We start from the raw sequence: 57671 nt of genomic DNA, 5'->3' as shown, positions 1-57671 counted from the left end.
CTGGTAAAAATGAACGGCATCCCATCGGCGCTTTGAAATCACCTAGCAATTCCACAGTTTTATCATAATTTAAAATATCTGGGTACATACGCTTTGTAGAACATTCTAAAGCAAGTTGTTTAATGTCATAATTAGGATCTGATTCACTGAAATTCACGCCTTTTTTAATGGAAAATACTAATTTAGGAAAAATTGCGGTAATGCGGTCTTTACCTAAGCCTTTAATACGCGTTTGAAAAATTGCTTGCTGAATCTTACGGCTATATTTATCTATACCGAGTCCAAAACCAAGTGTTACAAATGGCGTCTGTCCATTAGATGTATATAAAGTATTTATTTCATACTCTAAGCTCTCAATAGCATCACCTATATCTTGTGTCACTTGATTATCCACATATGTATCAATATCCGCTGCATTCACAAATTTTTCTGCAACTTTGCGGTGTTTTTGCTCATTAAATTGAGCGTACTTACTTAACAATTCATCTACTCTATCAATCGTGCAACCACCATACTGACTACTCGATACATTCGCAATAATCTGTACTAACTGCGCAGATGCTGTTTGAATCGATTTCGGTGAAGTCACTGTTGCGTTACCTATTTGAAAACCATCTTCTAGCATACTTTCAGCATCAATTAAGCAACAATTCGTTAGCGGTTGAAAAGGATGATAATCTAGATCATGAAAATGAATATCTCCCTGTTTATGTGCTTCAGCCACATGCCTTGGAAGTAAATAGTCCAGTGCATATGATTTAGAAACGACCCCCGCTGTTAAATCCCTCATTGTTGAAAAAGTAGAACTATCTTTATTGGCATTTTCATTAACTACTGTAGGATCTTTAGTAATAAGATTTTTTAAATTCGTTTCAAGTTTATTCATATTATCCCTCTTCACTATATATTGTGTTTTATTTTAATTTATAACACTATATATAGCGATTCAAATATGAACATCTACGTTAACGAATTTGTCATATATTTTTAAACATTTCATGAACTTTAGTTTGTTTTTGCAATAAATGCATTAGCTCATTTATCACTTTAAGCATTTTAGAAATTCTTCATATAATGCTACTGCTTGGCCTTCATTTTCAATACCATACACGTTCATTCTGCCGTCTTTAAATAGCGTTATTTGATAATCTCGATAAGATATCATTTTAGCGAAATGATTACTTTTCATAACTTTCACTGGAAGTAAATCTGTATATTTAAATATTTGAGGAGTAAATCTCAGTAGAAATACATTACCGCACTGTTTTTCAATAGAATTTGGTTGAGCCATGTTGAGATATTCATAATTTCCTTCGTTACAGATAGGGCAGTTACTATTTTTTAATGAATCTATATTGAGTGTTTTATATTGCATCGTAAAGCAATCCATCGTTGTTAATTTTTTAGAAAAACCTTTTCCAGACAGCCACCTTAATAACTCTGAGACTTCCATGCTTGCCACTTGGTGAATCACTGGAGGAAGCACACCATTTATTGCGCAACTTTCCCCTGTAGATGGCGTTGTACTAAGCATACATTTTAAGCATGGCCCCTGATAATCAATGGCATATACTGTGCCCTTACTGCCTACAGCTGCACCATAAATCCATGGCACACCTAATTTATGACAAACTTCATTAATCAAATATCTAATCGCAAAATGATCCATTCCATCTAGAACAATGTCAGGTTGATGTTGACAGAGTAATACTTCAATATTTGTATTTGTAATCTCTTGATATAACGCCTGTACTTGAACTTCACTATTAATTTGTCCAAGGTGCATTTTTAACGCTTCTACTTTAGGCAGCATTTGCGTGGCATCTGCTTCAACATAAGTAGCCTGTCTGTGTAAATTGGATTGTTCTACAATATCCATATCGATAATAGTGAGCTGACCAACACCCATTCGAGTTAACAGCTCTGCACATTGGCTTCCAAGCGCACCTGCGCCCATGATCATGACATGTATCTGTTGCAATTGTGCTTGTCCATATTTACCAAATGCTTCATAACGCATTTGTCGATCATAGCGTTGTGTCATAGGAATCCTATACCTTTAGTAGGGCTCGAAGCTTGTGCTGTGTATTTCACTGGTATTCTTCCCGCTTCATAACTCAACCTACCTGCATTAATACCTAATTTCATTGCTTCGGCCATTTTCACTGGATTTTGTGCACTAGATATTGCCGTATTAAGTAGGATACCATCTGCACCGAGTTCCATTGCATGACAGGCATCTTTAGGAGAACCGATACCCGCATCAACTATGACAGGAACATTTACTTTTTCGATAATATAACGTAAATTCAAAGGATTATTAATACCTCTGCCCGTGCCTATCGGTGATGCGAGTGGCATAATGGCATGCACACCTAAATCTTCTAATCGTTTTGCTAATACCACATCATTAGAAATATAAGGACAAACTGTATAACCTTTATCTAACAAGATTTCACAAGCTTTATACGTTTCTAACGGGTCGGGCAATAATGTTTCATCGTCTCCTATAACTTCTACTTTAATCATGTCACAGACACCTGCATGATTTGCGATTTCAGCTATGCGGACTGCTTCTTCTGCTGATTTTGCACCTGCAGTATTAGGAAAAGTAATGAATTTAGTTAAGTCTACTTTCGCTAATGGATTGGGTAAATTTTTATCGTATAAATTCATTCGACGTACTGCAAAGGTCAAAACCTCTGTCCCGGACGCCTCGATTGCTTCCGTTTGTATCGCTTCACTATCAAATTTCCCTGTACCTAATAATAATCTTGAATTCAACTTAAATTCGCCTATATTGAACATGTTATCCGCCTCCTACAAATTCTAATAATTCCAAACGATCTTCATCCGTAACCTTTTGCTTTGAAAATTGTTCACGCTGAATTAATTGGTCATTATGTTCCACAATCATACGCGTCTCATCCAAATCTAGTTCTTGAATCACTTCCTGAATACTTAATACCTTATCAAAATTAAAGTTGTCACCATTTATAATGCACTTCATTGGTCTTACCCCTTTCACTTATAAAATCTGCAAATTGTTCCGGCTTACGATCATACTGAATCCAATTGCTCATCCATTTTCCAACGTAAGGTGATAATAAAATGCCATTGCGATAATGTCCTGAAATAATAAATAAATGCTTAGCTACTTCATCCATAATGGGTTTTTCACCTGAGGTATAAGGTCTAACACCTGACCATTGATTGATTAATTTACCTGCTCTTAATTTAGGAATATGCGTCGTAGCCTGTTGTAACAACCATTTTTTCCCTAATTGCGAGACGCCTACTGAATAATCATCAAAGTAACTTGTAGCGCCGATTAAATAACGATTTTTCATTTTCGGAACAACGTAACAACCATTTGTAGTAAATAACGTTGTTTCTAAAGACAGATTGGGATGCTCTACAAGTAACACTTCACCTTTAACTCCTGTAACACTACTGTTTGGCATGTAGCGGCGCAATAATTTCCCACTCCAAGCTCCTCCAGCGACCACTACCTTTTCTGCAGTTAACACATCTGTATGGGTTACCACACGATAGCCTGGATTTAATGGTGTTATTTCACTAACTTCTGTGTTGTAAATACGGTGAATGCCCCGTTGTTCTAACGATTTTAATAATGCTTTCGTGTATTTATTGGCATTGATTTGATTATCATTCGGTATATACATCGCGGATAAATTGTCTGATATTACGTTGCCATTCGTTCTTTGTTTCAGTGACTTTGCAGGCAATAATTCCACAGCTCGGTTGTATTGATGCAGAAATTTGTATTGCTTTTCAACACTTGGGTTATCATCAATACTACTTGCGAGTTTAATTAAACCACTATCCAGATATTCAATATCTAGGCCTACTTCATCTAGCAAACTATCCCTCAGTGGCTCGAACATTTCTTGAGCCTCTCGCGCTATATGAAACAAATCACTGTCTTCAGTAAATTCATTTTGAGCACCAAGCATTCCTCCAGCTTTAAATGAAGCATGTTTCCCTGGTATATCACGATCTATCACAGCAATTTTGATATCTGATTTACTTAATTCTCTTGCGATTGACATACCCATTACACCGGAGCCAATGATTATGACATCATACATACGTCTTCCAAGCCTCCTTCAGCTGTTTGATTTCATTTATGTTTTGTTGCGCAAAAATGGAAATCCCTGCAATGCCTTTGAATCCATTAGGTAGCTCTTTTAAAGTTTGTGTATTGATACCACCTAACGCGATAATTGGGATATTGAATTTTAACGCTTTATTTATTTCATTTTCTGTTCTTGGATGTTGATTCGGTTTAGAACTGGTTTTAAAAATATGTCCATATAAGACAAAAGCTAACTGTAATGCTTCTGCTTGCGCTATATGTTTTGTGTCGTGTGTAGACATACTGACTTGGATGTCAGGATGATTATATTTAAAATCCGCTATGCGTTCATCTTTTTCTTTAAAATGAATCGCACGTAACTTGCATCGTGTTAATACAGTTAAATTGTCATGAATAATTATTTTACTTTTAGGAAAGCCGGATTGGCTAAGCAAATTAACCCAATCAATCAATTCAGTCGTCTCCATTGGTGTTCTGATAATTAAATAGTCTATAAACTGCGCTATATTGATATACTGCTTAATGTCTACTGAATTTAAATACTTATACTGTGTAATTGCTATAAACAATGTTTTCACTCCAAATAAAAAACGTCATTTTTCTGGTAAGAAAAATGACGTTGGATTAACGAATTCGCATGTTTATAACGCCACTTTCCTACGCCAGTACAAACTGGATCAGGTTCAAGGAATTCCCAAGTTACTACTTCGGTCTCAGCCTTATGCAAGGCACTTCCAGTGGTTATTTAAGCTATTTAATTTTTTATAATAATTATTAAATATGTGTTGAAGAATTATTACATACAACTTAACCTATTCCATTGATTATTTCAAGTGGTATTATAATTTAAGTTGATTTCTAAGTGTTAAAGTCGATACTATTACTTATTTTTAAATAATTCAACTCGTAACTATGTTTTAGCTTTAGAAATTTTAAGTAAACCAGCTGTAAGACTTTGAGTTTGTCGATATACACTTTGATATAAATCAAAATACAGCATATATTGTTTGTGCTTCTCACTATCTGGTTTAAAAGATTTTTCATAACGTATAAATTGCTTTGTAGCCGCTTCGATACTTTCATACCATCCTAGACCATATACAGCCAAGATTGCTGCACCCATACAAGGTCCTTCTTCATATTTCAATTTACTAATTTCAGTATTAAATATATCCGCTTGTAATTGCAACCAAAAGTCGCTTTTTGCAGCGCCACCGATAGACACGATATGTTGAATATCTTTACCACAATCGCGTAAATACTTTATCGACTCAAATAAAGAAAAGGTTATACCTTCAATAACTGCCCGTGCCATGTCCCCTCTACTGTGTAAGGCGCTTAAACCTATAAAGCTCCCTCTAATGTTGGAGTCCCCATGTGGCGTACGTTCTCCCGATAAATAGGGTGTGAATAATAATCCATTACTGCCAACCTGTGATTGGCTTGCCATAGTAATAATTTCATCATAGCTTAAATGTCCTAATATATTTCGGCGTAACCACTGCAAACTGTCTCCTGCAGCAAGTGTCACGCCCATAACATAAGACATATCTTCTAATGCATGATTAAAGTAATGCATATTTCGGCGATATTCCGTATGTTTTTCACTTTCACATGATAAAACCACGCCTGAAGTGCCAATACTGCAGAGTGTTTCATTCGTATTAATCATTCCCGCACCAAGCGCTCCACATGCATTATCACCACCACCTGCTATAACAGCCACTTGCGCATTTAGTCCGAGTTCTTTTGCTATCTTGTCATCCATATAGCCTACTAATTTATGTGAAGCTACAAGTTCAGGGTAAATATTATGAATACCAAATTGTTTACCAATATTTTCATCCCAAGCTTTGCACTTATGATCAAATAATAATGTACTCGAGGCATCTGAATATTCCATATTTAACTTGCCAGTTAATTTGAATCGAACATAATCCTTAGGTAATAAAAATACTTTAGTATTGCGCCAATGTTCAGGTTCATTTTCCTTTATCCATAATAATTTCGTAAGTGTAAAACCTTCTAATACAGGATTATCTAACACATAATCACCTAGTTTTTCTTTAATAACTTCACATTGAGGTGTAGTCCTTGTATCGTTCCAAAGAATGGCATTTCTTAGGGGTTCTTCATTATCTTCCAATATCACCAAACTATGCATTTGTCCTGAAAGTGATAGTCCACTAATATGTATATGCTTAACTTCATCTGTCACCATTAATCGCTTAATACATCGTTTAGTTGCTTCAAACCACGCTTCTGGATGTTGCTCATTAAACCCATTTTGTGGCTGTATGATATCTAGAGATTCGCTTGCACTCTGTAAAACTTTACCTTGTCTATTTACTGCTATTACTTTAACGGAGCTTGTTCCAATATCGATACCTAACACTGCATCAGTCAATTTAATCGGTCCTTTATAAATAGATTTTAAATTTTTATTTCGTAATATGTGATATACGACCTATTTATAACACGTTCGATAAAAAAATCAAAATTCTAAAAAAAAAGGGAACGGAACAGAAATCAAAATTTGATTTCGTATTCAGGACCCCAAATGTTGACTAGATATTTAAAATAGAATTCTAGAAAAATAGATGACGATGACTACTGTTACTGCACTTAGTAATGTTGATAAGAAGACCAATTGTGCAGCAAGTTCTGGATGGTTATCATATTCTTGTGCAATAACTGAACTATTTACCGATGTTGGCATAGCAGAAGCAATAAATAACGTTTGTGCAATCACGCCTTCTAAACCAAGTAACTTAATAATCACTAAAGCAATGAGTGGGCCAATAACTAATCTCACAAATATATAAATATAAGAAATTGACCATTTAAAGCTGAATTTAATATTTGCAATTTGAGCACCTAGCAATAATAACGCAACAGCAATCATTGCATCCGCTACGTAATTTGCTGGCGTCCAAATAAATTCTGGGATTGGCACATTATTATAATTTAAAATAATAGCTAACACCAAAGCGTATAAAACTGGCATTTTAAAATATCCAAGTAGCGCCTTTAATTTCCCAATTTGCAATGACTGAATCGCAAAAATCCCGTATGAAAAAGTGAATATATTTTGTAATGACAACACAATAACCTGCACAGACATAGCCAATGGATCGCCCTTAAAAACTAAATCATTAACTGGAACGCCGTAATTACCTGAATTGAAAAACAGAATACTATTCGTCAGCGTTGTAGCTTCCCCTTTATCTGTTTTACGAATAGTAGACAACAGTTTACCAATGACATATAGGACAATCATATACAAAATAAAGAAAATAACTATGTAAAATAAAAGCTTTATAGCAAAGTCTGTTTTATAAAACTTCACAAATATAAACCCTGGAACAAACACATATATATTTAATTTAGCTAGTGTTTTTAAATCTAAAGTGAATTTCTTTTGTAAAATAAATCCTAAAAAAATCATGATAAAAATAGGTAAAAGTACAGTTTGTAAAATATACAACATTTCACTCATTATATGCCCCCTTTGTTCAAAATCATATATGAATTAGACTTATATAAATTAATTATTATAGTTTATCATAGCAGAATATTAATTAATTTACCGTTTGTCTGACTAATAAAATCTTTTTTCACCCTTACATTTACGTAAAAAAATAAAACAACAAATTGTTTCACGTTAAACAATCCGTTGTTTTATAAATATTTTATGTATGGAATTTCATTTTTAGGCTTCTGAAATCCAGGCTCTTTTTAACTTGGTCATCTGGAATTTTGAATAGCTAAAACGCTATAATTTCCACATATTGAGTCGAGAATTAGACTTCCACTAGTCTTCCTTCACTCAGAGGTAAGCCTAACCTTCAACTAAATTGCTGATTTCACGAAGAAATTAGCTCTATTTTGTAATTAAGCATTCTAAGATTAGTGTTTCTTTCCAATACTTAATATATTATTTTTTGCGATTTCTTTTTTTCTCTTCTAATACTGACATCACTATAAATCCAACTACCAAAATAGGTAATAGCATTCCAATTACCATCATCATATTTTTCACCCCATTTTAATATCAGAAAATAGCCCTGATAACAATTAATTTAATTGAATAGCTCTTTATTAAAATATAACATATTTTTTACGATTTTATGAATGTGAATATGACTATAATATGTCTATTGTATTTGTAATTTGAAAAACCAGATTCCCAATCATCTGGAAACCTAGTTTGTTTTGGTTTATTTAATTGTCGCGTTTAATTAGTATTTATATGGATCATTATGATCTTGTTTCGGTTTTCCATCTAAATCATCAAAGTCTTTTAAATCTTGATCTTGATTAGAGTTAGATCTTTCATATGGCTCATTCACTGCATCTTGCTTATTGTCATTATACATTTCACCATGAATCGGTTGTTTTGGTTTTCTTACTAATAACATAACACCTGCAACAATCCATAATACCGCATTTATCCAGTTTCCTAAGAATGAAATGACACCTACTAGAATAAGTAAGATTCCTGCTACCTTAGCTTTTTTATTTATTAGAATAGCTCCAATGATTGCAATGATTAAAATTACTATAGATAAAACCAAACCTGCTGTTAATAAACTACTCAACATACCGAAGATATTTGTACCATCTTCATATGAGAAGCTTGGATCATCCGCCATCATTTGTTGAATGACTGTTTCTTTCACCTCATTGTTACCTATCATTGGTATGAAAACTGCGATAAGTACTACACCAATTAATTGCAATGCAATACCTATCCATGTGAGTACGCGTTCAGTTGTTCTTTTTATCATAATCGTGCGCCTCCTATTTCTATTTATTCGCTTCAATTACAATGCTAATTATACTAATTGTTAATATTTAAGTCTATTCATTCTAAACAAAATATGTTTGAAATAATTAATAATATAATAACAAAAAAAGCTCGCATTGTATGCGAGTCTTTTTTGTCAGTTTTTATGTGCTTTAAATGCGTCATTAAGTCGCGCCAATTGGTCTACAAACTCATGTACTTCATCTGTTGTGAATTTGTCACCTATACGTTCTTTAACAGCTTCAATCATAACTGAATTTGCCTTTTTTAAAAAAGTCTCCCCTTCTGTACTGAGTTTAACTAATTTAATACGTTTATTATCTGTATAGGCTCTTTCAACGTAGCCCATTTCTTCTAATTTAACGATACGTTTAGAAGCTGCCGTTTTAAATATATTTTGCAACATTGCAAGTTCATTAATCGTCACTTTACCTTCAGTTTGTATTATTCTCATTGCTTCAATTTGTTCTCTTGATAGAAAATTACCTAAACCTGTTTCCTTAATCATTTCTACAATTTCTTTATTTAAATGCAACATAACAAACTGAAATTTGGTAATGGCCTCTTCTATCGTTTGATTGATGTTTTCATTTTCCATACTTTTCACCCCTATGTTGCTTTAGCTTTATTTAAATTCCACTGAAAACGGAACTTTTTCTCTCTTGTTAAACCATAATAGTACTAAGAATTGTAATAATATCATTCCAACAATAATAGCACTTAATAGTATTACAATGAAACTAAAGCTAAAGTGGCCAGCATTGGTAAAGATTGCTTCTCTATATCCTTGAATCGCATAGGACATTGGAGAAAATGGATGAATCCATCTAAAGAAACTGTCTGAAAGTTCAATTGGGAACATACCTTCACTTGAACTCAATTGTAATATGAGTAATAACATGGATAAGAATAATCCAATTCTATCCAAGAATAACGCTAAGAATGACGTAATTGTTATTGCAGCAATAGCCCATAAGAAGCTCACTAATAGGAAATGGCCTACGTTGTCAATCGACATGTTGAATGCAAATATAACCCAGCTACTCATAAACAATGCTGATAAACTACCTTGTAGTAGATAAAGTAATAACTTACCAAGCGCTTGTTTAGTTGAGGAAACACCTTTGTTTAATGTTTTTCTCAATGGATAAATCGCACTAAATGACACTGCTCCAACAAATAAACTTACACTCGCCATATAAGGTACAATTGTTTCGCCATAATTGCTAGCCTCAGTAGGGTTATTTTCATTTGTTTTTGTCACATTATTTAATGCTTTTTCATTGTCATCTTCAAGTGAAACATCTTGCTGACTCGTGATTGCTTCATCTAACTTAGCTTGTAATTGATTATTATTTTCCTGTAATTGATTTAAACCATCAGTAACTTGGTCATTACCTGATAATAATTGCTGTGCAGGTTGACCTACGGCTGGGACTAATTGTTGTAAGCCATCACTGACTTGCTGATTACCATCAATTAATTGTGACTCTGCATTAGACATTTCGCCAAGTGCGTCAGATGTATCTTGATAACCATCTTGTGATTTTTTCGTACTCTCAAATATTTCAGTTAAGTAATTTTCACGAATGTCATCTTTAATTGTGTCTGTTACTGTATCAATTGCTTTCTGAGCAGTTTGACTACCCGTGTAACTTGATCCCGGATTAACTTGCGTTTCTAAATTAATTTTTTTAGGATTTTCATCTAATAATGTCGTTGCATTTTTAGATGCATCTTTAGGTACAATAATTGTTCCGACACTATTACCTTTTTCCAATTCATGTGCAGCTTTTTTCTCGGAAACTGCTTGGAATTTAAAATCCTCATTATCTTTTAATTCATCTACCAAATCATCGCCAATTGTTATTTTTTCACCATTTAATTTGGCTGATTCGTCTTGATTTACAATAGATATTTCCAATTGATCTGTCTTATCATAAGGGTCCCAAATTGAGCCTACAAATAGTGCCACATAAATTAGAGGGATAAGCGCTATGGCTATAAGAGATACAATCAACATTTTATTTCTAAATATAAATTTAAATTCATTAAACATTTACTATCTACCTTTCTTTTTTTGAAAATGTACACCCCATGTACTATTAGTTTGAAAATAATCCCAAACGCTATAAACATTACGTTATGGAGCGTGTTAATCCTTGAATTCGTCCATTTTTTTAATATGTGGCGTGTTTTTATTTATACAGTACACCCCATGTACATTTTTATATAATACGCTCTTGAAAATAACTTGTCAATCATAAAATATTAGCGAAATCTAAAAATATCTCTATGGTAACTTAGCTCAGTTTAATAGAAGTACATATTGATATTTCTAGGTTGCGTTTTATTCTAAAAAATATATAAATTTGATAAATTAATTGCATTCATCATACATAATTTGTTCATAAAATATGTATTTATATATATTGACCACCCCTTATATATTCATTATATTAAATATAATATTAACCTTAAACGTGTTATTTATAGATTAATACTAGTTAAGTAAACTTAATTTTATCTTTTATTCTCAATATCATGAAACCTGATATTTTTATTATACAAAGGGAGGTAGTAATTATGCTTGAAATAGATAATCTTTATAAACGCTTTAAAGATTCTGAATTTAATGTGCTTGATGGTGTTTCTTTAACGATTAATAAAGGCGATATTATTGGATTAATCGGTAAAAATGGCGCTGGTAAGACTACATTAATGAAAATTATTGCTAAGTCTAAAAAACCAACTTCAGGATCTATCACTTTAAATGGTATAGATATTTTTAAAAATAATAACGTTATGAAAAACGTAGGCATTATGATTGATACAGTTTATTTCAAACACTTTTCCGCTAAAAAAAATTTGATTTACTACTTAAAAGTAAATAATAAGGAAAAATATCTTGATAATATCGATAATGTTCTAGAACTTGTTGGACTTGCACATACTAAAAATAAAAAAGTGAAAGACTTTTCCTTTGGTATGAAACAAAGGTTATCTTTGGCGATGTGTTTACTAGATGAACCTGAATTAGCAATTATGGATGAGCCATTTGTTGGTCTCGATCCTGACGGTGTTAAAACGCTCATTAGCGCTTTAAGAACATGGGTGGAAGAAAGAAACATTGCGCTTCTTATTTCAAGTCACCAGTTAAATGAATTATCCGAGGTTTGTGATAAATTCGTGATTATAAAAAATGGCAAACTTCATCATATTGATTACAACAAAGACCAAGCTTTAAAAATTGTAGTTAAGGAACAAATTTATCCTGAGCATAGACAAGAATTATTAGACCTATTTACAACAATCAAAAATATTTCTATGAATGAAATTTCTATTGAAATCGATTCTGCGGAGTATAACGATATTATGAAATATGTAGTTAATCATTACACATTAATAAATACAGTCAGCCAACAAGATAATTTATATCACCATTATGATGAATTTGAAAGGCAGTGAGAAAATGCTTACTAAACATATATTTTGTAATATATCCACTCGCAATTCAGCTTTAATTTTTTACTTAATTGCACTTTATCCATTTTTATATTTAATTACACTCATCCTCCCTACTAACTTTATGCAAATTAATGGAGAAACAAATGGACTCACCGGACTAGATTTCTATTATGGCGTTTTAGCTGCTCAATCACAATTTGCTGTACCATTAATTTTAGTTACATATTTTATTAGTTTTCTTTTTTATGAAGAATATGAATCTGGTCGTTTAATTTTTTATAAAGATATTAGCCGTACATATCTCTATAACTCTAAAATAGCTGCTTTATTATCTATGTATGTTATTTATTTCATCCTATTGTTCATTGCTTCTCAAGTTTTATATTTTACATACATTATTAAATTCAATTATGCTTCGGGAGATTTTTTATCATCTTCTGCGAGTATTAACTACAGTGATATTTTAGGCATTATAGGTATCTATGGGATTACATTAATAGCTGTTTTCTTTGGAATCATGTTATCTATGAAACTCTCAACTGGTTTTAACATACTTGGCGTGGTGATATTATTAATGATAATGTCTGCTGCCCCGCTCATTCATGGATTTAAATACTTCTTTCCTAACAGCTATGAAGAAGCAAATAATATCAATGAATTCTTTACTAAACTCGTAATTATTATTTTAATAACACTCGTTTACTCTATCGTATGTTATCTCGCAGGTTTAAAACTGTTCAAACGCTTAGAATATTAACTTAAAACATCACAATGAATAATTGGTTATAATATATTTTTAAGAATGACAGTGATTTGAGCCGGCTCAAAGTACTAGCTGGATACTACAAGACTGTGCCCGTGGAAAGCGTGCATATAATGATTGCCAACAAAGTCGGAGATCTTGTCGACACTATAAAATCATCTAAACATTTAAATGTTTAGATGATTTTTGTGTTTTATCTCATCTTCAATTACCATTTTTTAAATCTCTCTACTATAATATATAATATAAGACATGTATCACTAATATTACTCGCTAACATAACTTTATCTATAATCTATAACTTTGGAGCAATGTGTTACACTGTTGTAATATTAGACAAAAATCGCATTTAAACCCTGTTTAAACTTATATGAGGTAATAAAAAATGGAAAATAATTTAAAAATCAGTATGAACGAAAGACGCGTATTAAAACAAATCTTCAACAATCATAATATTTCACGCACTCAAATATCTAAGAATTTAGAAATCAATAAAGCTACTATTTCTAATATATTAAACGCTTTGAAAAAGAAATCCTTAGTCATTGAAGTGGGCGAAGGTAATAGTACGAAAAGCGGCGGACGCAAACCAATCCTCCTAAAAATCAATAAAAATTATGGTTATTATATTTCTATGGATTTAACATATAGCTCTGTAGAATTAATGTACAATTATTTTGATGGTACCGTGTTAAAACATGAATCATATAGCTTACCTGACAAAAAAGTGAGTAGTATCTTGGCTATATTAAAAACAAATATACCTACTTCTGAAAGTTATGATACTTCCTATGGCTTGTTGGGTATGTCTGTCTCAATTCACGGTATTGTAGATCACAATCAAGCTATTATTCACCTTCCCTTCCATGAAAGTGAAGGTATTTCCATTACAGATGAGTTAAGATCACTGACTCAAGTTCCAGTAATTATTGAAAATGAAGCAAACTTATCAGCAATTTATGAAAGAAGTATCCATAGTAATTCAGAAATGAGAAATTTAATTGCTCTAAGTATTCACAAAGGCATTGGTGCAGGTTTAATCATCGATAAAAAATTATATCGTGGCTCTAATGGTGAAGCTGGCGAAATCGGTAAAACGCTCGTACTTCAAAACGGTGAAACATACAACACAATTGAAAATATTTGCTCCCAAGAAGCATTAATTCAAAGTATTAGTAATCAATTTGAACGAAATATACCACTTTCAGAACTTATTGAACTTTACCATCAACATAACGATATTGTTATTCAAGAAATCGAATATTTTACAACCAAAATTGCAGTATTAGTTCACAATTTAAATACGCAATTTAATCCGGATATGATTTATGTTAACTGCACATTAATCAATGAATTACCTGTTATTTTAGATTCGATTAAAACACAGCTAGATCAATATTCGACTCACTCCGTACAACTCAACCTTACTACGAATGTGAAACACGCAACCTTATTAGGTGGCTCAATCGCAATTATGCAGAAATTATTAAACATTGATGATATTCAATTAAAATCTAACTAAGCAAACACACCCTTTTACATTTTTGTAGAAGGGTTATTTTTTGAAATATTTTAGAAAGCGTTTACAAAAATAATTTTCCGTGCTATATTATCTCTAAAGTTAGTTTGTTTAATAAACTAACCAACTAGTTATAGGAGGATTATCATGACATATTTCAATATTGATAAAGTAAATTACGAAGGACCTAAATCAAATAATGTTTTTAGTTTTAAATATTATAATCCCGAAGAAAAAGTAGGCGACAAAACAATGGCAGAACACCTAAGATTTGGTGTGGCTTATTGGCATACATTTACAGCTGACTTATCTGACCCATTCGGCGTTGGTACGGCTGAACGTGATTGGGATAACTTAAACGACATGGACAAAGCTAAAGCAAGAGTTGATGCGATTTTCGAATTTATGGAAAAAACACGTATTGATTATTTCTGTTTCCACGATATAGATATCGCTCCAGAAGGTGAAACATTAAAAGAATCTAATGAAAATTTAGATATCATTGTAGACCTTATTAAAGAAAAAATGGATCAAACTGGTAAAAAATTACTTTGGAATACGACAAACAACTTTACACACGAACGTTTTGTACATGGTGCAGCAACTTCTTCTAACGCTGAAGTTTTCGCATATGCCGCTGCAAAAGTTAAGAAATCATTAGAAATCGCTAAAAAATTAGGCGCTGAAAACTTTGTTTTCTGGGGCGGACGTGAAGGTTATGAAAGTTTATTAAACACAGACATGAAATTAGAGTTAGACAACTTAGCTAATTTCTTAAAATTGGCTAAAAGCTATGCAGAAGAAATTGGTTATACAGGACAATTCTTAATTGAACCTAAGCCAAAAGAACCTACAACACACCAATATGATACTGATGTTGCGACTTCACATGCTTTCTTACAAAAATATGACTTAGATAAAACATTCAAATTCAATATTGAAGCAAACCATGCAACATTAGCTGGGCACACTTTCCAACATGAATTAAGATATGCACGTGATAATGATTTATTAGGTTCAGTAGATGCAAACCAAGGTCACCCACTATTAGGTTGGGACACAGACGAATTCCCTACTGACGTCTACGATACAACATTAGCCATGTACGAAATCTTAAAAAATGGTGGATTAAATCCAGGTGGTTTAAACTTTGATGCTAAACCGAGAAGAACTTCATTCAAACAAGAAGATTTAGTTTTAACGCATATCGCTGGTATGGATACATTTGCACTTGGTTTAAAAGTAGCACACAAAATGATTGAAGATAATTTCTTTGAAAACATTGTAGATGAAAAATATAAATCTTTTGCTGAAGGTATTGGTAAAAAAATAGTTGAAGGTAACACTTCATTTAAAGAATTAGAGGAATATGCTTTCAACATTAATGAGATTGATAACACTTCTGATCGTTTAGAAGTAATTAAAGCTCAAATGAATCAATATATTTTAAACATTAATAATGGAGACTGATAAAAATGACTTATGTAATCGGTATAGATATTGGTACAAGTTCCTTAAAGTCTATTGTTGTTAATAAAAATGGAGACGTTGTAGATTCATACAGCGTCTCTTATCATACGCTGCATCCTAAATCTGGATACAGCGAAATGAATCCAGATATATGGTATGACGCAACAATTAAGAGTTTAAAACATTTATTAAACAAATATGCACAAAAAGAAATCACTGGTATTAGTTTTTCAGGTCAAATGCATGGCCTAGTGGTTATTGATCAAGCTGGTGCAGTCATTAGACCTGCCATTTTATGGAATGATACACGTACTTCTAATGAAGTTGATGAAATCAAAAATAAATTAGGTCTCGACGCACTACTGAAATTCACACAAAACACTGTGTTAGAAGGATTTACATTACCTAAACTAATGTGGCTGAAAAATAATGAAATTGATAATTACAACAAAATCCATAAATTCATGCTGCCAAAAGATTACATCGTTTATAAATTAACTGGCAACATTTTTACAGAACCTTCAGACGCTGCAGGTACAATTATGTTTAGCGTGAAAGAAGAAAATTGGTCTACCGAACTACTAAATAGTTTAGATATTGACGCATCTATTTGTCCTGATATCATTGCTTCTCATCAAAAAAGTGGTCAATTAACTGAAGATGTGAAAAAAGCTTTAAATATCGATTGGGATATCAATGTCTATCAAGGAGGCGCAGATAACGCATGTGGCGCTTTAGGCTCTGGTATCACAGATGAACAAAAGCAATTGGTAAGTATTGGTACTTCTGGCGTCGCACTATCTATTGAAAATAATGCTGACTATGAAAATGATGGCAATGTGCATTACTTTAATCACTGTGTACCTGACCAAAAATACATTATGGGGGTTACTTTATCCGCTGGTTATAGTCTGGAATGGTTAAAACAACTACTAGACCCTGATGCAGATTTTGGTGCATTCTTAAAAGCGATTTCTGATTCTGATGTTGGATCTAATGGATTAATGTACACACCTTATTTACTCGGTGAACGTACACCACATAATGACGCGGCAGTTAGAGGCAGCTTTATCGGCTTGGATGCGAATACCACACAACTCGATATGAAACGTTCTGTTATCGAAGGTATCACATATTCTATAAATGAAAGCATTCAAATTATGAAAAACAACGGTATTAACATTAAGGAAATTGTTTCTATCGGGGGCGGCGCAAAAAATCATGAGTGGCTCCAAATCCAAGCAGATGTTTTCGATGCAGCAATTACCACAAGAACTGAAGAACAAGGTCCAGCTTATGGTGCAGCGATGTTAGCCGCCATGGGTGAATCGTGGTTTGATACTTTCAATGAAATGAGTCAATCATGGATTACATATAATCAAAAAGTATCTCCTATTGAAGAAAATAGTAAATCATACCACAACTTATTTGATATTTATAAAACAATCTATGACGCTACACAACTAGTAACTCAAAAACTAAGTAAATTTAAGTGATTTATCAAGGGGATGGATATATGTCAACTTATAATAATAAGAAGTTTATCTTTAAAATAGCTTTAATCGCAACGCTTGGCGGGTTGTTATTCGGCTATGACACTGCAGTTATTTCTGGGGCCGAACAATCCCTCCAGAAATATTTAACTAAAGATTACGGTAGCTTTGTCCATGGTATTACAGTTTCTAGTGCCTTAATCGGCTGTATTATTGGTGGCTTGTTATCTTCAATTTTCTCAAGTCGGCTCGGTCGTAAAAAATCATTACAAGTAGCAGCTATTTTATTTATAGTTTCTGCGCTTTTATCAGGCTATCCTGAGTTTTTATTTTTTGAACCGGGTGAATCTAGTCTTGGTTTACTGATAACATTTAATCTATATCGTGTCATCGGTGGTATTGGTGTAGGATTAGCCTCTGCAATATCTCCAATGTATATTAGTGAAATTGCCCCTTCTTCTATAAGAGGAAGACTTGTTTCATGGAACCAATTCGCTATTATATTTGGTATGTTAGTCGTTTATTTTGTGAACTACGGTATTACTTTTGGTCAATCTCAAAGTTGGATTGAACTAATCGGATGGCGTTACATGTTTATGACTGAAGCAATACCAGCACTTGCATTTTTCTTTTTATTATTTTTAGTACCTGAAACACCAAGGTATTTATCTTTAAATAATAGAAACACCGAAGCACTTACAGTATTAAATAGAATATACTCTTCTAAAAATCATGCACAAAACGTTTTAAACGATATATTATCAACTAAAAATAAATTAACAGATGTAAAAGCACCATTATTTAGTTTTGGTAAAACTGTGATTATTATCGGTATTCTATTATCTATCTTCCAACAATTCATCGGTATCAACGTGGCTTTATATTATGCACCTCGTATTTTTGAAAATTTAGGTGCAGGTGAGAATACCTCAATGATACAAACTGTTGTGATGGGATTAGTAAACGTAATCTTCACCGTTATTGCTATATTATATGTCGATAAATTTGGTCGTAAGCCTTTATTAATTATCGGCTCTACTGGTATGGCAATTGGAATGATCGGAATGAGTGCACTCGCTGCTAATGGCGCGTTTGGCATTACAACTTTAATATTCTTAGTTATATATACTGCATCATTTATGATGAGTTGGGGTCCAATTATCTGGGTGCTATTATCAGAAATATTCCCTAACAGAATTAGAAGTGGCGCAATGGCAATAGCTGTCGCAGTACAATGGTTAGCAAACTTTACAATCACTTCTACTTACCCATCTATGATGGAAATTAGCGGTACAATGACTTACGGATTTTACGCACTGATGAGTATTCTAGCTGGCCTGTTCGTATGGAAATTCATTCCAGAAACAAAAGGTAAAACACTAGAAGAATTAGAAAAAGTTTGGATTAAAGACAAAGATAAACAAGTTTCTAATCATGCAGAAGAAGTTCAAAGTAATAACTCAGCACATTAAAATTCGAAGTTAATGTGAAGATATTTCCACCAGATTTAAACTTAAAAAACAATCATATATTTATACGAACTAACCTAAATCGTAAAAATTAATTAAAAAACACTTTCGCTAGATTCATTTAAATGAATTTACGCGAAAGTGTTTTTCTATGAAAAGTTACTGAATGTATTTTGTGTTACTTTATTTAACATAATAATGGTTTATTATAGAAGTCTATTTATGATAAAAGATAACTAAATCGCTGTCCAACCGCCGTCTATTTTAATCGTTTCACCTGTAACAAAATTTGATAATTGTGAACTTAAATATATGACTGCGCCTGAAATATCTGTAGGTTTTGGCATTTTATGAAATAAGATACGATCCAATACGTCTTCTTTAAACGCTTCATTCTTGAACATCTTCTCTGTTAATTCTGTTTCTACAAATGTTGGAGCAATTGCGTTAACGTTGATATTATATTGCGCCCACTCAACAGCAAGTGCTTTTGTTAGTTGAATCACGCCACCTTTGCTTGAAGCATATGGTGCTCTATCATAATAACCAACAAATCCAACTTGTGATGCCATATTTACTATTTTGCCACGCTGTTCTTGTGCCATGTATCTCCCAACAAACTTAGAGATAAAAAACAACGATTTTAAATTGATGTCTAATACGTTTTCCCAATCATTTTCCTCAATTTCAAATGCAGGTTTACTTATATTTATTCCAGCATTATTCACAAGTACATCAATTTTTCCATATTTTGAAACAATAGCGTCTATTACTTTTGAAAGTTGATCAATTTGAGTCATATCCAACGCATAAACTGTATGTTGACCACTAGATTCATTCAGTATATCTAAGGTTTTATCTAATGAATATTTATCTCTAGCTATAACGATTACGTTGGCACCTAACTGAGCGAAATCGATTGCAATTTCTTGCCCAATACCTCGGTTGCCACCAGTTACAATAACAGTCTTACCTTCTAAATCATTAAAGTTTTTTTGCACTATAAATCATCCTAATTATTTTCTTGATCTTTCTTCAAAAAATACATCAATACTTCGTCACGCTTATCAATAATTTCTTGAGACTCGCTTGCACCCCAATCATAAAACCCTTTCCCCGTTTTATATCCAAGGTCGCCTTCATCAACATGTTTATTCAAAGTTTTACCAGATGCTTTTTCAGTACTTAAATCTTCAAATAAATAATCAGATATAGCACTAAAAACATCCAATCCTCCTAAATCCGCGGTCATGAGTGGACCAACGACAGGGTATCTTCTACCTACACTATAAGTTACTGCAGCATCAATATCTTCCTTAGACGCTACACCTTGGTCAAGTAATGATTGTGCTTCTCTAAAAAGCGCATACTGTAATCTATTACCGATAAATCCTGATATTTCTTTTTGTATTAATATCGGCTTTTTGCCTATAGCATTAATTACATTTTCAGTACGTGCAACAGTTTCAATATCTGTGTCTTCATTTTTCACAATTTCTACTAATGGAACTAAATGTGCGGGATTCCAAAAATGTGTGATGATAAAATGATTGGGAAATTTATAATTTTTAGTTAGTTGTTGTAATGTAAAACCAGATGTATTGCTAGCTAATATGGTTTTTTCATCTAATAAAGCATTTAATTTTTCATATAGTTCACTTTTAATAGTTAAATCTTCTGGCACAGCCTCTATGATAAATGTAGTGTCTTCCACTACCGCTTCAATATCTGTGTCTAAGGTAATATTATTTTTGATGTTTTGCATTTGAACGTCACTAATTAAATCATTTTTATATAATAGCAGTACTTTTTTATCAATTTCTGTTTCAGCTCTTTTTAAATCTTCCAAGTTGATACTGTAAACTTTAACTTTATAATTCGCCCAAGCAACGGATAGAGCGATTGAATGTCCCATCGTTCCACTACCTAATACAGCAATATTCTCCATCATTACACCCCTTTTGGCTAAACTATTTTAATTTATTTATCTCAGTAAATTTCCAAGTGTTTTATAGACCTAACATAAATAGACCGATTGCGATAATGACTGCTACGAGTGGAACAACGACTGTCATAGCTCCAAACGCCCCGTATGCATCTTTATGTGTTTCACCTGCGATAGAACGAATCGTCGTTACGGTATATCCACCATGTGGCAGTGAATCTAACGTGCCCGAAGACATCGAAACAGTTCTATGCATTGCATCAGCATCTACACCCATATCTAAATAATGTGGTGCTAATATAGGTAAGGCTATCGATTGTCCACCAGAGGACGAACCGGTTAAGCCGGCAATAACCATGACCGCAAATGCACCAGTAATTAGGGGAGAACCTGGCAAATTCGTAACGTAATCAATAGCGTCATTAAAAGCTGGTGTCACTTTAGCAACACCCCCAAAACCTACAACTGCTGACGTATTACCTAACGCAATCAATGCACCTTCAGTACCATTTCCGACTGCTTTCCAAAAATCTTTAAAATAACTTTTATTCAATAACCACGTTGCGATGATACCACTCGTTAAAGCGACTATTAGCGCAGATTGCTCTAATGTGTCATGTAAGAAAAATGATACTAACAACACAATAAATAACGGAATCATACTTAAAAATGGATTAGGTAGTTTATTCCTATCTTCCATTTGATCCCCAGTTCTACTAATAAAATATTCACCTTTTCGTTTTGCTTTTTTAATCATATGCATCAACCATAGATAACCTGCAACTAACATAAACAATGCAGTGATGATACTAACAGTCCATCCTGCATATGGACTTGTATGTAAGTATGGTATCGGTATCCAGTTTTGTATTTCTGGAGACCCAGCTGAAGTCATTGTAAATGTAGTGGAACCTAAAGCTAAAGTAGCCGGAATAAATCTTCTTGGAAAATCAGATTCCTTAAATAAATTTACAGCCATTGGATAAACAGCGAATGCGACTACAAATAGACTAACGCCACCATAGGTCAAGACACCACAGGCTAGTACAATTGCCAAAACGGCTCTTTTCATACCTACTTTTTTAATAATCCAATGTGATACACTTTCTGCAGCACCACTATCTTCCATGACTTTTCCAAAAATTGCTCCAGTTAAAAACATTAAATACCAAGATGTCACAAAACCAGAAAATCCATCCATATAACTTGTAACAAAATCCATTTCCTTACCTGTAGCCAGTTGAGAAAATAAAGGTAAACCATTTAAAACACCAACAAACAACGCAGATAAAGGCGCTGCGATTAATAGATTCACGCCTCTCATTACTAGAATAGTTAAAATAACTAACCCACCAACTAATCCTATAACACCTAACATATAAGTATGTCCCCCTTTAGAACATAAACGGTTTTATTTATTTCCTTTATCTCCATACTTTCTTACACGTAATAATGCTTGTTCTGCGTGTCCCGCGAAATTCTCATAACCGCATAGTCTCGCTGCATACTCACCCATAACTGCACTTTGGTCTTCAGATGTAATACGTTGATAAGTCACTGTTTTAATAAATTTACCTACCCATAAGCCCCCTGTATAACGTGCTGCTTTTTTAGTTGGTAGTGTGTGATTCGTACCAATGACTTTATCTCCATAAGCTACGTTTGTTTCTGGACCTAGGAATAGCGCGCCATAATTTGTTAAATGATTTAAAAAGTAGTCTGGTTCTTTAGTTAATACTTCAACATGTTCAAAAGCGAGTTTATTCGCTTCTATTACAGCTTCTGCTTCATCTTTCACAATAATCACTTGCCCATAATTTTCCCAAGATTCACTTGCAATATCAGCTGTTGATAACGTTTGTAATTGTCTTTCTATCTCTTTTAAAGCTGCTTCAGCAATTGCTTCAGAAGTAGAAATAATCGCACCTGGAGATGTGGGTCCATGTTCCCCTTGACCCAGTATATCTGTAGCAATCATTTCAGGTTCTGATGTTTCATCTGCGATTACTAATGTTTCTGTAGGTCCCGCGAGTAGATCGATACCGACTCTGCCAAATAGTTGGCGTTTCGTTTCTGCCACAAAAGCATTACCTGGCCCAACAATCATGTCTACAGAATCTATCGTTTCTGTACCTATCGCCATACCACCCATGGCTTGAATACCACCGAGAATATAAATTTCATCGGCACCTGCTTTGTACATTGCGTATACAGTTGTTTCTGGAATTTTACCATCTATTGGCGGTGTACAAGCTATAACACGTTTCACCCCAGCAACCTTGGCAGTTAAGATACTCATATGCGAAGAAGCAATCATCGGGTATCTACCACCTGGAATATAACACCCTACACTATCAACCGGTATATTCTTTTGACCAAGTATGACACCAGGTGAATTTTCTGTTTCGAAGTCTTGTAAGGAAGCTTTTTGAGCTTCAGCAAATCTTTGAATGTTATTTTGCGCGAATGCGATATCATCTTTAACTTGTTGTGGAATATCATTAACAATACTTTCAATTTCTTCGTCACTTAATTTAAAACTTTCTGGACTCCAGTTATCAAATTTCACTGACAAATCGCGTAAAGCTTTATCCCCTTCAGCTTCAATCGTTTTAATCGTATCACTTACAATTTGACTAACCTTCTCATCAGATTGTTTTATTTCTTCTTGGCTTTTACCATTTTTTAGTTTGTAAGACATTTAAAAATCCCCTCTCCCAGAGCATGAGCATGCAATTAAACACAAAAAAAGAACTTTGCATACGTATGCAAATATTTCACTTTATGTTATAGTAAGCGCTTTCAAATGTCAAATTGTTTTCGTTGTTTTTCTGAATTTAAACTTCCCTTTTAACTTTCTTTGTTCTATCTCATCTAAGTTATCTTTTAATAGGATTTCAATTGTTTCATCGATCATCTCATTCAGTGGCTGTGACCAAGTAGACAACTGATGATTGGGCCATGAAGCCATTCGTATATCATCGAATCCTATCACTTCAATTTCATTAGGTACCTCAATATTCATTTTCTTCACTGCCTCTAATACACCGAGTGCTGTAATATCATTTGCGCCAAATATACCTCGAGGTCTGTTGCCATCCCTTAGATATTTCAATGTAGCTTTATACGCTGTCTCAAAGGTGAAATCTCCCTCAACCACATCTATATCTTGTTTTTTTTCACTAAAATACTGCCTAAAGCCATATAATCTATCTCTATTTGTAGAGGTGTTATGTTGACCTGACACGTACAAGTTGTGCTTGTATCCTTGATTATAAAAATATTCGGCTACCGATCTTGCTGCAAAAATATTATCACTTGAAACTGAATTACAATTTAAAGTTTCATCATATCTATTAAATAACATGACTGGAATATTTGAGCTTTTCAACTTTTTCACCAAATCTGACGATAAAACTGCGTCCGTGATAATAATTGCTTCAACATTAAACTCAATAAATTGGTTAATTTCTTCTTGTTGAATTTCTTCATTTTCTGTATATACAAATAGTACAGAATAACCAAATTGTTTCAGTTTTTGTGTAAATAACGCTAAAACTTCATGATAGAATGGGTTCTGTTTATTTTTCATAGCTAAACCAATGAGTTTAGATTTGTTAGTGATTAAACCTCTAGCTAAAGCATTGGGTTTATAATTTAATTCATTGGCAACTTTTAACACTTTTTGTTTTGTTTCTTCTGACACACTTTTACCAGGTGTAAAAACTCTGGAAACTGTAGATTGTGATACATTCGCTTTTTTAGCTACCAATTCTGCTGAAACATTCTTCTTTTTCAACTTTACCACCTCATCTATACGTCTTCATATTTGTATGTAGCACACTATATTTTACAACTCTTTATATTACATTATAGAATAAGAATTTCAAATGTTGCACTATTTTAATAGTAAAAACACTTCCGTAAGCATCCATAACATATGAATTTACACGAAAGTGTTTTTAGATTTTTATCTTAATGTGTATAAAATTTCAATATCATTCTTTATACTTTTCTGTAACGTTTAAGTCCAATGATATTTAGTATTGTAAATATCAAAATAAATAGCAACAGTATAACAATATCGAACCAAATAAATTCAAATCCCTGTCCCTTAATCATTACATTGGTCAGAGCATCACCGGCATATCTTAACGGAAATACATAGCCAATAGCACTAACCCAATTAGCAATGCTATCTAAAGGGATAAGACCAGAGAAAAAGACTTGAGGTATAACAACTAACGGTATAAATTGAACCATTTGAAATTCTGAATTTGCAAAAGTTGAAACAAACAAACCTATAGCTAAAGCAGATAATGCAATAAGTATATTAATTAATAATACCCACCATATACTTCCTACAACCTCAACTTTCAGTAAGTATATGGAATAAAATACAATAATTAATGTTTGTAATATCGCAAACAAACCATAACCTGCTAAATAACCAAAGACAATTTCACTTCTTTTAACAGACGTTGCAAGTACACGTTCTAAAGTCCCTCTCGTACGTTCTCTTAAAAGTGCTATACCAGAAACTAAAAATACAAAGAAAAAGACAAAGAAACCAATGAGAATTGGAAATATTTTATCAAAAAATGTACTATCAACATCACCATAAAGATAGTGACTATCTACGCTCAACGACTCTGTCTCTTGTCCATTGCTTTGTTTCATATTGTCCGGTATCTTTTCAACAATTTTAGTCATATCCTGCATCTTATTCTTTTGGATTGCACTCGCTAACAATTGTTTCGTTGACCCTGTAAGACTTGGATCTTCATTTTTATAAGTGACTTCTAGATTAGACCCTTTTTGTTCAATATATGCATCCAACTCTGAATCCACAATTGTATCTTTAATTGAGCTAGACGCATCATATTTTTCAATATCTACTTTATCTGGGGGCAAAGCGTTCACAATTTCATCTGGTACTGAAGCATTCATACCTATTTTTATATTTGTTTCATTATTAGTATCAAATATAAAATACATCAGTGTTAAAACCAAAATAGGTGCAAATAACATTAAAGCTAATGTTCTTTTATCTCGTAATAATTCTTTAATAACTCTGATAAAAATCGCCTTAAATCTCATTATCGCACCTCCGCTTCTGCTTTTATAAACACTTCTTCTATAGAATCAGCGTCAAATTTATCCTTTAATTCTTGAGGGGTTCCAATCGTAAATAGTTTCCCTTCAACAATTAAGCCTATATAATCACAACGTTCCGCCTCTCCCATAACATGGGTTGTAACAATCACCGATTTACCCTCATTTGCTAAACCATTCAATTGCTTCCAAACATCTTTTCTGAGTTTAGGATCAATACCAACCGTAGGCTCATCTAAAATAATAAGGTTGGGATTAGCTAACAGTGTTATAGCCAAAGAAAGTCTACGTTTCATACCACCTGAAAAATGAGAAACGACCTTTCCTAATTCAGGTTCTAAATTTACTATTTTTGTATTTTCAGCAATTGCTTCTTCTAATTTCTTACCTTTTAACCCCATCAAATTACCGAAAAACACTAAATTTTCTCGAGCTGTTAATGACTCATATAACGCATCACTTTGCCCCATATAGCCTACTTCATTCAGTACTTTACGATTTGGTATTTGTTTATTGAAAATTTGAGCCTGTCCTTCATCTAAACTTTCCATACCCATTAAACATTTTATTGTCGTAGTTTTTCCTGAACCACTAGGACCAATCAATCCTAAAATTTCTCCCTCAGTTAATTCTATATTAATGCCATCTAAGACTTTCTTTTGATCATAATATTTTACTGCGTTTGTTAACTTTGCTACAAGGCCAGCCATAGAGTTCCCTCTCCCATGTATATTATTGTTTATAAAACGAGTATATACCTCTCATTTGTAAAATCAATTTAGCACAAAAAAACTGTGCCGTACTTCCATAATATGGGTGTGCGGCACAGTTGAATCATAAATACACTTTTTGCTAATTTATTTTTTAATTAAACATACAATATTACTACTTTGATTTCACTGATTCACTAAAAGCTAGATAGCCTTCTCTTACATTAACGATATGATTAAAACCTTTATCTTCTAATATCCCTACTGCTATAGAACTTCTTACACCTGATTGACAGTGAACATATATTTTATCTTCTTTATTAAATGGTATATCTTCAATCATCAATTTGCCATGTGGAATATGAATCGCTTGTGATAGATGTCCATTCTGCCATTCTTCTTCAGTACGCACATCTAATATGTGTTGTTCTTTGCCAGTTATATCAGTGCTATGAATAGATGCTGTCATCGTTAAACTCTGTAGCAAACGGTATCCGCTAACATAATCGAATCCTATTAATTGTAGTGTGTGTACCGCTTCTTCTACAATTTCTTTGTCACCTATTAAATCAATGGGTTGATTATAATTTAAATACCACCCGATTTGGTTAATAAAGTTCTTATTGTAAGGGATATTGATTGTACCTTTAGTATGTCCACCATGAAAGGCTTCTTTAGTACGTAAATCAATTGCTAAATTATCTTTATTCAAACTAGGATAAACGTTATATGAATGATATAAGTTCATCCCAAACTGATTGATTTTTTTCATTTGCGCAAAGTGATGTGGTGGCGCGGGTTGATTTGACGTTAATGTCTCAATGAACGTTAGTTTATTCGTTTCATTAAACGCCCAATTGTTTATTTTTTCATAACCTAAGGTAGACATTGGCACCGCACCTAGTGACTTACCACAAGGACTGCCTGCCCCATGTCCCGGCCATATTTGAATAGAGTCAGGTAACTCTTTAATAGTCTCAATAGAGTGATACATTTGTTCCGCACTAACTTCAGTAGAACCTTCCATTTGAACTGCTTTTTCTAATAAGTCAGGTCTACCGATATCACCAACAAATATAAAGTCACCGCTAAATAACCCCATAGGTACTTGGCTACCCCCACCTTCGTCAGTTAATAAAAAACTAATACTCTCCGGGGTATGACCTGGCGTGTGTAACACTTTTAATTTAATGTGACCTACTTTAATTTGATTTTGGTGTTTAACGTAATGTGTTTGGTTTGGCATATTTTGATAACTTAATTGGTTATCACCTTCTCCAGATACATAAATTACTGCGTTTAAACGCTCTGCGACATCACGAATACCTGAAGCAAAGTCAGCGTGTATATGTGTTTCTGCGGCATGTGTAATCGTAAACCCTTCACTATCTGCTACTTCTATATATTCTGCTAAATCGCGTATCGGATCTATCACTATTGCTTCACCTGTACGTTGACATCCTACTAAATAAGAAGCTTGCGATAATTGTTCATTATAAAATTGTTTGAAATACATAATAAATCCTCCTTTTTAAACGTTACACTCTTACTAAATAAATAAATTATGACTCGCGTTTTCAGTGTCGCCGATATACGTACCTACGCCGCCATATGCAACTTCATCTCTCAACTCTTCTTTTTTAATGCCCATAACATCCATACTCATCGTACATGCAATCAGTTTGATATCTTGATCTATCGCTTGGGTGATAAGTGATGGTAGTGAATCAACATTTTTCTTTTTCATTACATAACGCATCATCACATTACCCAATCCAAACATGTTCATTTTAGAAAGTGGCATTTTTAAAGGAGACTTTGGCAACATCAAATCAAACATTTTCGCAATACCTTGTTTACGCACTTTTGAAGTTTTTTCCTTTTTCAAGGCATTAAGTCCCCAGAAAGTAAAGAAGATAGTAACATCTCTGCCAGCAGCTTTAGCACCATTAGCGATAATCATCGCTGCAACTGCTTTATCTAACTCTCCACTAAACAATACAATTGTAGTGCCTTTAGTTGTATGCCTAACTTCCATAGTTTTGGGTTGTTCTTTTTGGATAATAGCTTTAACCTCATGCCCATCCTCATTTAAATTAACCAAGGTATGACCTGTTTGTTTCACCCAACTTTTAATATCACTAGAGAAGCCTGGATCTGTAACAATAACCTCAATTTGGTCACCTTCTTGAATATTCTTTAATTCTTTACTGATATTAACTATAGGTCCTGGACATTGAAGATTACTGTAATTAAATTGTTTACGGTCTGACTTAATATCTCTTTCTACTACTGCGTCACCTTCACTCACATTGTTCTGTACATAAGCTTGATAACCACCTTCTAAATTAACTACATCATAGCCTTGCTCAGATAAATATTCGCTCACTTTAGCACTGCGATTTCCACTTTTACAGTGTATATAGTAAGTTTTATTTTTATCGTGATTAAATGTTTCAATGTTATCTACAGGATGTAGTATGGAATCGTTGATATGTCCTAATTCATATTCTTCTTCTGTTCTAACATCAATCAGTTGGCCCCCAGAAGCTAATCTTGCTAATTCTGATTCACTTAAATCATTGATATGTTTTTTGTTATATTTTTTCATATTCATCCTCCTAAAAATACCTACAGGGGTATCATAAAGTCTGTATACACTATTGTCAAATACCCCCTACCCTATTTGACACTTCTAATTTATTCACTTAGTATGTAGGTAATTAGTTTTTAATATGGAGGGAAAAGTATGGATTACGATAAAAAAATGGTTAACCGTATAAAACGAGTGCAAGGTCAGTTAAATGGCGTCATTAAAATGATGGAAGACGAAAAGCATTGTAAAGATGTCATTACTCAACTTAGTGCATCTAAAAGTTCTATCCAACGATTAATGGGTGTCATTATTAGTGAAAATTTAATTGAGTGTGTAAGAGAAGCAGATGAAAATAATGAAGATTCACAAGAATTAATTAACGAAGCCATTGAATTATTAGTGAAAAGTAAATAATGGATATTCTCACAATAACTATTATGTTGTTTATTGGAATATTTGGGGGATTTATCTCTGGGTTCGTAGGTATTGGAGGCGCAATTATTATTTACCCAGCTATCCTATTATTACCACCATTATTTGGTGCCCCTGCATATAGTGCATATATCGCATCAGGCCTTACTTCAAGTCAGGTTTTCTTTAGTACATTGAGTGGTTCAATAAAAGCCAGAAAAAAACCTCAATTTTCTCTACAACTTGTAATTTATATGGGTGGGGGTATGATTGTAGGAAGTATTTTTGGTGCGCTCCTAGCAAATTTATTTAATGCTGCATTTATAAACGCTATATATATTATAATCGCTGTACTAGCGCTAATACTGATGTTTATTAAAGTGAAGTCTTCTTCACAAACTTCTCAATTTAACGGTCCTTTACTCATAAGTATTGGAGTTATAATCGGTATTATTTCAGGTATAGTCGGTGCAGGTGGCGCCTTTATTATTATTCCTATACTACTCGTAGTATTTAAATTACCAATGAATACTGTTGTCGCTAATAGTATTGTCATTGCTTTTATGTCTTCAATAGGAGCTTTCGTTATAAAGTTTATGCAAGGTTATATACCTATGACAGATGCACTATTTTTAATTATTGGGAGCATTCTTTTTGCGCCATTAGGTTTAAAAGTAGGCAATAAAGTGCCAAGCTTTGTACAAAAATGGATTGTGAGTATTTTAATTATTATCGCAATTATGCAACTGATAATCTAACTTAATTTAAAAGGAGGCTTATAATGAATCATTGGGATGAAAAATTCGACTCAGACAATTATATCTATGGCGAGGAAGCAAACGAGTTTGTGAAAAATATTTTTCAAACTAACACTACAAACAATGAAAATATAGTATTATTCGCAGAAGGTGAAGGCCGAAACGCGATCTATCTTGCACAACTTGGTTACGATGTCACAACATATGATATGTCTAAAGTAGGTATCGATAAACAATATAAGCTAGCACAAGAGACCGGTGTTAATATAAAAGCAAATTATGGTGACATCACACAACCTGACCTAACAACTCAATCAACATTTGATTATAGTATTAATATTTTTGGTCATGTCCCTGCCGAGGGCAAACAAGCTATGTTTAATAATCTTATTCAATCATTAGTCAAAAACGGTCACAGTTATTTTGAATTTTACTCAATAGAACAACTAGAATATCGTACAGGCGGTCCTAAAGATAAGTCAATGCTTTATGAAATAGACGAAATTAAGCATTACTTATCTCAACACACTATTAAAATTCATATGCTAAAAAAGCGTGAAACATACCGCTACGAAGGGACAAAACATACAGGTCTGGCTTCTGTAATACAAGGTCATATTGAAAAATTATAATTCATCAATAAATCACCAAATTCTATTAATAACCCTTCTATGCAGTTCACAGCAGTATCTAAATTGTATAGAAGGGTTTAAATCACTTAAATCCCCCTCTATATTCCTCGGCTATTTAAAATGCTGTTCAATAAAAAATTATAAAAACCAAAGGAAATACCTAATTCTTACAAATCCAATAAAATAAGTAATATTACACTTAGGCATAAAAATCCTCTAGTTAGGCAATTTCGCGCAAATTAACAGTGAAATATTTTATATTGTAGTTGATAAATTAAAACTTTGTTTTAATTTTAAATACTTGGAAAGGGGTGTTTTATATGTCAGCAATCATAGAAGCACTAAATAATGCCATCCAAGCAGGTATCGCTCATGATTGGGTAACTATGGGTACAAGCATTGCAAGTGCATTAGCTAGCGGTGTAGACTTTGTTTTAGGTTTCTTAAAATAAAGTCATTTTCCTCACAAAAAGGACCTTCTCTAAAATCACGTGTGATATTTTTAGAGAGGGTCTTAAATTTAACTTCTAAACATTTGTAGTTTTTGAAAATAAAAAAAGGCTGAGACATAAACATATGTCTCAGCCTCAAAGTAATATTTTAACTATACTTTTTCAGTTTGTGCTTGTGCTTTTTCATTGTTTGACGCATGTGTAGCACCGATTGCTTCGATTTCTTCTAGTGTGCGTCCTCTAGATTCTGGAACGAATTTTTTCACAAATAGTACACCGAGTATACAAATAATGCCGAATATCGCAAATACGATTTGTTGAGGGAAATACACTGTCATAATTGGGAATAGTAATCCAACTAAGAAAGAACCAATCCAATTTAATGAAGATGCAGCACCAGAAGCAAATCCTCTAATTGCTAACGGGAAGATTTCTCCTACGATCACCCATGTTAATGGTGCCCATGTAAATGAATAGAATGCTACATAGATACTTAAAAATACCACGATGAGTATCGGATTCGCATTTGGTAAGAACAAATGGATGATTGCCGGTAATATGAAGGATAATCCCATCACAGTACCACCTAACATAAGCAATGTTCTTCTGTTAAATTTATCCGCTATCCAAATGAAGAGTAATGATCCTAATACTAAAATTACACCTTGAATAATTGGCCACATTAAAGCTGTACTTGCTGAGCTACCAGTAGCTTGTTCAACAATTAATGGAATATAATAGAATATTGCATTTGCCCCTTGGAATTGTTGGAACGCAGCTACACCCAATCCAGCGATAACTAAATATTTATATTTGCCACTAAATAATGTTGCTAATGATTGGTTTACTTTATTCTTACTTTCTATTTGAATTGTCTTGTTTATTTCTTCAAATTCTTTATCTACATTTTGGTTATTTCTAAGGTTGCTTAAAACCATTTTAGCTTCTTTAAATTTATTATTTTTAATTAAAAATCTTGGAGACTCTGGTAATTTTAATACGCCCCAGAATAAAATGATTGCCGGAACTGCTGCTGCTCCTAACATTAATCTCCAACCCATTTCAACAGGTAAACCTCTTAAGAAATAGTCTACGATGTATGATAACAACATCCCAGATACAATCATTGTTTGGTTCATACCAGACAATTGGCCACGGTACTTGGCAGGAGCCATTTCTGACATGTAAGCTGGTACTAATGCTGATGCAGCACCAACTGCTAACCCCAGAATTACCCTTGATATAATTAAGAAATAACTACCATCATGTGGTGCGATACCTGACAAAACAGAACCAATTACGAAAATAATTGCAGAAATTAAAATCATTTTCCTTCTACCAAGCGTATCAGATAATTTACCTGCTAAAATACCACCAAATATTGCGCCTAGCATTACTGACGAAGTAATTAAGCCAATTATAAATCCACTATTAATATTCCAGTCTTCTCTTAAAAATGGTAACGCTCCGGTCATAACACCTATGTCATAACCAAAAAGTATCCCACCAAAAGCGCCGAAGAAATAGATAAAGCGATTCGAAACTTTACTGTTTATTTTCATCCCATTCACCCTTTTTTAAAACAAAATATGCCTTACATTACGTCATTTGATTAACGACAAATCTACTGTAATTTAATTTATTAATGTATATTCTGAATCAAACATGTTTAATAATATTTCTATTTGCGATGTATTCAATTTAAGTGACAGTACTGTGTGATGACCGCCGCCTTCTTCAATCCAACGTTTCACGCCTTGTTCTAATGATGGTTTAACATCCCATAACACTCTAGCTACTGGTAAGTTAGGTGCAGGTTCATCTAATTGTTTAGCAGTAATTTCATTCACAATAAACTTGAAGTGTGTACCAAGATCCATCATTGTGACAACTACGCCGTCGCCTGCTTTTCCATCGAATACTAATCTTGCTGGATCTTCTTTACCACCTATACCTAGGGGATTTACAACGATTTTAGGTTTCGTATTTGCTAGTGTTGGATCAACTTCCAACATATGTGCACCTAGAATATGTGATTGATGACTTCTTAAGTCGTACGTGTAATCTTCCATGAACCCTGTTGCTTCATTTTCTGCAGCAATTTTAAGTAAGCGGTCTAAAGCAGCAGTCTTCCAATCGCCTTCACCTGCAAAGCCGTAACCTTGTTCGTTAAGTCTTTGTACTGCTAAACCTGGTAATTGTTTCATGCCATGTAAATCTTCAAAGTTAGAAGTAAAAGCAGTATATCCACCGTCATCTAAAAAGCGTTTAATCGCAATTTCATATTTGATTTGTTCTTTAACAGAAGCATTAAATGCGTCTTCACTGTACGCTCTGTAATCAAAGTCATATAAATCTTCATATGATTTAAATAATTGATCTACTTCAGAATCTGTTACTTGATTCACATATTCTACTAAATCACCTATACCAAAATAATCTACAGTCCAACCGTATTGGATTTGTGCTTCGATTTTATCCCCTTCAGTAACAGCTACATTACGCATGTTGTCACCAAATCTTGCAACTTTTAAGTTAAAGCTTTCATTATAAGCATTGGCTACAACCATCCATTCGCTTAATTGTTTTTGTACACTTTCATCTTTCCAATGTCCAAAAATGATTTCATTTTTCTTATTAAGACGGCGGTTAATATAACCGTATTCTCTATCTCCATGCGCTGATTGATGTAAATTCATATAATCCATATCAATGTTTTCCCATGAAATATCATTGTTGTATTGAGTTGCTAAATGTAACAATGGTTTTTGTAATAATTTAGTACCTCTAATCCACATTTTCGCTGGTGAAAATGTATGCATCCATGTAATAACGCCTAAAATATCATCACGATAATTCGCTTCTTTCATAATATCTGTAATAACATCTGCAGAAATTGCTAATTTCGTTTGTAATTCAATTTCAAACGGTAATTGTGCCTGCGCGTTTAATTCGTCCGTAATATTTTGTGCATTTTGTTTAACTTGTGCGAGTGCATCATCACCATAGAGTTCTTGTGATCCAATCACAAACCAGAATTTTTTTGTTGTAGCCATTTTATTTCCTCCTTAGTTTTGTCCGTAATAGGCATTAGCGCCGTGTTTTCTTTCAAAGTGTTTATCAAGTACTGCTTTAGGTAATGTTTCAGCGAATGGATTTAATTGTCTTGTGAAGATATTCATCTTACATACTTCTTCTAACACTACTGCGTTCATCACAGCTTTTTCGCAATTATCTCCCCAAATAAATGGTGCATGACCATGCAATAATACTGCAGGTACTTCATGTGGGTTAATATTTTTTTCTTTAAATGTTTCAACAATGACATTGCCTGTTTCATACTCATAATCTTTATTGATTTCTTCAGTCGTTAAAAATCTAGCACACGGAATTTCGCCGTAGAATGTATCAGCATGTGTTGTTCCCATAGCTGGCACGTTTAATCCTGATTGCGCCCACGTTGTTGCCCATGGTGAATGCGTATGTACGACACTGCCAATATCACCAAATTCTTTATAAAGGACAGCATGCGTTGGCATGTCTGAAGAAGGTTTTAAATCTCCTTCAACCACTTCACAATCTAAATTACAAACCACCATATCTTCTGGTTTCATGACATCGTAATCTACGCCACTCGGCTTTATAACAAATAATTGTGATTCTGCATCAAAGGCACTCACGTTACCCCATGTATATTTAATCAATCCTCGGTTTGGCAACTCTAAATTTGCTTTATAAACTTCAGCTTTTAACGCTTCTAACATGTTATTTGCCTCCTAAATACTTAACTATCGATTGTTCTATAGGTAAACCTTTTTTAACTTTTTCTACATAGTTATTAAAGTTAATCACTTCTTGTTCTGCTGGTTCCACAGTTACTTCTTCTGTGTTTAAAAATACAACTTCATTTAAAAATGTAGCTAAAGGTTTTTGAGATTCTTGTGCGCTATAGTAAGCTAAAACACTGACACCCCACGCGCCACCTTCACTTGCCGTATCCATTACGGTAATTTTATTTTCAAGTGCTGATGATAATACTTGCTGTGCGACACCTTTCGTTTTAAAAATACCGCCATGTGCTATTAATTTATCTATGTTAATCGATTCATTATTTTTCAATAAATCCATTCCAATTTTTAAAGTACTGAACGCACTATATAAATGCATTTTCATAAAATTAGCTAAATTGAAATTATAGTTTGGTTCACGTACAAATAATGGATAACCTGTCTCTACGTCTGTGATGTTTTCGCCTGAAACATAGTTGTATGAAAGTAAGCCACCAATGTTGTCATCACTTTCCAATGAACGCTCGAATATTTGTCCGTACAACTCATCTGATGAAAAATCAACACCCACGACACTTAATACTTCGCCAAATATGTTCATCCAATCATTAATATCAGAAGTACAGTTATTGGTGTGAATCATTGCTACTTCACTACCATCGGGCGTTGTTACTACATCAATTTCCGGGTACATACCTTTTAATGCATCAGATAATACAACCATTGCAAACGCACTAGTACCGGCTGATATATTACCTGTATTCTGCGCTACTGTATTCGTTGCTACCATACCAGTACCAGCATCACCTTCTGGAGGGCACATCACGCTACCAGCTTCAAGATTTCCTGAAGGATCTAATAATGTTGCACCATCACTTGTAAGACGACCACCATTTTCACCTGCCAATTTAATTTCAGGTAATATAGTTTCTACTGACTTTGCAAATCCTTTACTTTCAAATAAGTCATTGGCTTTATTTAATAAATCTGACCTATACGTTTTGTTGTTAACATCTATTGGGAACATGCCTGAAGCCTCGCCAATACCGACAACTTTTTCACCAGTTAAGTACCAATGTACATATCCAGCTAACGTTGTTAAATATTCAATTTGATTCACATGGGCTTCTTTATCTAATATGGCTTGATATACATGCGCAATACTCCAACGTTCTGGAATATTAAATTGAAACGCTTCGCTAAGTAACGTAGCTGCCTTTGCTGTATTACCATTTCTCCAAGTTCTAAATGGTACAAGTAAATCTTCATTATGATCAAACGCTAGATAACCATGCATCATACCGCTGATACCAATCGACTTCACTTGTTTTAATGTTAAATTATGTTTTTCTTTCATTTCTGTTGTCATTGCATTATAACTTTTCTGTAAACCGACCCAGATATCATTAATTGAATATGTCCAATATCCATCTACGAATTGGTTTTCCCATTCAAAATGTCCAGATGCTACTGTATTCAAATGCTGATCAATTGCTACGGTTTTAATTCTTGTAGAACCAAGTTCAATACCAATCGATATATCTTCACTACTTAATGCTTTCTTCAAACCATCCATTTCCAACACTCCTATTGAAACCGTTTTCAAGTATACTTTATAATATTTGTCCGTACATGTCAACATTTATTATTTTGTGTCCGTACATGTTTCTAGGAATAAAAAGACTCAAACCAATAGCGTGATTGATTTGAGCCTGCTTTTATATTTTTTTTACAGAATTACGTTCGATAATATATGTATCGATAAGTTGTGACGTTTGGTTTTTTTCTGTATCTATCGCGTTAATCATCCATTCTGCTGCTTTTCTACCAAGTAATTCTTGGGGATGTGACGTTGTAGTCAAATCCATCTCACTCAATTTACTTAGTACTGAGTTATCTTCGCCAACCACAGATAAATCGCTTGGTATCTGCACGTTTCGCTGTTTCAATCTTTGGATAACCTCGTAAGCAATTTCATCGTTATAACAAACTAAGCCAGTGATATTAATCTTTTTATCACAAACATGCTGAACAATTTGTTCGATGACTTGTGGCTTACTTTCGGTATCGAATGTATAAATATGTTCACCTTTAAAAAGAATATGATTACTTTCAAAAGCATTAAAATAACCCTTCATTCTTAATTTACCTTGGTTATCGTCTATTTTTGTGATTAAAGCAATATTTTCATGTCCTTGATCTATTAAATATTTTGTTGCTAAATAGCCAGATTTCACATCATCGATTGCGATATAAGGTAAATTCAACTCATCATACTTAGCATTAATCATTAAAATCGGAATATCTCGCTGTTTGAATAATGAATAATAGGACAAGTTCGGGTTATAGACATTACTCTTAGTAGGTTCTATAATAAGTCCCGTCACACCTTGATTCAGCATCATCTCTAAACATTTACGTTCTTCCTCATGATTATTATTCGTACTTGCTAATATTAAAGAATAGCCATGTTTTTTTAATACATTCTCAATGCCTCGAATAATACTCGGGAAAATATAATCCGATAAGTAAGTCACGATTACGCCTATTTTTTTAGTTTCATTGTTCTGATTTGTATTTAAGTAATTGTAACTCACATATGATCCAGAACCTTTTTTCTTTTTAATGTATCCTTCTTTGACTAATAAATCCATTGCTTGTCTGATTGTATAGCGACTTAAATTATATCTATCCTGAAATTGCTTTTCTGTAGGTAAGAGCATTCCAACTTGATAGCTTTTGTTAATTATTTTTTCTTTAATTTCGTCCGCTACAATTTGATATTTTGGCTTATTCATAATCGAAAATCTCCTAGTCTCACCAATTTGTCTTAATACCGCATATTATAGCATACGTCATATTTATTCAATGAATCAAATTTTAAGAAAAATTGAATTTCAACGCTAAATTCATCACATAATCTTAAGCATTTACGTACTTATTTAAACGTCGTATTTTATACTACATTCTCTCTTTAAAAACTACTGTAACACCATTGAAACGTCACTCACTAAAATCTTTTGACTTATGAATTAACTGTTGTTATATTAAAATTAAGAAGGAGATATGCGTGAACATACCTCACTCACAGACCCGTTAAAATACGGTGGCTTTTTAATTAATGTCAAAATAATGTTCCAACATTTATTAGCCTAAAGTTGGAACGTTATTTTTTTTGGCTATTACAAACTAATATGAGTCCAATGATTGTTAACACAACCTTTATGATTTCATAGTCAGTCATTTACCCCCTTTTTATGAGTAAAAATAAAATAGCGTTTTAAAGGCTCTAGTCCCTCTACAAAAGCCTCCATGTAGGAATTAAAATATATAATAAAATCTTTTGACTTATGAATTAACTGTTGTTATATTAAAATTAAGAAGGAGATATGCGTGAACATACCTCCCTCACAGACCCGTTAAAAAGACGGTGGCTTTTGGTTAAAATAACCTTAACTTGTCCAAAGTTGGAAGGTTATTTTTTTTGGCTATTACAAACTAATATGAGTCCAATGATTGTTAACACAACCATTATGATTTCATAATCAGTCATCTTCTATCCTTTCTAGGAGGAGAGACCAAAATCATAGGCATCACCCCATTTTTTATGAGATTAGCCACCTTTATTCCAACTTGTCTGTAAAAATATTTTACTACATGAACTGCTTCACTCCTATCTTTTCTTCACTTTTTGAAAAATTTAACTATCCCTATATGAATCATTCTAATGAAGTCTTAAAACGTCTCTATGTAAGCTTTTAAAAATATAATAAAATCTTTTGACTTATGAATTAACCGTTGTTATATTAAAATTAAGAAGGAGATATGCGCTAACATACCTCCCTCACAGACCCGTTAAAAAGACGGTGGCTAGACAAAGTGAAAACAACGTCCCAACATTTATCTGCCTAAAGTTGGAACGTTATTTTTTTTGGCTATTACAAACTAATATGAGTCCAATGATTGTTAACACAACCATTATGATTTCATAATCAGTCATTTTCTATCCTTTCTTGAAGTAGAGACCAAAACCATAGGCATCACCCCATTTTCAATGAGATTAGCCACCTTTATTCCAACTTGTCTGTAAAAATATTTTACTACACGCTCTGCCTCACTCCTATCTTTTCTTCACTTTTTGAAAAATTCCTCTCAAAATATAAAACGTTTTCATTTTATTAATAAGAAATTGATACATTTTACTTTGTACATGGTACGCTATAATTAATAAAAATATTACTTATTATATTAAATGGATAGATTGTATAAGGAGTGAACTTGGATGAAAAAAGTTTCTATCAAAGATGTAGCTAAAGCAGCAGACGTGTCTTTGACTACGGTCTCGCAAATTTTAAATAAAAAAAGTAACCGTTTTTCAGAGGAAACAGTAAACAAAGTCATTGCTGCTAAAGAGCGATTAGGCTACTTCCCTAATAAAAATGCGCAACAATTACGTGGTAGCAATACAAAATTAATCGGTGTGCTATTACCAAATTTAACTAATCCATTCTTTTCCACGATGATGCAAACTATGGATGATCATAAACCAGATGATGTCGATCTATTCTTCTTAACCACAAAGGAAGATAAAATCGAAGAAGGTATTATGCATCTTGTCGAACGAGGCATGGATGGTCTGATTATTGCGCAGATGATTAAGAACCCGTCTCGTTTAAATCAATATTTATTAAATCATAATATTCCCTATATCGTACTAGATCAAAGTGATGACCATGGATTTACAGATATCGTAAAAACAAATGAACGCAATGGTGGTGAACTTGCAGCCGCACATCTTATTGATTACGGCCACACGCACATTTCAATCATTCAACCTTATAATTTAACGAGTAATATGAAAGCAAGAACAGATGGTTTCATCAAATATTGTGAAATGCATGAGATACCATCGCCTATAATTATCGAAACCCCTTTAAATAAAGAAGGTGGATTTGCAGTCATCGATGAGATTATAAAATCCAAATCCAGTGCTATTTTTGCAACGAATGATGAGATGGCTATTGGTATTATGCGTGGTCTCGCTGATAAAGGGGTTCGCGTGCCACACGATATTTCAGTAATTGGGTTTGATGATATAGATATTGCAAAGTATCTTGTTCCTTCCCTTACAACAGTTGCACAACCGATTAAAGAAATAGGCGAGTCAGCATTATCTTTAATCACGCATAAGCTAATACAAAATGATGCAACTTTACATAATGTTGCTTTACATAATGAGTTAATTATTAGAGAAACAACGCAATATTTTAAAAAATAAAACACACATAATATAAGACCAAATGATATGTCATTGATGCTTAATTCGAGTTAGCAGTAATCAATTTTCAGTTTATCATTTAGGTCTTATATTTTTTTGCATGAATGAAAGCGTGTACAAAAATATAAATTGATGTTACTATGACGTAGTAAAACGTTTTACTAAATCGTTTTACCTAAAAATTATCACTACATAAATATATATAGAGGTGTCTTATGGATATTATAGCAATTTTAATTGGACTTGGACCATTACTAGGTTGGGGGCTATTCCCTACCATCGCATCTAAATTTGGTGGTCGACCAGTTAACCAAATATTTGGTGCAACAGTAGGAACGTTGATTTTCGCATTATGTTTCGCATTCATTCAAGGTATCGATTTCCCAACAGGAATGAATCTTATATTTTCATTGATCTCAGGTGTTGGTTGGGGCTTTGGACAAATTATTACTTTTAAAGCATTTGGTCTAGTCGGTTCTTCTAGAGCTATGCCAATCACAACCGCATTTCAACTTTTAGGTGCATCTCTGTGGGGCGTTTTCGCATTAGGTGATTGGCCAGGAGTAACAAATAAAATTATCGGATTCGCTGCCCTACTTGTTGTACTCATTGGTGCATATATGACAGTTTGGAGTGAAAAATCAGGACAACAGCATAATAAGAAATTAAGAAATGCAGTTATTTTACTACTTATAGGTGAAATAGGTTATTGGGCCTACTCTGCAGCACCTCAAGCAACTAATATCAGTGGCATGGAAGCATTCTTACCACAAGCAATGGGTATGGTGCTTGCTGCAGTCATTTATGCATTTATGAATATGAAACAAGGCAATGCTTTCTTAGAGAAAGTCAGCTGGAAACAAATTATTTCAGGATTATTCTTTGCATTTGGTGCATTAACATACTTAATTTCTGCTCAGTCAGATATGAATGGATTAGCGACAGGATTTATACTGTCACAAACATCAGTAGTGTTAGCGACGTTAACAGGTATTTATTTCTTGAATCAGAGAAAAACATCAAAAGAACTTATCGTTACTATTATTGGACTTGTGATCATATTAATAGCAGCAGCAGTTACAGTATTTATTAAATAAAGTATAAGATGGGAGATTTAATTATGAAAAAAACAAAGGTATTAAATAGTCATGTATCACATGCAATTGCAACATTGGGGCATTTTGATTTAATAACAATTAATGATGCGGGTATGCCGATTCCAAATGACGAACGTCGTATTGATTTGGCGATTACTAAAGATTTACCACGCTTTATCGATGTTTTAGAGAACGTGTTATCAGAAGTTGAAGTTCAAAAAATATTTCTTGCAGAAGAAATTAAAACGCAAAACGCTGACCAACTTAAACAAATCAAATCATTAATTGGTGACAATGTAGAAATTTCATTTATTCCACACGAAGAAATGAAACAAAATTTAAATCATTCACTAACAAAAGCTAATGTTCGTACAGGGGAAACGACACCATTTTCAAATATTGCACTTGAATCTAACGTGACATTTTAAAGAAAAAAGGAGAATATACTATGACAAATAAAGTTGTAATTATTGGTTCTACCAATGTAGATAAAATTTTAAACGTAGATCGTTTTGTTAAACCGGGAGAAACGTTACATCTTCAAAATGCTCAAAAAATTTATGGTGGCGGTAAAGGCGCAAATCAAGCACTTGCAACTGCACGCTCAAATGCCCAAACAACTTTTATTTCTAAGATTGGAACTGAAGGCGACGCAGATTTCATGTTAGAAGATTTTGAACAAGCGCATATGAATACAGACTACATCATGACAACAGATACTGCTCAAACAGGTCAAGCATTCATAACAATTGATGCTAATGGTCAGAATACAATTTTAGTTTATGGTGGCGCAAATATGGAATTAAATGACACAGATGTAAATAAAGCAGCTGACGCGATTGCAGAAGCTGATTACATTATTGCTCAACTTGAAGTGCCTGTACCTGCGATTATTAGTGCTTTTAAAATTGCTCGTGAAAACAATGTCACTACCATTTTAAATCCAGCTCCAGCAAGTGAATTGTCTAAGGATTTACTTACTTTAACTGATATTATTGTGCCAAACGAAACAGAAGCAGAATTATTAAGTGGTATCCCGGTTACAGATCGTTCATCAATGCATCAAAACGCAGAATACTTTTTATCTTTAGGTATGAAAGTTGTCATTATCACACTTGGCGAGCAAGGGACTTATTACGCAACAGCAAATTCTGCTGGTTTAATACCTTCGTTTAAAGTGAAAGCAGTTGATACAACAGCAGCAGGTGATACTTTTATCGGTGCACTAGCAAGTCGTCTCAATATGACAGACTTTAATATAGAAGAAAGTATTACTTACGCAAATAAAGCAGCTTCGCTTACAGTCCAAGTTGAAGGCGCTCAAAAATCAATTCCATTAGAACAAGATGTATTGAAAGCTTAAAGATATACTACTTATTTTATGCATCATCAGATAGTTCATAATCATTGCACATAAATAAAGGCGGTTCTCATTATTCTGAGAACCGCCTTGTTCATTTATTTATATTTATTTACAAGTGCTTTAGGAAGATGACAGTAATCATCAGGGAATCTTGTTAGTCTATCTTGATTTTCTTCTGCACTTTTCACGTAATTTGTCAGTGGTAATACTTCTGTTGCAATCAGATGATGGTCTTCAATTGCGTCTATAAACGCTTGCGCCTCTTTTAAATGCTTGGCGTCTTCGCTGTATAATCCTGTTCTATATCTTAAGCCAACATCTTCACCTTGCTTGTTTACACTATAAGGATCAATAATTTCAAATAGGTATCCCATTAAGTCTGTAACTGTTACTTTTTCTGGATCAAATGTTGTCTTAATGACTTCTACATAACCATCATATTCTCCATCGAGTGTATCTGTAATACCGTTTGCCCTACCGCCTTCTGTATCTGCGACGCCAGGCAAAGTTTTAACAAAGGCTTGTACACCCCATAGACATCCGCCTGCCAAGTATACCGTTTCCATTTACATCTCTCCTTTTTCTACTAACAATTATCAATTCAGTATAGTAATAACCACATCTATTTGCAATTACTTATAGTTTAGCGCTTTCAAAGGTATATGATTGATTTTTTGTCAAAAGGGAAAACATTAAAGTAGTACACAAGGAGGAATTACATGCCTAAAGTTGAAGAAAGAATGTTAGAAGATATCGAAGAAAAACCTTCAAGATCACAAAGCGATTTAAGCTCTGAAAAAGAAATGCAGCAAAATGCCTTTGAAAGATTAGGCAAAGACGTCGTAATCATCGAAACTTTAGCAATTATGAACATCATTTTTGCTATAAGTACAATTGGCTTAGTGGCTGCACTTGTTTGCACAAACAAAAAGAAATAAGTTCATCATAGCTACTTCTAAATTTTAAGAAGTATAAAATAAATGCTATACACCTATGCTCTTTTCATGGTTATCACTTTTAAAGTGACGGCTTTGAGAAGAGCATATTTACTTTTCTATTTCTTAGAATGTACTTTTCATATATAATAAAAATATTGCACTAATTTAAATTAATAAATTGAATATTATCCTTTTTTTGTTATAATGCAATAAGGAGAATTTTGTTCTTTTACTCGAAATAATGAGTAAGTAAATTATAAATGAAGCATCACACTGCTTCAACACAACCAACCACTTCAACCATAAATTTTATATTAATAATAATGAAAAGAATAGATTAGAGGAGAATCGAATTATGGATTATAGAGTATTATTGTATTATAAATATACAACACTTGATGACCCCGAAACTTTTGCCACGGAGCATTTAGAATTTTGTAAGGATTTAGAACTTAAGGGTCGTATTTTAGTATCTACAGAAGGTATCAATGGTACTGTATCTGGAACAGTCGAAGCTACTGATAAATATATGGAACAATTGAAATCAGATGAAAGATTTAAAGGGATTACTTTTAAAGTTGATGAAGCTGAAGGACATGCTTTCAAAAAAATGCATGTACGTCCAAGAGAAGAAATTGTTGCACTAGATTTAGAAGATGACGTTGACCCAAGAGAATTAACAGGAAATTACTTATCACCACAAGAATTTAGAGAAGCTTTATTAGCTGATGATACTGTAGTCATTGATGCAAGAAATGATTACGAATACGATTTAGGTCATTTCCGTGGTTCAGTTCGCCCTGATATCACGAGATTTAGAGACCTACCTGATTGGATTAAAGAAAATAAAGAGCAATTCATGGACAAAAAAATTGTCACTTATTGTACTGGCGGTATCCGCTGTGAAAAATTCTCTGGTTACTTATTAAAAGAAGGCTTTGAGGATGTTGGCCAACTTGAAGGCGGTATTGCTACTTACGGTAAAGATCCAGAAGTAAAAGGTGAATTATGGGACGGTAAAATGTACGTCTTTGATGAACGTATTAGTGTAGAAGTTAACCAAGTAGATAAAACAGTTGTGGGCAAAGAATGGTTCGATGGTACGCCATGCGAACGTTATATCAACTGTAGCAATCCAGAATGTAACAAACAAATTCTTGTTTCTGAAGAAAATGAAGAACGTTATTTAGGTGCTTGTACACACGAATGTGCAACTCACGAAAATAATCGTTATGTAAAAAAACATGACATTAGCGAAGAAGAAAAAGCAGCACGCTTGGAAAACTTCAAAAATCTTGTAAGCCAATAAATAATATAAAACACTGTTATGCATGATGCATAACAGTGTTTTATTTATCGTTTCACTCGTGTTATCAAACTTTCTACTAACCCTTCAATACTCTATTAATAACTTCTATATTTTTGTCAATTATGTTTTTGTCACCATTAAACCAAATTGGTTTCATGCCTACATTAAGTGAACCAGAAACATCATTTTCCCAAGAATCTCCTACAAATATTGTATGTTCAGGTTTGATATTTAGCATATGAGTCACTTTTAAAAAAGCAGCACTATCAGGCTTTTCACTTCCAATATCTTCAGATATAAATATATTACTTTCAAAAACCTTATTTAATTCTAAACGCGCTATCTTAGTCGTTTGTTCTAAATTTTTCCCGTTAGTTAATATACCTATATTCACCCATTTTTTAATTTATTAAGGTGATCATTTAATATTATATTAGGTTTAATATGTTGAATAATAATGTCAAAAAATGCTAAGAAATATTCATGAGCTTCTTTCGTTGTAATATTTTTCTTAAAATATTTTAAGCTTTCAATTAATCGTAGTTGCCTAAGTTCATCTAAAGTTATCTCTCCACGACTATGTTCCGACCAAAATTTTTTATCGTAATAAGTATAAATTTTCAGGAATTCATCATATGCAATATCTTCTGCATATGATGAATTCCTGAAAATTTGTTTATTCGCAATTAACCATAAATCATTGAAAGGAAATAAAGTATTATCTAAATCAAATAATACTAATTCTGCATTTTTAATTAAAAACCCCTCCTTAAGAGTAATTAACGTCGTTACATAATAATTATAAACCGCATTTTCACTTTTACTATGATAACTTTTTAACAAAATTATGAATTTTAAAGCTTGCTCTCCATAAATTTAATTCCTTTATGCGTGCAAACTAAAAATATTATATGTGCAATAGTCCAACAGATATAACCTGTATAATGAAATTGAAAAATTGGGCTAACTGCCATATAAATTAATAATGGATACAGTGCTAAAAATGAAATCATGGCACAAATTAATGCCATATAATAATAATCCCCCCACTTTTTATAAATAAAATAGAGTGAAGCATAAAGTGAAATTGTAATACCTACATGAATTAAAAATTCCAAAATAACATTTGAAGCATTGTCATCTATTAAAAAATCTATATTCAGTAATAATGCCGTTAAGTGCATCGATTTAAATAAATCGAATAATAAAGTAGTCAAAAATAATATAATTGCTAACGTCAAAACTACGATTAAATGTGCTAAAAGTTTTTTCATAATATCATATTATTCCCTTACACCCATTCGTTAATCAACTTTTAAAATAAATTTACTTACATATAAAAATCCCTGCCTCTACATGTGTAGAAACAGGGATTAGTTTATTCACTGAACTATATTTAATTTTAATTAGATATTACTGCTTATATTATGCAGTAACCCATTGTGAAGCACCTTCAGATTCGTAAAGATCCATTGCTGCTTGATCTTGTACTGATTCTGGAGCTTCAGTTGGTGATTGACCTTGGTATTCTTCAGGTGCTACTGAATCCCAAGTACTTTGTAAGAATTGGTATTTACCTGCTGCACCTGATGAAGGGTTAACAGCTTTAAGGTCGCCACCTGATTCACGTTCAGCAATTCCTTTTAAGTGATCATTAACTTCTACTGATGAACCACTTGAAGCTTCACTTGAGCTTGACTCATTTGAACTTTCTGAAGATTGAGTTGAAGCTGCTTCTTGTTGTGGTTGTTGAGTTTCTTCAGTTTGTGGAGCTGATTGTTCAGTTGGTTGCTCAGCAGTTGCTTGTTGTGCTTGCTCTTGTTGTGGTTGAGCTTGTTGTTGACCACTATTAGTTGAAGCTTGTTCTGATGAACCATTTGAACCTTCACCATAGCTCCAAGTAAAGTTTGTACCATCTGATTGGAAGTTATAATTTACGCCATCTTGAGTAAAGTTATGATTATATGAACCCTCTTGTACGGGTGCTTGATTTAATTGTTCAGAGTTTGATTGAGCTTGTTGCGCTAATTGTGCTTGGTCTAGGTTTTGTTCTGAAGCGTCAGCTGAATTTCCTGCTGCTGCTCCTGTTACGCCTAATCCTACTGCTAAAGTTGATGCAATTACTGTTTTTTTCATTATTAATAATCCTCCTAAGAGATAATTTCCATTTTATAGTTTTAAAATTAATTCGTAATTTCAATCATCGCTAAGACGATTTACTTTCCTCAATTAATTTACAAGACCTACTGTAACATCTATAAATAGCTCGTGGGTTACAGTGAAGTTAAAAAAACAATCGACTTTTTACACTCCCATTACACTAAAAATCTTAATAATTTCCAGAAAATTCAACCAAAATCCTCTCATGATAGTTCATAAATAGAATGCTTGGCTTTACCTTTATGTAATCTCTATGTAATTAGTGTGACAACGGTGTATCTTTACACCAATAGTATACAGTTACTTTTTACTTCATTTTATTTTTATTTCACGTTATTTTAAATACTTTATTTTTTATTCTTACAATATATTTATGTCATTGAATTTATTCTACAATATGATAATATACTATGTTGATATATTTTTAATTATTTTTTAATATTGCGTACTAACTATGTAAAGCATTATATCGATTTGGAGGAGTTCAATGTTGATCAATGTCCTTTATGAGGATAATCATTTACTTATGGTCGAAAAACCTATTAATATACCAGTACAGGCTGATGACTCAAAAGATGAAGATTTATTATCTGTATTAAAAGATTACATTAAAGAAAAATATAATAAACCAGGAAAGGTTTACCTTGGTTTAGTACATCGTCTTGACAGACCAGTCGGTGGTGCTATGGTTTTTGCCAAAACATCTAAAGCTGCATCTCGTTTATCAAATGAATTAAGAAAACAAAACTTTGATAGAACATATTTAGCGGTTGTTCATGGTGCACCTGCAAAAAAACAAGGTGAACTTAAAGATTATCTCTGGAAAGATCGGAATAAAAACATCGTACATGTGGTAGATTCAAGAAAAAAAGAAGCAAAGCAAGCCATCTTAGACTATAAGATGATTCATAATGCTGAAAAGAAAAGTTTAGTCGAAGTACAATTACGAACTGGACGCTCACATCAAATTAGAGTGCAATTTGCGAATCAAAACCTACCATTATATGGAGACCAAAAATATGGACAACATATTAATAAACCTGGTCAACAAATTGCTTTATGGGCATCGCACCTTAGCGTAAAACATCCGACTAAAGATGAAATTATATCTGTAGAATCGATCCCAAGCGAAGGCATCTGGTCACGTTATTTGTAATACTTGCATTGCATTCATACTACACTTGCATTTCCTCGGAAATATTTTAATAACAAAAACAAGCACGATCTAGATTATTATCTAAATCGTGCTTGTTTTATTTATCTCAAATTATTTATTAAATCAAAAAACCTGCCTCTATATTATAGAAGCAGGTTTTGAATACTTTATTTAAAATAATTAATTACTGTTTAAATTATGCAGTAACCCATTGTGAAGCGCCTGCAGTGTTGTAAAGTTCAACTGCTGCTGCATCTTGTACTGATTCAGGTGCTTCTGCTGGAGATACACCTTGGTATGCTGCTGGAGCTACTGAATCCCAAGTGCTTTGTAGGAATTGGTATTTACCTGCTGCACCTGATGAAGCATTGATAGCTGTAATGTCGCCACCTGATTCACGTTGAGCAATTGTTTGTAAATGAGAGTTAACATTTACTGATGAACCACTTGAAGCTTCACTTGAGCTAGATTCTTTTGAAGTAGATTCTTGTTGTGGTTGTTGAGTTGTTTCAGTTTTTGGAGCTTCTTGTTGAGCTGGTTCAGCCGCTTGTTCAGCTGGTGCTGATTGTTGTGCTGGCTCAGCTGGTGCTTCTTGTTGAGCAGGTGCCTCAGTTGAACCTTCAGTTGATCCTCCACCAAAGCTCCAGCTAAAGTTTGTACCATCTGATTCGAAGCTATAGTCTGTACCGTTATGATTAAAGTCTATGTCATATGAACCATCTTGAACAGGTGCTTCATTTAATTGCTCTGGATTTGATTGAGCTTGTTGCGCTAATTGTGCTTGGTCTACGTTTTGTTCTGAAGCGTCAGCTGAATTTCCTGCTGCTGCTCCTGTTACGCCTAATCCTACTGCTAAAGTTGATGCGATTACTGTTTTTTTCATTATTAATAAATCCTCCCAGAAAGATAATTTTCATTTTTTATTTTATACGGTTGAATTTCAATTATTTAATTAAAAAATAATTTACTGCTTCAACCAACTCACAAATAATACTATAACATCCATAAAATGTTTGTAGGTTACAGTCAAATTAAAATATACGCATGTTCATTACATCTAAATTACAGTGAAAAAGTGACTCATAATGAATAAAAAGTGAAGAAAAGCTTTGATGAAAGTCTGTAATCAGATTAATTTATAATATAAACACGTAATATTTATGTAATTTGTTTGTCAATTGTGTACAATTCCACCTTATTTTTCCATTTGCAATTTATTAAAAATCCTATTTGCCCCTTTTTAAGAGTTATTTTACATTAGTTCTATATAAATCATACAAAATAACTAGATAACAAATTAAAAAAACCGTTCAAATTTTCATAATTTGAACGGCCTTCTAGATTCTACTATTTAGATAGTGCTATTTTAATATGTGCTAAGTGATGTTCTTCATGCCAAGATAGTTTTGCAACTTTTTCAGCTACGGTTATCTCGCCACTATCTTTTAACGTAAATGTTTGTGTTAATTGATCTTCATTTAAATTGTTAGCAATTGCTACGATACGTTCGTTCATACCTTCTAGCATCTTAATCGAGCTTTCGATAGGTAAGTCGTTATCCGGCAACATCACCCATTTATCTTGGATAAATGCTGGTACTGTCGGATTATTATCTGTGAGTGCTAACTTCAAACGCTGATACATATTTAATTGAGAGTCAGCAATATGATGTACAAGTTGACGCACTGTCCAACTCCCTGCACGATACTTTGCATTCAACGCTTCATCATCTAATGAATCTACAGTCTCTCTTAAACGTTCAGTATAACCTTCTATTTCTTTCGCCCATTTTTGAATATCATCTAATGTTACTTTATCTGGAATTTCTAATTCTCCTATTGGAAACCTTACATCCATTTAATCACCTTATTATTATTTATTTAAATACCGCACATTGCTCTACATCATTATTATTCTCTGTTTCTGTATAATTAAACATTTTATAAAATACACACAAACTTTTCAGTCATTGTAATGTAGGTTCTCATCCTCTTCTTTTTATTTTCTGCTTAACTAAAGGCATTTTTATGAACTTTTCAATATTATAGTGAGCACGTTTTAGGTATTTGATATTATAAAATTGAAAAAATAAGAAAAGGAGCACTTTAAAGATGAAACAGCATTCAACAAAGAAGAAAAACACCACATTTAAACCGCTTTGGTTAATCATTAGCGTCATTGCGCTTGTGGTTATCATGGTATTACCAACGCCAGATACCTTGCCCTTCATGGCTAAAAGTGCATTAGCTATCTTAATATTCGCCGTTATCTTATGGGTAACTGAAGCAGTCACTTATCCTGTATCTGCAGCGATGATTGTCGGTTTGATTATCTTGCTCTTAGGATTTAGCCCTGTACAAAATTTAACTGAGTCTCTAGGCAATCCACAAACAGGCGGTAAAGTTTTAGAAGGCAGTAGCTTATTCGGTACGACTAACGCATTGAAGCTTGCTTTTAGTGGCTTTTCATCTACTGCTATTGCACTAGTAGCTGCAGCACTGTTTTTAGCTACTGCAATGCAAATTACAAATCTACATAAACGTCTCGCACTCATCGTTCTTTCTATGGTAGGTAATAAGACCAACCGCATCGTTATTGGCACAATTATTGTTGCCATTTTTCTAGCTTTCTTTGTACCTTCAGCAACTGCGCGTGCTGGGGCAGTTATTCCTATTTTGTTAGGTATGGTTACTGCTTTTGGCATTTCTAAAAATAGTAAACTTGCCGCTTTACTTGTCATTACGGCGGTCCAAGCTGTGTCTATTTGGAACGTAGGTATTAAAACGGCAGCCGCTCAAAATATCGTTGCCATCAATTTTATTAATGATCAATTAGGAATAGATATTTCATGGGGGCAATGGTTTCTTTATGCTGGTCCGTGGTCTATCTTGATGTCTATTGCACTTTATTTCATTATGCTAAAAGTAATGCCACCAGAGGTACACGAAATATCTGGAGGCAAGCAACTGATCAAAAAACAATTACATGAAATGGGCCCTGTCACTGCTAAAGAATGGCGTCTCATTGCTATTTCAATTGCATTACTTTTACTTTGGTCTACAGAAAAAGTGTTACATCCGATTGATTCATCTTCTATTATTTTATTAGCGCTAGCAATCATGTTAACCCCTAAAATTGGTATTATGACATGGAAAGAAGCTGAGTCTCGCATTCCATGGGGTACGATTATTGTATTTGGTGTGGGTATCTCCTTAGGTAATGTGTTATTAAAAACAACTGCTGCGCAATGGCTAAGTGATCAAACCTTTGGACTTATCGGCCTTGAACACTATCCATTAGTGATGACGATTGCTTTAATTTCTTTGTTTAATATATTAATTCATTTAGGTTTTGCAAGTGCCACAAGCTTGGCTTCAGCATTAATTCCAGTATTTATTTCACTCACGATGACATTAGATTTAGGAGAGCAGTCTATGGCCTTTGTGCTCATACAACAATTTGTAATTAGCTTTGGCTTCTTACTTCCTGTTAGTTCACCACAATCTATGTTGGCATATGGTACAGAAACATTTACCGTTAAAGATTTCTTGAAAACAGGTATTCCAATCACCGTTATTGGTTACTTACTTATCGTATTATTTAGTTTTACTTACTGGCAATGGATAGGTTTCATTTAAACACTTTTAGTTATCTAAAAAAGCGAACGCGCAATGATTAAAATTGAGCGTTCGCTTATATTTTCATATCTATTTCAACCACTTGCCTGTTTCTAATTAAACGTTTTTCCAAAACCTACAATGATATCTTTATATTGATCTAATGAGTCTACTACGGCATATTCACCATCTCCATGCCACGCATCACCAGAAGGTCCAAATTCAATTGCTGGCACATCAAATCTTGAAAAGTATCTTGTATCTGCAAAGCCATGCTGACCAAAAATATTGGCTTCTTGATTGCCAGTTACAGTTTTGATTTCTTTTACAAGGTGTTGAATATAAGGATTGTCAATTTCATTTTTCACACTAGGACCTGACATATGCACAGCTATTTCATCATCTGTAACACCTTTAATTTGTTCTAGAATGTCATCTTTATCTTGGTTAGGTAAATAACGAATATCAATTGAAAGCGTACATGTATCTGGTACTTTGTTATAGACCTCACCACCAGAAATTTTAGCGAGATTAATCGAGGGGCCATCAAAAATATCTGTAGATTGTTTCGCAAACGGTAAATCAATTATTTTTTCGTATACTTCATACGCTTTTATAATGGCATTGTCACCTTCCCAGGGTCTACTACCATGTGCTGACTTACCGTTTAATTGAATATCAAATTGTAAAAGGCCTTTAGATTGATAGCCAATTCCAATTTGAGTTGGTTCAGCACAAATCACGAAATCACCTAAATAGCCTTGGTCAGTTAAATAAGCAGAACAATTATAGCCACCAATTTCCTCATCTGTGACTAATTGAAGTTGAACACTTGTATCACCTAAATCAGCATCTTGAAGTTCAGTCATTGCAACCATAAATGAAGCGACACCTGCTTTCATATCAGCAGAACCGCGTCCATAAATTTTGCCATCTTTAATTTCAGGATCAAATTGTGCTTCTTTACCACTCACCACATCAACATGTCCATTTAGAATGAGTCGCTTACTACCTTCGCCTACATTACATATAAGCATCTTATAATCATTGTTCGTTATAATTTCAGGTTTGAGTCCCTGTTCTTCTAACCACTGCTTACAATAATCAATGGTTTCATTTGCAACTTCTTGATTAGAACTATCAAAAGTAATTAATTTTTGTAATAAATCCAACGTTTTGCCCATTCAATCTACCCCCTATGCTTATTTGTGCAAAGTATAGTATATTATCTGAATATTGACAAGATTTAAAAATTTTAGTAACATTTGGTTAACACGAAATTGAAAAGGGTTTCAATAATATGATTTTAGTTTTTTCCAAGTGAATAACAACTAAGCAAAGGCGCTTATATCTCAATTAACAAAAATTGAGTATATAGGCGTCTTTTTGCGTATTAAGGGGAGATTATATGACACGTAATTTAAATTATAACTGGGTAAACGGTGAAAAAGTTGAAACAGACAATAGCATCGCCGTCGTTAATCCAGCGAATGGAAACTCAATTGGCAAAGTACCAAGTGTAACTGAGGACATCGTGCAACAAGCAATTGATAGTGCGTCCACTGCTTTTGAAACATGGTCGAATTATACTGCTGAAACAAGGCAAGGTTATTTAGAACAATGGGCAGTCAATTTATTAAATAAACAAGAAGCACTCGCAACGATTATGAGTGAAGAACAAGGCAAACCTTACGCAGAAGCTTTTGGTGAAGTCGGAGTTTGTGCTAAATTCATTCGTTGGTTTGCTGAAGAAGGGAAACGTATTTATGGTGAAGTCATTCCACCTTCATCAGAGAATCAACGCATTTCAGTCACGAAACAACCTGTAGGCGTTTGTGGATTGATTACACCATGGAATTTCCCTGGCGCAATGGTTGCACGTAAAGTGGCACCTGCATTAGCTGCTGGATGTACTGTAATCGTCAAACCATCAAGTGAAACACCAAGAATTGCAATTGCGATTTTCGATGAATTAATGGCAACCGGCATTGATAAAGGAGTCGCAAATATTGTTACTGGCAGTTCTTCAGTCATTTCAGACAAACTATTTGAGGACAAGCGTGTTAGAAAAATGTCGTTCACAGGTTCCACACCAATTGGTAAGAAATTAATGAGTAAAGCTTCTGATCAAGTCAAACGTATCTCGCTCGAACTCGGGGGCAATGCACCAGCGATTGTGTTACCCGATGCCGATTTAGATAACGCTGCAGACGCGATTGTTGATAACAAGTTCGAAAATAGTGGTCAAATGTGTAATGGTATCAACGTTGTACTTGTACACAAAGATGTTAAAGCAGAGATGACACAGAAAATTATCGACCGTGTAAAAACCATCAAAGTCGGCCCAGGTGATCAAGAGGATACGCAAGTAGGACCGCTCATTAATCAAAAAGCGATTGATAAAGTTGAACACTTAGTCGCAGATGCTATGAAACAAGGTGCTCAAGTTGAAACTGGCGGAGATAAAGCTGACATTTCTACATCAAGTCTTTTCTATCAACCTACTGTCATAACAGGAGTTGAACGAACGATGGCTATTGCACAGGAAGAAATATTTGGCCCTGTCGCACCGATTATTACATTCGACGACGAAGATGAAGCGATTGATATTGCAAATGCTTCACCATATGGTTTAGCTGCTTACTTCTTTTCTAATAATATTAATACGGTTTATAAAATCAGTGAAAAATTAGAATTTGGCATGATTGGTGTTAACGGTACTCAATTAAGTGTCCCTCAAGCACCATTTGGCGGTATTAAAGAAAGTGGAATGGGTCGTGAAGGCAGTCACTTTGGATTAGATGGGTTCTTAGAATTGAAATATATTTCATTATCTTTACTTAAATAAACTAATAAGGGGTTGTCATATATGAATAACAATATTAAAGGCAAAAAAGTAACTGGCGATATTACAAAGGAACAATTACTTGAATTAGTTAAATCTGATGATATCGATACACTTATCATGGGCTTTTGTGACATGCAAGGCCGTTTGATGGGGAAACGAATCACGGGTGATTTCATTTTAGAAAATGATATATCTGATGGTACACATTTCTGTAACTACTTGTTAGGTACAAACTTTGAAATGGATACGAACGATAATTTTGAATTTATGAACTGGGACAAAGGTTATGGTGATTATTTAGCTGTGCCTGACTTGAATACTTTAAAAGTGGTGCCTTGGTTAGAACACACTGCGATGGTCTTTTGTGATGTGTATGCCGTAGATGGCAGTGAACCGATTGCAATTGCGCCGCGTAACATTCTCAAACAACAAATTGATAAAGCAGAAGCACAAGGCTTGTCACCACATATGGCAAGTGAACTTGAATTCTACTTATTCAATAATTCATTTGAAGATATTTCGAAACAAGGATACGACAATTTAGAAGCTGCCGGTCATTTAAATGAAGATTATAACTTATTGCAAGGTAGTAAGAATGAACCAATTTATCAAGAAATTAGAAATCAAATGCACTTAATGGGCATTACTATCGAATCTTCAAAAGGTGAAGCGTATAAAGGACAGCACGAAATCAACTTAAAATACTCAGACGCCTTAGATGCTGCTGATCAACATATTATGTTCAAACATGGTATGAAAGAAATCTGTATCCAAAATGATAAATCCGTAACATTCATGGCTAAACCTTACGAAGCATGGACAGGTTCAAGCGGTCATATTCATTTAAGTATGATGAAAAAAGGCACGAAAACGAATGCTTTCTATGCAGGTGATGACGCAGAAGAACCAAAATCTGAAACGATGAAACATTTCTTAGCAGGTATCATTAAATTTACAAGAGATTTTTCATTAATGTTTGCGCCTTACGTAAACTCTTATAAACGTTTTGCGCCTAACTCATGGGCACCGGTAAGTATTGCATGGAGCCAAGACAATCGTTCTGCTGGCTACCGTGTTGTAGGAGAACAAAATGCATTACGCTTTGAATCACGTATTTCAGGTGCAGATATGAATCCATACTTAGCTTACTCTGCTTTAATTGGTGCTGGTTTATATGGTATAGAAAATAAAATCGAACTTACTGATGAACTAGTTGGTAATGCTTATGAACAAGATAATATCGACCGTATCCCATCATCGTTACACGAGGCTATCTTAACTTGGAAAAATAGTGATGTTGTGACAAAAGTCCTTGGTGAAGATGTCGCGAATCATTATTTAGAAGCTGCACAATCAGAACAGAATGACTTCGATTCTTTCGTAACAACTTGGGAACGTTCGCGTTACTTTGAACAAAGCTAAATATACTACTGAGGAGGAAAACGATTATGAGATTACAAGACAAAGTATGTATTATTACAGGTGCTGGCGGTGGCATGGGTAAAGTAGCTGCACAAATGTTTGCAAATGAAGGCGGTAAAATCGCAGTATTCGAAAGAGATGAACAAGCCGGTCAAGCGACTGTGAAGGCAATCACAGATAATGGCGGAGAAGCTTCTTTTTTCAAAGTGGATATTGCTAATGAAGCCAATGTTAAAAATGCGGTCGCCGATACAGTTGAAGCTTATGGAAAAATTGATGTGCTATATAATAATGCTGGCGTCATGCCAGAAGCAGATAATTCTGTCGTCAATACAAGCGAAGACGTATGGGACTTAGTTATGAATATTAATGTTAAAGGTATTTTCTTTATGACGAAATATGTTATTCCAGAAATGGAAAAAAACAACTCTGGATCTATTATTAATATAGCTTCATTTGTTGCAGAAATGGGTTGTTCAGTGCCTCAAGATGCGTACACTGCTTCAAAAGGTGCCGTCGTATCTTTAACGAAATCATTAGCCATTCAATTCCGTCCTAAAGGCATTCGCACAAATGCAATCAGCCCTGGTCCAATTGAAACACCCTTATTAATGGAATGGTTAGTTGCAGATGAAGAAGCTAAAAATGCGAGATTAAACAGACAACCTACTGGAAGATTTGGCAAACCAGAAGATATTGTCAACGCCGCGTTATACTTAGCGTCAGATGAATCGGATTGGACAAACGGTGCAAACATGAACGTAGACGGCGGTATCACTGCAAACTACTTCTAATACCTCTCTATAGAATCAGCCTTTAAGGAAGCAGGAACACGAAATCAAATTCTACATTTTGATTTCATATTCCCGCTTCCTTTTACTGTGTTCTAAATAAATTTCATGACGTGTTTCTTCTATTATATATAGTTATATAATTGAACCATTTTTGTAAAGCGCTGACGCCT

54 protein-coding genes and 1 riboswitch (1 of these 55 running past the window's edge) are annotated in these 57671 nt (G+C 33.6%); of the genes, 21 read left to right on the top strand and 33 right to left on the bottom strand.

From position 1 onward, the window contains the following. The 11 genes from nrdD to AST02_RS12875 all read right to left on the bottom strand — a co-directional run. On the bottom strand, positions 1–901 hold the 5' portion of the coding sequence (gene nrdD / locus AST02_RS12925) for an anaerobic ribonucleoside-triphosphate reductase (protein WP_256092407.1). It extends 965 nt beyond the left edge of the window; only the first 901 of its 1866 coding nucleotides appear in the window; the start codon lies at positions 899–901; its stop codon lies beyond the left edge, outside the window. A 141-nt stretch (positions 902–1042) separates the two neighbouring features. Next, on the bottom strand, positions 1043–2044 hold the full coding sequence (locus AST02_RS12920) for a ThiF family adenylyltransferase (RefSeq protein ID WP_069818116.1): 1002 nt from the start codon (positions 2042–2044) through the stop codon (positions 1043–1045). Further along, on the bottom strand, positions 2041–2808 hold the full coding sequence (locus tag AST02_RS12915; protein WP_069818115.1) for a thiazole synthase: 768 nt from the start codon (positions 2806–2808) through the stop codon (positions 2041–2043). Before AST02_RS12915 ends, AST02_RS12920 begins: the two co-directional genes overlap by 4 nt. Before the next feature lies 1 nt (position 2809). Next, positions 2810–3010: a sulfur carrier protein ThiS gene (gene thiS / locus AST02_RS12910; protein WP_069818114.1), complete on the bottom strand. Its 201-nt coding sequence runs from the start codon at positions 3008–3010 to the stop codon at positions 2810–2812. Further along, complete coding sequence (locus tag AST02_RS12905; protein WP_069818113.1) at positions 2988–4112, bottom strand: NAD(P)/FAD-dependent oxidoreductase; 1125 nt, start codon at positions 4110–4112, stop codon at positions 2988–2990. Before AST02_RS12905 ends, thiS begins: the two co-directional genes overlap by 23 nt. Beyond that, positions 4105–4698, bottom strand: coding sequence for a thiamine phosphate synthase (locus tag AST02_RS12900; protein ID WP_256092406.1), 594 nt, complete (start codon positions 4696–4698; stop codon positions 4105–4107). Before AST02_RS12900 ends, AST02_RS12905 begins: the two co-directional genes overlap by 8 nt. 59 nt (positions 4699–4757) lie before the next feature. Next, positions 4758–4866: riboswitch (TPP riboswitch) on the bottom strand. A gap of 164 nt (positions 4867–5030) precedes the next feature. Then, the gene (gene xylB, locus AST02_RS12895; RefSeq protein WP_069818111.1) at positions 5031–6527 is read right to left on the bottom strand and encodes a xylulokinase; all 1497 of its coding nucleotides are present in this window, start codon (positions 6525–6527) and stop codon (positions 5031–5033) included. A 168-nt stretch (positions 6528–6695) separates the two neighbouring features. After that, positions 6696–7619 carry an AEC family transporter gene (locus tag AST02_RS12890; protein WP_069818110.1) on the bottom strand — a complete coding sequence of 308 codons (924 nt, stop codon included), beginning with the start codon at positions 7617–7619 and terminating at the stop codon, positions 6696–6698. Positions 7620–8361: 742 nt separating this feature from the next. Continuing rightward, on the bottom strand, positions 8362–8910 hold the full coding sequence (locus AST02_RS12885; protein ID WP_069818109.1) for a DUF4064 domain-containing protein: 549 nt from the start codon (positions 8908–8910) through the stop codon (positions 8362–8364). Positions 8911–9066: 156 nt separating this feature from the next. Then, the gene (locus AST02_RS12880; protein ID WP_069818108.1) at positions 9067–9528 is read right to left on the bottom strand and encodes a MarR family winged helix-turn-helix transcriptional regulator; all 462 of its coding nucleotides are present in this window, start codon (positions 9526–9528) and stop codon (positions 9067–9069) included. 27 nt (positions 9529–9555) lie between these two features. Beyond that, complete coding sequence (locus AST02_RS12875) at positions 9556–10989, bottom strand: YhgE/Pip family protein (protein ID WP_069818107.1); 1434 nt, start codon at positions 10987–10989, stop codon at positions 9556–9558. 527 nt (positions 10990–11516) lie between these two features. On the opposite strand from AST02_RS12875, the gene AST02_RS12870 reads away from it, so the two are divergent. The 6 genes from AST02_RS12870 to xylE all read left to right on the top strand — a co-directional run bounded on the left by AST02_RS12870 (position 11517) and on the right by xylE (position 19115). Beyond that, positions 11517–12398 (top strand): ABC transporter ATP-binding protein, encoded by an 882-nt coding sequence (locus AST02_RS12870; RefSeq protein WP_069818106.1) that lies wholly within the window; start codon positions 11517–11519, stop codon positions 12396–12398. Between the two features lie 4 nt (positions 12399–12402). Beyond that, the gene (locus tag AST02_RS12865; RefSeq protein ID WP_069818105.1) at positions 12403–13155 is read left to right on the top strand and encodes an amino acid transporter; all 753 of its coding nucleotides are present in this window, start codon (positions 12403–12405) and stop codon (positions 13153–13155) included. A 391-nt stretch (positions 13156–13546) separates the two neighbouring features. After that, complete coding sequence (locus AST02_RS12860; protein WP_069818104.1) at positions 13547–14683, top strand: ROK family transcriptional regulator; 1137 nt, start codon at positions 13547–13549, stop codon at positions 14681–14683. Between the two features lie 144 nt (positions 14684–14827). After that, on the top strand, positions 14828–16150 hold the full coding sequence (xylA, locus tag AST02_RS12855; protein WP_069818103.1) for a xylose isomerase: 1323 nt from the start codon (positions 14828–14830) through the stop codon (positions 16148–16150). 5 nt (positions 16151–16155) lie between these two features. Continuing rightward, complete coding sequence (gene xylB / locus AST02_RS12850; RefSeq protein ID WP_069818102.1) at positions 16156–17646, top strand: xylulokinase; 1491 nt, start codon at positions 16156–16158, stop codon at positions 17644–17646. Between the two features lie 20 nt (positions 17647–17666). Continuing rightward, positions 17667–19115, top strand: a complete 1449-nt coding sequence (gene xylE, locus AST02_RS12845) for a D-xylose transporter XylE (RefSeq protein ID WP_069818101.1) — start codon at positions 17667–17669, stop codon at positions 19113–19115. Positions 19116–19348: 233 nt separating this feature from the next. Here the strand turns inward: xylE and AST02_RS12840 are convergent, their stop codons facing one another. The 9 genes from AST02_RS12840 to AST02_RS12800 form a co-directional block, all read right to left on the bottom strand. Continuing rightward, a complete protein-coding gene (locus tag AST02_RS12840; RefSeq protein WP_069818100.1) occupies positions 19349–20113 on the bottom strand; it encodes an SDR family NAD(P)-dependent oxidoreductase in 765 nt (254 codons plus the stop codon). Positions 20114–20124: 11 nt separating this feature from the next. Then, the gene (locus AST02_RS12835) at positions 20125–21060 is read right to left on the bottom strand and encodes a 3-hydroxyacyl-CoA dehydrogenase family protein (RefSeq protein WP_069818099.1); all 936 of its coding nucleotides are present in this window, start codon (positions 21058–21060) and stop codon (positions 20125–20127) included. A 61-nt stretch (positions 21061–21121) separates the two neighbouring features. Next, positions 21122–22435, bottom strand: a complete 1314-nt coding sequence (locus AST02_RS12830; RefSeq protein WP_069818098.1) for a GntP family permease — start codon at positions 22433–22435, stop codon at positions 21122–21124. A 33-nt stretch (positions 22436–22468) separates the two neighbouring features. After that, complete coding sequence (gene hisD / locus AST02_RS12825; RefSeq protein ID WP_069818097.1) at positions 22469–23758, bottom strand: histidinol dehydrogenase; 1290 nt, start codon at positions 23756–23758, stop codon at positions 22469–22471. Positions 23759–23866: 108 nt separating this feature from the next. Continuing rightward, positions 23867–24856, bottom strand: a complete 990-nt coding sequence (locus tag AST02_RS12820) for a LacI family DNA-binding transcriptional regulator (protein WP_069818096.1) — start codon at positions 24854–24856, stop codon at positions 23867–23869. 206 nt (positions 24857–25062) lie between these two features. Further along, a complete protein-coding gene (locus AST02_RS12815; protein WP_069818095.1) occupies positions 25063–26157 on the bottom strand; it encodes an ABC transporter permease in 1095 nt (364 codons plus the stop codon). Beyond that, positions 26157–26882, bottom strand: coding sequence for an ABC transporter ATP-binding protein (locus AST02_RS12810; RefSeq protein ID WP_069818094.1), 726 nt, complete (start codon positions 26880–26882; stop codon positions 26157–26159). The genes AST02_RS12815 and AST02_RS12810 overlap by 1 nt, the downstream gene beginning before the upstream one ends. A 175-nt stretch (positions 26883–27057) precedes the next feature. Beyond that, positions 27058–28398: a persulfide dioxygenase-sulfurtransferase CstB gene (gene cstB, locus AST02_RS12805; protein ID WP_069818093.1), complete on the bottom strand. Its 1341-nt coding sequence runs from the start codon at positions 28396–28398 to the stop codon at positions 27058–27060. Positions 28399–28431: 33 nt separating this feature from the next. Then, positions 28432–29493 carry a DsrE/DsrF/DrsH-like family protein gene (locus AST02_RS12800; RefSeq protein ID WP_069818092.1) on the bottom strand — a complete coding sequence of 354 codons (1062 nt, stop codon included), beginning with the start codon at positions 29491–29493 and terminating at the stop codon, positions 28432–28434. 138 nt (positions 29494–29631) lie between these two features. Between AST02_RS12800 and cstR the strand changes: the two genes are divergently transcribed. From cstR to AST02_RS12780, 4 genes are all read left to right on the top strand, one after another. Continuing rightward, positions 29632–29892: a persulfide-sensing transcriptional repressor CstR gene (cstR, locus tag AST02_RS12795; RefSeq protein WP_002506435.1), complete on the top strand. Its 261-nt coding sequence runs from the start codon at positions 29632–29634 to the stop codon at positions 29890–29892. Then, entirely contained in the window at positions 29892–30647 is a 756-nt protein-coding gene (locus AST02_RS12790; protein ID WP_069818091.1) for a sulfite exporter TauE/SafE family protein, read from the top strand. The genes cstR and AST02_RS12790 overlap by 1 nt, the downstream gene beginning before the upstream one ends. A 23-nt stretch (positions 30648–30670) precedes the next feature. Beyond that, entirely contained in the window at positions 30671–31279 is a 609-nt protein-coding gene (locus AST02_RS12785; protein ID WP_069818090.1) for a class I SAM-dependent methyltransferase, read from the top strand. Positions 31280–31599: 320 nt separating this feature from the next. Next, positions 31600–31731, top strand: a complete 132-nt coding sequence (locus AST02_RS12780; RefSeq protein ID WP_002506432.1) for a beta-class phenol-soluble modulin — start codon at positions 31600–31602, stop codon at positions 31729–31731. Positions 31732–31883: 152 nt separating this feature from the next. Here the strand turns inward: AST02_RS12780 and AST02_RS12775 are convergent, their stop codons facing one another. The 5 genes from AST02_RS12775 to AST02_RS12755 form a co-directional block, all read right to left on the bottom strand. Next, positions 31884–33293 (bottom strand): sugar porter family MFS transporter, encoded by a 1410-nt coding sequence (locus tag AST02_RS12775; RefSeq protein WP_069818089.1) that lies wholly within the window; start codon positions 33291–33293, stop codon positions 31884–31886. Positions 33294–33365: 72 nt separating this feature from the next. Then, the gene (gene araA / locus AST02_RS12770) at positions 33366–34787 is read right to left on the bottom strand and encodes an L-arabinose isomerase (protein WP_069818088.1); all 1422 of its coding nucleotides are present in this window, start codon (positions 34785–34787) and stop codon (positions 33366–33368) included. 12 nt (positions 34788–34799) lie between these two features. Beyond that, positions 34800–35495 (bottom strand): L-ribulose-5-phosphate 4-epimerase, encoded by a 696-nt coding sequence (locus tag AST02_RS12765; protein WP_069818087.1) that lies wholly within the window; start codon positions 35493–35495, stop codon positions 34800–34802. A gap of 1 nt (position 35496) precedes the next feature. Then, entirely contained in the window at positions 35497–37095 is a 1599-nt protein-coding gene (locus AST02_RS12760) for a xylulokinase (RefSeq protein ID WP_081333365.1), read from the bottom strand. 142 nt (positions 37096–37237) lie between these two features. Then, positions 37238–38317 (bottom strand): GntR family transcriptional regulator, encoded by a 1080-nt coding sequence (locus AST02_RS12755; RefSeq protein WP_069818085.1) that lies wholly within the window; start codon positions 38315–38317, stop codon positions 37238–37240. A gap of 1484 nt (positions 38318–39801) precedes the next feature. On the opposite strand from AST02_RS12755, the gene rbsR reads away from it, so the two are divergent. The 4 genes from rbsR (at position 39802) to rbsK (ending at position 43257) form a co-directional block, all read left to right on the top strand. Next, entirely contained in the window at positions 39802–40797 is a 996-nt protein-coding gene (rbsR, locus tag AST02_RS12750; RefSeq protein WP_069818084.1) for a ribose utilization transcriptional repressor RbsR, read from the top strand. A 215-nt stretch (positions 40798–41012) separates the two neighbouring features. Beyond that, on the top strand, positions 41013–41894 hold the full coding sequence (rbsU, locus tag AST02_RS12745; protein WP_069818083.1) for a ribose/proton symporter RbsU: 882 nt from the start codon (positions 41013–41015) through the stop codon (positions 41892–41894). Between the two features lie 23 nt (positions 41895–41917). Then, on the top strand, positions 41918–42322 hold the full coding sequence (gene rbsD, locus AST02_RS12740) for a D-ribose pyranase (RefSeq protein WP_069818082.1): 405 nt from the start codon (positions 41918–41920) through the stop codon (positions 42320–42322). Between the two features lie 20 nt (positions 42323–42342). Beyond that, positions 42343–43257 (top strand): ribokinase, encoded by a 915-nt coding sequence (gene rbsK / locus AST02_RS12735; RefSeq protein ID WP_069818081.1) that lies wholly within the window; start codon positions 42343–42345, stop codon positions 43255–43257. Between the two features lie 95 nt (positions 43258–43352). On the opposite strand, the gene AST02_RS12730 is transcribed toward rbsK, so the two are convergent. Continuing rightward, positions 43353–43823: a peptide-methionine (S)-S-oxide reductase gene (locus tag AST02_RS12730; protein WP_069818080.1), complete on the bottom strand. Its 471-nt coding sequence runs from the start codon at positions 43821–43823 to the stop codon at positions 43353–43355. Between the two features lie 153 nt (positions 43824–43976). Between AST02_RS12730 and AST02_RS12725 the strand changes: the two genes are divergently transcribed. Further along, positions 43977–44195 (top strand): hypothetical protein, encoded by a 219-nt coding sequence (locus AST02_RS12725; RefSeq protein WP_069818079.1) that lies wholly within the window; start codon positions 43977–43979, stop codon positions 44193–44195. A gap of 355 nt (positions 44196–44550) precedes the next feature. Continuing rightward, positions 44551–45504 (top strand): oxygen-dependent tRNA uridine(34) hydroxylase TrhO, encoded by a 954-nt coding sequence (trhO, locus tag AST02_RS12720; RefSeq protein WP_069818078.1) that lies wholly within the window; start codon positions 44551–44553, stop codon positions 45502–45504. A 76-nt stretch (positions 45505–45580) separates the two neighbouring features. Here the strand turns inward: trhO and AST02_RS14580 are convergent, their stop codons facing one another. The 4 genes from AST02_RS14580 to AST02_RS12705 form a co-directional block, all read right to left on the bottom strand. Next, positions 45581–45898 (bottom strand): HAD-IA family hydrolase, encoded by a 318-nt coding sequence (locus AST02_RS14580; RefSeq protein ID WP_256092405.1) that lies wholly within the window; start codon positions 45896–45898, stop codon positions 45581–45583. Next, positions 45895–46347, bottom strand: a complete 453-nt coding sequence (locus AST02_RS14575; RefSeq protein ID WP_226957500.1) for a hypothetical protein — start codon at positions 46345–46347, stop codon at positions 45895–45897. Before AST02_RS14575 ends, AST02_RS14580 begins: the two co-directional genes overlap by 4 nt. A gap of 11 nt (positions 46348–46358) precedes the next feature. Further along, on the bottom strand, positions 46359–46778 hold the full coding sequence (locus AST02_RS12710) for a hypothetical protein (protein WP_069818077.1): 420 nt from the start codon (positions 46776–46778) through the stop codon (positions 46359–46361). Between the two features lie 151 nt (positions 46779–46929). Continuing rightward, on the bottom strand, positions 46930–47640 hold the full coding sequence (locus AST02_RS12705; RefSeq protein ID WP_069818076.1) for a transglycosylase family protein: 711 nt from the start codon (positions 47638–47640) through the stop codon (positions 46930–46932). Between the two features lie 511 nt (positions 47641–48151). Between AST02_RS12705 and AST02_RS12700 the strand changes: the two genes are divergently transcribed. Further along, entirely contained in the window at positions 48152–48820 is a 669-nt protein-coding gene (locus AST02_RS12700; protein WP_069818075.1) for an RluA family pseudouridine synthase, read from the top strand. A 196-nt stretch (positions 48821–49016) separates the two neighbouring features. On the opposite strand, the gene AST02_RS12695 is transcribed toward AST02_RS12700, so the two are convergent. Then, positions 49017–49703: a transglycosylase family protein gene (locus AST02_RS12695; protein ID WP_069818074.1), complete on the bottom strand. Its 687-nt coding sequence runs from the start codon at positions 49701–49703 to the stop codon at positions 49017–49019. A gap of 464 nt (positions 49704–50167) precedes the next feature. Continuing rightward, complete coding sequence (locus AST02_RS12690) at positions 50168–50677, bottom strand: YfiT family bacillithiol transferase (RefSeq protein ID WP_069818073.1); 510 nt, start codon at positions 50675–50677, stop codon at positions 50168–50170. A gap of 254 nt (positions 50678–50931) precedes the next feature. Between AST02_RS12690 and AST02_RS12685 the strand changes: the two genes are divergently transcribed. Then, positions 50932–52458 carry an SLC13 family permease gene (locus AST02_RS12685; RefSeq protein WP_069818072.1) on the top strand — a complete coding sequence of 509 codons (1527 nt, stop codon included), beginning with the start codon at positions 50932–50934 and terminating at the stop codon, positions 52456–52458. 92 nt (positions 52459–52550) lie between these two features. Here the strand turns inward: AST02_RS12685 and AST02_RS12680 are convergent, their stop codons facing one another. Then, positions 52551–53621 carry a M20 family metallopeptidase gene (locus tag AST02_RS12680; protein WP_069818071.1) on the bottom strand — a complete coding sequence of 357 codons (1071 nt, stop codon included), beginning with the start codon at positions 53619–53621 and terminating at the stop codon, positions 52551–52553. 224 nt (positions 53622–53845) lie between these two features. On the opposite strand from AST02_RS12680, the gene AST02_RS12675 reads away from it, so the two are divergent. Genes AST02_RS12675 through AST02_RS12665 form a run of 3 tightly spaced genes read left to right on the top strand, consistent with a single transcriptional unit; the run spans position 53846 to position 57501 of the window. Next, positions 53846–55285 (top strand): NAD-dependent succinate-semialdehyde dehydrogenase, encoded by a 1440-nt coding sequence (locus AST02_RS12675; protein WP_069818070.1) that lies wholly within the window; start codon positions 53846–53848, stop codon positions 55283–55285. Between the two features lie 21 nt (positions 55286–55306). After that, positions 55307–56707, top strand: coding sequence for a glutamine synthetase family protein (locus AST02_RS12670; protein ID WP_081325294.1), 1401 nt, complete (start codon positions 55307–55309; stop codon positions 56705–56707). Positions 56708–56733: 26 nt separating this feature from the next. Further along, positions 56734–57501, top strand: a complete 768-nt coding sequence (locus AST02_RS12665; protein WP_069818069.1) for an SDR family NAD(P)-dependent oxidoreductase — start codon at positions 56734–56736, stop codon at positions 57499–57501. Positions 57502–57671 lie beyond the last annotated feature (170 nt).

It is taken from the genome of Staphylococcus equorum, assembly GCF_001747895.1.
Lineage (GTDB): Bacteria > Bacillota > Bacilli > Staphylococcales > Staphylococcaceae > Staphylococcus > Staphylococcus equorum_A.
This window is presented reverse-complemented; position numbering and strand designations above follow the sequence as displayed.

What these genes read in the sequence shown, in the direction of transcription:
- AST02_RS12920 (WP_069818116.1), bottom strand. Translation starts at nt 2,044, where the DNA reads ATGACACAACGCTATGATCGACAAATGCGTTATGAAGCATTTGGTAAA.
- AST02_RS12915 (WP_069818115.1), bottom strand. Translation starts at nt 2,808, where the DNA reads ATGTTCAATATAGGCGAATTTAAGTTGAATTCAAGATTATTATTAGGT.
- thiS (WP_069818114.1), bottom strand. Translation starts at nt 3,010, where the DNA reads ATGAAGTGCATTATAAATGGTGACAACTTTAATTTTGATAAGGTATTA.
- AST02_RS12905 (WP_069818113.1), bottom strand. Translation starts at nt 4,112, where the DNA reads ATGTATGATGTCATAATCATTGGCTCCGGTGTAATGGGTATGTCAATC.
- AST02_RS12890 (WP_069818110.1), bottom strand. Translation starts at nt 7,619, where the DNA reads ATGAGTGAAATGTTGTATATTTTACAAACTGTACTTTTACCTATTTTT.
- AST02_RS12885 (WP_069818109.1), bottom strand. Translation starts at nt 8,910, where the DNA reads ATGATAAAAAGAACAACTGAACGCGTACTCACATGGATAGGTATTGCA.
- AST02_RS12880 (WP_069818108.1), bottom strand. Translation starts at nt 9,528, where the DNA reads ATGGAAAATGAAAACATCAATCAAACGATAGAAGAGGCCATTACCAAA.
- AST02_RS12875 (WP_069818107.1), bottom strand. Translation starts at nt 10,989, where the DNA reads ATGTTTAATGAATTTAAATTTATATTTAGAAATAAAATGTTGATTGTA.
- AST02_RS12870 (WP_069818106.1), top strand. Translation starts at nt 11,517, where the DNA reads ATGCTTGAAATAGATAATCTTTATAAACGCTTTAAAGATTCTGAATTT.
- AST02_RS12865 (WP_069818105.1), top strand. Translation starts at nt 12,403, where the DNA reads ATGCTTACTAAACATATATTTTGTAATATATCCACTCGCAATTCAGCT.
- AST02_RS12860 (WP_069818104.1), top strand. Translation starts at nt 13,547, where the DNA reads ATGGAAAATAATTTAAAAATCAGTATGAACGAAAGACGCGTATTAAAA.
- xylA (WP_069818103.1), top strand. Translation starts at nt 14,828, where the DNA reads ATGACATATTTCAATATTGATAAAGTAAATTACGAAGGACCTAAATCA.
- xylB (WP_069818102.1), top strand. Translation starts at nt 16,156, where the DNA reads ATGACTTATGTAATCGGTATAGATATTGGTACAAGTTCCTTAAAGTCT.
- xylE (WP_069818101.1), top strand. Translation starts at nt 17,667, where the DNA reads ATGTCAACTTATAATAATAAGAAGTTTATCTTTAAAATAGCTTTAATC.
- AST02_RS12835 (WP_069818099.1), bottom strand. Translation starts at nt 21,060, where the DNA reads ATGGAGAATATTGCTGTATTAGGTAGTGGAACGATGGGACATTCAATC.
- AST02_RS12830 (WP_069818098.1), bottom strand. Translation starts at nt 22,435, where the DNA reads ATGTTAGGTGTTATAGGATTAGTTGGTGGGTTAGTTATTTTAACTATT.
- hisD (WP_069818097.1), bottom strand. Translation starts at nt 23,758, where the DNA reads ATGTCTTACAAACTAAAAAATGGTAAAAGCCAAGAAGAAATAAAACAA.
- AST02_RS12815 (WP_069818095.1), bottom strand. Translation starts at nt 26,157, where the DNA reads ATGAGATTTAAGGCGATTTTTATCAGAGTTATTAAAGAATTATTACGA.
- AST02_RS12810 (WP_069818094.1), bottom strand. Translation starts at nt 26,882, where the DNA reads ATGGCTGGCCTTGTAGCAAAGTTAACAAACGCAGTAAAATATTATGAT.
- cstB (WP_069818093.1), bottom strand. Translation starts at nt 28,398, where the DNA reads ATGTATTTCAAACAATTTTATAATGAACAATTATCGCAAGCTTCTTAT.
- AST02_RS12800 (WP_069818092.1), bottom strand. Translation starts at nt 29,493, where the DNA reads ATGAAAAAATATAACAAAAAACATATCAATGATTTAAGTGAATCAGAA.
- cstR (WP_002506435.1), top strand. Translation starts at nt 29,632, where the DNA reads ATGGATTACGATAAAAAAATGGTTAACCGTATAAAACGAGTGCAAGGT.
- AST02_RS12790 (WP_069818091.1), top strand. Translation starts at nt 29,892, where the DNA reads ATGGATATTCTCACAATAACTATTATGTTGTTTATTGGAATATTTGGG.
- AST02_RS12785 (WP_069818090.1), top strand. Translation starts at nt 30,671, where the DNA reads ATGAATCATTGGGATGAAAAATTCGACTCAGACAATTATATCTATGGC.
- AST02_RS12780 (WP_002506432.1), top strand. Translation starts at nt 31,600, where the DNA reads ATGTCAGCAATCATAGAAGCACTAAATAATGCCATCCAAGCAGGTATC.
- AST02_RS12775 (WP_069818089.1), bottom strand. Translation starts at nt 33,293, where the DNA reads ATGAAAATAAACAGTAAAGTTTCGAATCGCTTTATCTATTTCTTCGGC.
- araA (WP_069818088.1), bottom strand. Translation starts at nt 34,787, where the DNA reads ATGGCTACAACAAAAAAATTCTGGTTTGTGATTGGATCACAAGAACTC.
- AST02_RS12765 (WP_069818087.1), bottom strand. Translation starts at nt 35,495, where the DNA reads ATGTTAGAAGCGTTAAAAGCTGAAGTTTATAAAGCAAATTTAGAGTTG.
- AST02_RS12760 (WP_081333365.1), bottom strand. Translation starts at nt 37,095, where the DNA reads ATGGATGGTTTGAAGAAAGCATTAAGTAGTGAAGATATATCGATTGGT.
- AST02_RS12755 (WP_069818085.1), bottom strand. Translation starts at nt 38,317, where the DNA reads ATGAATAAGCCAAAATATCAAATTGTAGCGGACGAAATTAAAGAAAAA.
- rbsR (WP_069818084.1), top strand. Translation starts at nt 39,802, where the DNA reads ATGAAAAAAGTTTCTATCAAAGATGTAGCTAAAGCAGCAGACGTGTCT.
- rbsU (WP_069818083.1), top strand. Translation starts at nt 41,013, where the DNA reads ATGGATATTATAGCAATTTTAATTGGACTTGGACCATTACTAGGTTGG.
- rbsD (WP_069818082.1), top strand. Translation starts at nt 41,918, where the DNA reads ATGAAAAAAACAAAGGTATTAAATAGTCATGTATCACATGCAATTGCA.
- rbsK (WP_069818081.1), top strand. Translation starts at nt 42,343, where the DNA reads ATGACAAATAAAGTTGTAATTATTGGTTCTACCAATGTAGATAAAATT.
- AST02_RS12730 (WP_069818080.1), bottom strand. Translation starts at nt 43,823, where the DNA reads ATGGAAACGGTATACTTGGCAGGCGGATGTCTATGGGGTGTACAAGCC.
- AST02_RS12725 (WP_069818079.1), top strand. Translation starts at nt 43,977, where the DNA reads ATGCCTAAAGTTGAAGAAAGAATGTTAGAAGATATCGAAGAAAAACCT.
- trhO (WP_069818078.1), top strand. Translation starts at nt 44,551, where the DNA reads ATGGATTATAGAGTATTATTGTATTATAAATATACAACACTTGATGAC.
- AST02_RS12710 (WP_069818077.1), bottom strand. Translation starts at nt 46,778, where the DNA reads ATGAAAAAACTTTTAGCACATTTAATCGTAGTTTTGACGTTAGCAATT.
- AST02_RS12705 (WP_069818076.1), bottom strand. Translation starts at nt 47,640, where the DNA reads ATGAAAAAAACAGTAATTGCATCAACTTTAGCAGTAGGATTAGGCGTA.
- AST02_RS12700 (WP_069818075.1), top strand. Translation starts at nt 48,152, where the DNA reads ATGTTGATCAATGTCCTTTATGAGGATAATCATTTACTTATGGTCGAA.
- AST02_RS12695 (WP_069818074.1), bottom strand. Translation starts at nt 49,703, where the DNA reads ATGAAAAAAACAGTAATCGCATCAACTTTAGCAGTAGGATTAGGCGTA.
- AST02_RS12690 (WP_069818073.1), bottom strand. Translation starts at nt 50,677, where the DNA reads ATGGATGTAAGGTTTCCAATAGGAGAATTAGAAATTCCAGATAAAGTA.
- AST02_RS12685 (WP_069818072.1), top strand. Translation starts at nt 50,932, where the DNA reads ATGAAACAGCATTCAACAAAGAAGAAAAACACCACATTTAAACCGCTT.
- AST02_RS12680 (WP_069818071.1), bottom strand. Translation starts at nt 53,621, where the DNA reads ATGGGCAAAACGTTGGATTTATTACAAAAATTAATTACTTTTGATAGT.
- AST02_RS12675 (WP_069818070.1), top strand. Translation starts at nt 53,846, where the DNA reads ATGACACGTAATTTAAATTATAACTGGGTAAACGGTGAAAAAGTTGAA.
- AST02_RS12670 (WP_081325294.1), top strand. Translation starts at nt 55,307, where the DNA reads ATGAATAACAATATTAAAGGCAAAAAAGTAACTGGCGATATTACAAAG.
- AST02_RS12665 (WP_069818069.1), top strand. Translation starts at nt 56,734, where the DNA reads ATGAGATTACAAGACAAAGTATGTATTATTACAGGTGCTGGCGGTGGC.